The 57,314-nt window shown below is 60.6% G+C and carries 55 protein-coding genes (2 of these 55 only partly in view); 20 read left to right on the top strand and 35 right to left on the bottom strand.

All coding sequences use genetic code 11. From position 1 onward, the window contains the following. Positions 1-19, top strand: the 3' end of a protein-coding gene (locus ACO6TG_RS09950; RefSeq protein ID WP_422378036.1) for a GNAT family N-acetyltransferase. It extends 1,040 nt beyond the left edge of the window; 19 of the gene's 1,059 nt are visible here — the last part of the coding sequence; the start codon falls outside the window, past its left edge; the stop codon is at positions 17-19. 126 nt (positions 20-145) lie between these two features. Here the strand turns inward: ACO6TG_RS09950 and ACO6TG_RS09955 are convergent, their stop codons facing one another. The 9 genes from ACO6TG_RS09955 to ACO6TG_RS09995 form a co-directional block, all read right to left on the bottom strand. Then, on the bottom strand, positions 146-274 hold the full coding sequence (locus ACO6TG_RS09955; RefSeq protein ID WP_422378037.1) for a hypothetical protein: 129 nt from the start codon (positions 272-274) through the stop codon (positions 146-148). After that, on the bottom strand, positions 271-1,671 hold the full coding sequence (locus ACO6TG_RS09960; protein ID WP_422378038.1) for a c-type cytochrome: 1,401 nt from the start codon (positions 1,669-1,671) through the stop codon (positions 271-273). Before ACO6TG_RS09960 ends, ACO6TG_RS09955 begins: the two co-directional genes overlap by 4 nt. 106 nt (positions 1,672-1,777) lie before the next feature. Then, complete coding sequence (locus tag ACO6TG_RS09965; protein ID WP_422378039.1) at positions 1,778-2,995, bottom strand: formate dehydrogenase subunit gamma; 1,218 nt, start codon at positions 2,993-2,995, stop codon at positions 1,778-1,780. A gap of 157 nt (positions 2,996-3,152) precedes the next feature. Continuing rightward, positions 3,153-3,758, bottom strand: coding sequence for a formate dehydrogenase FDH3 subunit beta (fdh3B, locus tag ACO6TG_RS09970; protein WP_094072251.1), 606 nt, complete (start codon positions 3,756-3,758; stop codon positions 3,153-3,155). A 12-nt stretch (positions 3,759-3,770) separates the two neighbouring features. Further along, positions 3,771-6,662 carry a formate dehydrogenase subunit alpha gene (locus ACO6TG_RS09975; protein ID WP_422378040.1) on the bottom strand — a complete coding sequence of 964 codons (2,892 nt, stop codon included), beginning with the start codon at positions 6,660-6,662 and terminating at the stop codon, positions 3,771-3,773. 203 nt (positions 6,663-6,865) lie between these two features. Then, positions 6,866-7,066, bottom strand: a complete 201-nt coding sequence (locus tag ACO6TG_RS09980; RefSeq protein ID WP_094072253.1) for a twin-arginine translocation pathway signal protein — start codon at positions 7,064-7,066, stop codon at positions 6,866-6,868. A gap of 58 nt (positions 7,067-7,124) precedes the next feature. Then, positions 7,125-7,733, bottom strand: a complete 609-nt coding sequence (locus tag ACO6TG_RS09985; RefSeq protein ID WP_422378041.1) for a TorD/DmsD family molecular chaperone — start codon at positions 7,731-7,733, stop codon at positions 7,125-7,127. Between the two features lie 84 nt (positions 7,734-7,817). Then, entirely contained in the window at positions 7,818-8,501 is a 684-nt protein-coding gene (locus ACO6TG_RS09990) for a DUF3306 domain-containing protein (RefSeq protein WP_422378042.1), read from the bottom strand. Next, the gene (locus tag ACO6TG_RS09995; protein WP_247646289.1) at positions 8,498-9,067 is read right to left on the bottom strand and encodes a DUF3305 domain-containing protein; all 570 of its coding nucleotides are present in this window, start codon (positions 9,065-9,067) and stop codon (positions 8,498-8,500) included. The genes ACO6TG_RS09990 and ACO6TG_RS09995 overlap by 4 nt, the downstream gene beginning before the upstream one ends. A gap of 204 nt (positions 9,068-9,271) precedes the next feature. Between ACO6TG_RS09995 and ACO6TG_RS10000 the strand changes: the two genes are divergently transcribed. Further along, positions 9,272-11,236 carry a 4Fe-4S binding protein gene (locus ACO6TG_RS10000; protein ID WP_422378043.1) on the top strand — a complete coding sequence of 655 codons (1,965 nt, stop codon included), beginning with the start codon at positions 9,272-9,274 and terminating at the stop codon, positions 11,234-11,236. A gap of 16 nt (positions 11,237-11,252) precedes the next feature. On the opposite strand, the gene ACO6TG_RS10005 is transcribed toward ACO6TG_RS10000, so the two are convergent. Further along, a complete protein-coding gene (locus tag ACO6TG_RS10005; RefSeq protein ID WP_422378044.1) occupies positions 11,253-11,903 on the bottom strand; it encodes a hypothetical protein in 651 nt (216 codons plus the stop codon). A gap of 207 nt (positions 11,904-12,110) precedes the next feature. Here ACO6TG_RS10005 and ACO6TG_RS10010 point away from each other — a divergent pair, with 207 nt between their 5' ends. The 5 genes from ACO6TG_RS10010 to ppk2 all read left to right on the top strand — a co-directional run bounded on the left by ACO6TG_RS10010 (position 12,111) and on the right by ppk2 (position 15,966). Further along, a complete protein-coding gene (locus tag ACO6TG_RS10010; RefSeq protein WP_094072257.1) occupies positions 12,111-12,299 on the top strand; it encodes a DUF6494 family protein in 189 nt (62 codons plus the stop codon). A gap of 7 nt (positions 12,300-12,306) precedes the next feature. Next, positions 12,307-13,398, top strand: a complete 1,092-nt coding sequence (locus tag ACO6TG_RS10015) for a P-loop NTPase (protein ID WP_422378045.1) — start codon at positions 12,307-12,309, stop codon at positions 13,396-13,398. After that, positions 13,395-14,096 carry a DUF4444 domain-containing protein gene (locus tag ACO6TG_RS10020; RefSeq protein WP_422378046.1) on the top strand — a complete coding sequence of 234 codons (702 nt, stop codon included), beginning with the start codon at positions 13,395-13,397 and terminating at the stop codon, positions 14,094-14,096. Before ACO6TG_RS10015 ends, ACO6TG_RS10020 begins: the two co-directional genes overlap by 4 nt. Before the next feature lie 4 nt (positions 14,097-14,100). Next, a complete protein-coding gene (locus ACO6TG_RS10025; RefSeq protein ID WP_422378047.1) occupies positions 14,101-14,577 on the top strand; it encodes a DUF6505 family protein in 477 nt (158 codons plus the stop codon). 309 nt (positions 14,578-14,886) lie between these two features. Next, positions 14,887-15,966: a polyphosphate kinase 2 gene (ppk2, locus tag ACO6TG_RS10030; protein ID WP_422378048.1), complete on the top strand. Its 1,080-nt coding sequence runs from the start codon at positions 14,887-14,889 to the stop codon at positions 15,964-15,966. An 88-nt stretch (positions 15,967-16,054) separates the two neighbouring features. Here the strand turns inward: ppk2 and ACO6TG_RS10035 are convergent, their stop codons facing one another. The 3 genes from ACO6TG_RS10035 to ACO6TG_RS10045 all read right to left on the bottom strand — a co-directional run bounded on the left by ACO6TG_RS10035 (position 16,055) and on the right by ACO6TG_RS10045 (position 21,274). Next, positions 16,055-16,933, bottom strand: coding sequence for a PhzF family phenazine biosynthesis protein (locus tag ACO6TG_RS10035; RefSeq protein ID WP_422378049.1), 879 nt, complete (start codon positions 16,931-16,933; stop codon positions 16,055-16,057). Between the two features lie 288 nt (positions 16,934-17,221). Beyond that, positions 17,222-18,622, bottom strand: a complete 1,401-nt coding sequence (locus ACO6TG_RS10040) for an RtcB family protein (protein ID WP_422378863.1) — start codon at positions 18,620-18,622, stop codon at positions 17,222-17,224. A 1,077-nt stretch (positions 18,623-19,699) separates the two neighbouring features. Next, on the bottom strand, positions 19,700-21,274 hold the full coding sequence (locus tag ACO6TG_RS10045; protein ID WP_422378050.1) for a vWA domain-containing protein: 1,575 nt from the start codon (positions 21,272-21,274) through the stop codon (positions 19,700-19,702). Between the two features lie 206 nt (positions 21,275-21,480). On the opposite strand from ACO6TG_RS10045, the gene rtcR reads away from it, so the two are divergent. Together rtcR and ACO6TG_RS10055 are read left to right on the top strand one after the other, a co-directional pair. Next, the gene (gene rtcR / locus ACO6TG_RS10050; RefSeq protein ID WP_422378864.1) at positions 21,481-23,067 is read left to right on the top strand and encodes an RNA repair transcriptional activator RtcR; all 1,587 of its coding nucleotides are present in this window, start codon (positions 21,481-21,483) and stop codon (positions 23,065-23,067) included. Positions 23,068-23,180: 113 nt separating this feature from the next. Beyond that, positions 23,181-23,693, top strand: a complete 513-nt coding sequence (locus tag ACO6TG_RS10055) for a hypothetical protein (protein WP_422378051.1) — start codon at positions 23,181-23,183, stop codon at positions 23,691-23,693. Positions 23,694-23,779: 86 nt separating this feature from the next. Here the strand turns inward: ACO6TG_RS10055 and ACO6TG_RS10060 are convergent, their stop codons facing one another. Continuing rightward, positions 23,780-24,358, bottom strand: coding sequence for a TetR/AcrR family transcriptional regulator (locus ACO6TG_RS10060; RefSeq protein WP_422378052.1), 579 nt, complete (start codon positions 24,356-24,358; stop codon positions 23,780-23,782). Positions 24,359-24,445: 87 nt separating this feature from the next. Here ACO6TG_RS10060 and ACO6TG_RS10065 point away from each other — a divergent pair, with 87 nt between their 5' ends. After that, positions 24,446-25,552, top strand: coding sequence for an NmrA family NAD(P)-binding protein (locus ACO6TG_RS10065; RefSeq protein WP_422378053.1), 1,107 nt, complete (start codon positions 24,446-24,448; stop codon positions 25,550-25,552). Positions 25,553-25,575: 23 nt separating this feature from the next. Continuing rightward, positions 25,576-26,127, top strand: coding sequence for a carbonic anhydrase (locus ACO6TG_RS10070; protein ID WP_422378054.1), 552 nt, complete (start codon positions 25,576-25,578; stop codon positions 26,125-26,127). 152 nt (positions 26,128-26,279) lie between these two features. On the opposite strand, the gene ACO6TG_RS10075 is transcribed toward ACO6TG_RS10070, so the two are convergent. The 7 genes from ACO6TG_RS10075 to ACO6TG_RS10105 form a co-directional block, all read right to left on the bottom strand. After that, positions 26,280-27,443 carry an iron-containing alcohol dehydrogenase gene (locus ACO6TG_RS10075; protein WP_422378055.1) on the bottom strand — a complete coding sequence of 388 codons (1,164 nt, stop codon included), beginning with the start codon at positions 27,441-27,443 and terminating at the stop codon, positions 26,280-26,282. A 306-nt stretch (positions 27,444-27,749) separates the two neighbouring features. Beyond that, positions 27,750-29,138, bottom strand: coding sequence for an aldehyde dehydrogenase family protein (locus ACO6TG_RS10080; RefSeq protein ID WP_422378056.1), 1,389 nt, complete (start codon positions 29,136-29,138; stop codon positions 27,750-27,752). 231 nt (positions 29,139-29,369) lie between these two features. Further along, entirely contained in the window at positions 29,370-30,737 is a 1,368-nt protein-coding gene (locus tag ACO6TG_RS10085; protein WP_422378057.1) for a glutamine synthetase family protein, read from the bottom strand. Positions 30,738-30,873: 136 nt separating this feature from the next. Beyond that, positions 30,874-31,923, bottom strand: coding sequence for a TRAP transporter substrate-binding protein (locus ACO6TG_RS10090; protein ID WP_422378058.1), 1,050 nt, complete (start codon positions 31,921-31,923; stop codon positions 30,874-30,876). A 114-nt stretch (positions 31,924-32,037) separates the two neighbouring features. Beyond that, on the bottom strand, positions 32,038-33,378 hold the full coding sequence (locus ACO6TG_RS10095; RefSeq protein ID WP_422378059.1) for a TRAP transporter large permease: 1,341 nt from the start codon (positions 33,376-33,378) through the stop codon (positions 32,038-32,040). Next, positions 33,378-33,974 (bottom strand): TRAP transporter small permease subunit, encoded by a 597-nt coding sequence (locus tag ACO6TG_RS10100; protein WP_422378060.1) that lies wholly within the window; start codon positions 33,972-33,974, stop codon positions 33,378-33,380. The genes ACO6TG_RS10095 and ACO6TG_RS10100 overlap by 1 nt, the downstream gene beginning before the upstream one ends. Next, entirely contained in the window at positions 33,967-34,725 is a 759-nt protein-coding gene (locus ACO6TG_RS10105) for an N-formylglutamate amidohydrolase (RefSeq protein WP_422378061.1), read from the bottom strand. The genes ACO6TG_RS10100 and ACO6TG_RS10105 overlap by 8 nt, the downstream gene beginning before the upstream one ends. A gap of 174 nt (positions 34,726-34,899) precedes the next feature. Here ACO6TG_RS10105 and ACO6TG_RS10110 point away from each other — a divergent pair, with 174 nt between their 5' ends. The 8 genes from ACO6TG_RS10110 (at position 34,900) to ACO6TG_RS10145 (ending at position 42,854) form a co-directional block, all read left to right on the top strand. Then, positions 34,900-35,769, top strand: coding sequence for a MurR/RpiR family transcriptional regulator (locus tag ACO6TG_RS10110; RefSeq protein WP_094072279.1), 870 nt, complete (start codon positions 34,900-34,902; stop codon positions 35,767-35,769). Between the two features lie 561 nt (positions 35,770-36,330). After that, on the top strand, positions 36,331-36,906 hold the full coding sequence (locus ACO6TG_RS10115) for an NUDIX domain-containing protein (protein ID WP_422378062.1): 576 nt from the start codon (positions 36,331-36,333) through the stop codon (positions 36,904-36,906). Next, positions 36,899-38,533 carry a phosphotransferase gene (locus ACO6TG_RS10120; RefSeq protein WP_422378063.1) on the top strand — a complete coding sequence of 545 codons (1,635 nt, stop codon included), beginning with the start codon at positions 36,899-36,901 and terminating at the stop codon, positions 38,531-38,533. The genes ACO6TG_RS10115 and ACO6TG_RS10120 overlap by 8 nt, the downstream gene beginning before the upstream one ends. Continuing rightward, positions 38,526-39,416, top strand: coding sequence for a GAK system ATP-grasp enzyme (locus ACO6TG_RS10125; protein WP_422378064.1), 891 nt, complete (start codon positions 38,526-38,528; stop codon positions 39,414-39,416). The genes ACO6TG_RS10120 and ACO6TG_RS10125 overlap by 8 nt, the downstream gene beginning before the upstream one ends. Next, positions 39,413-40,513, top strand: a complete 1,101-nt coding sequence (locus ACO6TG_RS10130) for an HprK-related kinase B (RefSeq protein ID WP_422378065.1) — start codon at positions 39,413-39,415, stop codon at positions 40,511-40,513. The genes ACO6TG_RS10125 and ACO6TG_RS10130 overlap by 4 nt, the downstream gene beginning before the upstream one ends. Next, positions 40,510-41,211 (top strand): histidine phosphatase family protein, encoded by a 702-nt coding sequence (locus tag ACO6TG_RS10135; protein ID WP_422378066.1) that lies wholly within the window; start codon positions 40,510-40,512, stop codon positions 41,209-41,211. Before ACO6TG_RS10130 ends, ACO6TG_RS10135 begins: the two co-directional genes overlap by 4 nt. 18 nt (positions 41,212-41,229) lie before the next feature. Next, positions 41,230-42,582 (top strand): metallophosphoesterase, encoded by a 1,353-nt coding sequence (locus ACO6TG_RS10140; protein ID WP_422378067.1) that lies wholly within the window; start codon positions 41,230-41,232, stop codon positions 42,580-42,582. Further along, entirely contained in the window at positions 42,579-42,854 is a 276-nt protein-coding gene (locus tag ACO6TG_RS10145; protein ID WP_422378068.1) for an amphi-Trp domain-containing protein, read from the top strand. The genes ACO6TG_RS10140 and ACO6TG_RS10145 overlap by 4 nt, the downstream gene beginning before the upstream one ends. A gap of 13 nt (positions 42,855-42,867) precedes the next feature. Here ACO6TG_RS10145 and ACO6TG_RS10150 read toward each other — a convergent pair whose 3' ends face one another. The 14 genes from ACO6TG_RS10150 to ACO6TG_RS10215 all read right to left on the bottom strand — a co-directional run bounded on the left by ACO6TG_RS10150 (position 42,868) and on the right by ACO6TG_RS10215 (position 56,523). Continuing rightward, positions 42,868-43,326, bottom strand: coding sequence for a hydrogenase maturation protease (locus ACO6TG_RS10150; protein ID WP_422378069.1), 459 nt, complete (start codon positions 43,324-43,326; stop codon positions 42,868-42,870). Positions 43,327-43,345: 19 nt separating this feature from the next. Next, entirely contained in the window at positions 43,346-44,788 is a 1,443-nt protein-coding gene (locus ACO6TG_RS10155) for a Ni/Fe hydrogenase subunit alpha (RefSeq protein WP_422378070.1), read from the bottom strand. 14 nt (positions 44,789-44,802) lie between these two features. Further along, entirely contained in the window at positions 44,803-45,372 is a 570-nt protein-coding gene (locus ACO6TG_RS10160) for an NADP oxidoreductase (protein WP_094072290.1), read from the bottom strand. Continuing rightward, positions 45,369-46,097, bottom strand: a complete 729-nt coding sequence (locus tag ACO6TG_RS10165) for a 2Fe-2S iron-sulfur cluster-binding protein (RefSeq protein ID WP_094072291.1) — start codon at positions 46,095-46,097, stop codon at positions 45,369-45,371. Before ACO6TG_RS10165 ends, ACO6TG_RS10160 begins: the two co-directional genes overlap by 4 nt. Next, positions 46,094-47,989: an NAD(P)H-dependent oxidoreductase subunit E gene (locus ACO6TG_RS10170; RefSeq protein ID WP_422378071.1), complete on the bottom strand. Its 1,896-nt coding sequence runs from the start codon at positions 47,987-47,989 to the stop codon at positions 46,094-46,096. Before ACO6TG_RS10170 ends, ACO6TG_RS10165 begins: the two co-directional genes overlap by 4 nt. A gap of 321 nt (positions 47,990-48,310) precedes the next feature. After that, positions 48,311-49,498 carry a M56 family metallopeptidase gene (locus ACO6TG_RS10175; RefSeq protein WP_422378072.1) on the bottom strand — a complete coding sequence of 396 codons (1,188 nt, stop codon included), beginning with the start codon at positions 49,496-49,498 and terminating at the stop codon, positions 48,311-48,313. Continuing rightward, on the bottom strand, positions 49,485-49,880 hold the full coding sequence (locus tag ACO6TG_RS10180) for a BlaI/MecI/CopY family transcriptional regulator (protein WP_094072293.1): 396 nt from the start codon (positions 49,878-49,880) through the stop codon (positions 49,485-49,487). Before ACO6TG_RS10180 ends, ACO6TG_RS10175 begins: the two co-directional genes overlap by 14 nt. Positions 49,881-50,014: 134 nt before the next feature. Then, on the bottom strand, positions 50,015-50,293 hold the full coding sequence (locus ACO6TG_RS10185) for a DUF2160 domain-containing protein (protein WP_094072294.1): 279 nt from the start codon (positions 50,291-50,293) through the stop codon (positions 50,015-50,017). Further along, positions 50,293-51,090, bottom strand: coding sequence for a carbohydrate ABC transporter permease (locus tag ACO6TG_RS10190; RefSeq protein ID WP_094072295.1), 798 nt, complete (start codon positions 51,088-51,090; stop codon positions 50,293-50,295). Before ACO6TG_RS10190 ends, ACO6TG_RS10185 begins: the two co-directional genes overlap by 1 nt. Before the next feature lie 11 nt (positions 51,091-51,101). Then, entirely contained in the window at positions 51,102-51,971 is an 870-nt protein-coding gene (locus ACO6TG_RS10195; protein ID WP_208988965.1) for a carbohydrate ABC transporter permease, read from the bottom strand. Then, positions 51,968-53,056, bottom strand: a complete 1,089-nt coding sequence (locus tag ACO6TG_RS10200; protein WP_422378073.1) for an ABC transporter ATP-binding protein — start codon at positions 53,054-53,056, stop codon at positions 51,968-51,970. Before ACO6TG_RS10200 ends, ACO6TG_RS10195 begins: the two co-directional genes overlap by 4 nt. Before the next feature lie 11 nt (positions 53,057-53,067). Then, positions 53,068-54,132, bottom strand: a complete 1,065-nt coding sequence (locus ACO6TG_RS10205) for an ABC transporter ATP-binding protein (RefSeq protein ID WP_422378074.1) — start codon at positions 54,130-54,132, stop codon at positions 53,068-53,070. A 126-nt stretch (positions 54,133-54,258) separates the two neighbouring features. Then, complete coding sequence (locus ACO6TG_RS10210; RefSeq protein WP_094074769.1) at positions 54,259-55,998, bottom strand: ABC transporter substrate-binding protein; 1,740 nt, start codon at positions 55,996-55,998, stop codon at positions 54,259-54,261. A gap of 285 nt (positions 55,999-56,283) precedes the next feature. Then, positions 56,284-56,523 (bottom strand): hypothetical protein, encoded by a 240-nt coding sequence (locus ACO6TG_RS10215; RefSeq protein ID WP_422378075.1) that lies wholly within the window; start codon positions 56,521-56,523, stop codon positions 56,284-56,286. Between ACO6TG_RS10215 and ACO6TG_RS10220 the strand changes: the two genes are divergently transcribed. Next, positions 56,522-57,314, top strand: partial view of an NAD-dependent epimerase/dehydratase family protein gene (locus ACO6TG_RS10220; protein ID WP_422378076.1) — the 5' portion only. Its footprint extends 263 nt past the window's final position; 793 of the gene's 1,056 nt are visible here — the first part of the coding sequence; it begins with the start codon at positions 56,522-56,524; the stop codon falls past the right edge of the window. The genes ACO6TG_RS10215 and ACO6TG_RS10220 overlap by 2 nt on opposite strands.

Here is a 57,314-nt window from a genome sequence, read left to right on the forward strand (position 1 = left end):
AAACCCGCCGTCTGCTTGACAAACGGCAGTGACAAACAGAGTTGCCCGGCACCGAAAGGAGCACAATGCCGGGCAAGCAAAAGAAGGTTACGGCAGAAACCGATTTGACCGTAAGAAATGTTTTCAGCAGACCAATCGACGTTCGCTAGTCTCCCAGCCGCACCGAAGAACTGGTTGACTGGTCAGCGCTGGAAAAACCGATATTGTGCAGGACCTGGTTGGCACCTACGGAAATCACCACGATGGCCGCAAAGGCCAGAAGCATCGCTTTCATTGTGTCTCTCCCTCAGTGGCTCCACCGGCACCTGCCGTTCGCATGTAGTCGATCAGGTCGTCGCGATCTTCCGGCTTGACGATCCGCTGCATCGGCATCTTCGAGCCGGGAATATAGTGGTCGGGACCGTCCAGGAACAGCTGGTTGATCGTTTCGGCCGACCAGATGATATCAGATCCGATCAGGGTTTCGGAATAAGGATAGCCAGGAAGCGTGCCGGCCTGGCGACCGAAGACCTTGTAGAGCGTTGGTCCGGCCTTGCGCCCCCCCTCTTCGCTGAGCGCATGGCAGATCGAACACTTGCGGGCGAATTGCCGCTCGCCATTGCTCATCTTTTCCGGTTTCTTCAGGAATTGCGGCGTTTCGGTCGCCATCGGATCAAAGCTGGCCAGATCCGCCAGCGGCCAGGAATAGACGATGTTTTCAATGCCGCCGGCATGCAGAACCGTGCCGTCCTTCGAAAAGGCCAGCGCCCAGATCGGTCCTTTCAGCGCCGCGCGAAAATCGGTCTCGATCGCCCAGCTCTCCGTGTCCATCACCGTGATGTACCCATGACCGTCGCCGGTCGCCAGCTTGGTGCCGTCCGGACTGATGGCAAGGGCCAGGATCGGCCGGCGCTCGAAGGAAATGTCTTTCAGCCGTTCACCGGTCTCGATGTCGACGATGCGTGTGACCCCGTCCTGGGACCCATAGGCAATCCAGCTTTCCGTCTCCCCGAGCCCCCCAAGGGCGATCACGTTGATGCCGAAGCCATTGCGGTCGATGATGCGTTTTTCAGATCGCCCGGCAAGATCCCAGAGCTTGATCGAGCCATCGACCGAGGCCGAATAGAGCCGCTGACCGTCGCCCGAAAAGACGACCGCATTGACCCCGGCCGTGTGGCCCTCAAGAAAGTCCGGCGCGCCCCCGGACACGGGCCAGAGCCCGACACGGGCGTCCCAGCTGGCGCTGGCGATCAGCGACTTGTCGGGCGAAACAGCAAGCCCCATCACCTTGGCTGTGTGCCCCTCAAGGCGAGTGGACATTGCCGCCGCCGGGTCCCACAGGATCAGGTCGTTGTCATCGCCTGCGGAAACGACCCTGTCACCGTCGACGAATCGAACCACCTTCACCGCCGCTGCGTGCCCTTCTAGCCAGGCGGGCACCCGGCCCGACCAGAGACCGACCGAATTGTCGAAGCTCGCAGTCGCCACTTTTCCGGTTTCCGGCGAGACATCAATGCCCATGATCGGGCCACCGTGCCCCTTCAGAGTCTGGAAATCAGCGGCCTGGGCGAGTGTTGTCAGAGCGGCAGAAACCAGCAGCGTGATGAAATAGCCGGCGCATTTTTCAGACCGGCCTAGCACAGCGTGAACCGGGCTCCTGGGCTCCCGGGTGGTCGCTTCAATCGACTGCACAGGATGAAGGGCCCTGTGTCCCCGCTTTCGCGAGGATGACAGACGGCGCAAGCAAGACGTCCAGGGTTCTTCCTTCCGAGGCAAACCGGTCATACCTGGATCGGCCCTATTCCGCCGGGACCGCGTCTTTTGCCGCGGAGGCGGCCTTCCGGTCTGCTTCCTCGACCTCCTCGACCCAGAGGCCGTGGTGTTCGCGCGCCCATTGCAGCTCGACTTCGCCGGACCCCATGGCGTCGTAGGCACCTTCCATGCCCACCGAGCCGATATAGATATGCGCCAGAATCATCGCGATCATCACGAACGCAATGATCGAGTGCCAGAGCTGGGCGTATTGCATCTCCTCATGTGGTGCGAGGACTGTCGGCAGCGTGCCAAAGCCAAGCAGTTGCGGCAGGCCGGTCGCATTCAGGAGTTCGAAGGTTCCCGCAAACATCGGCATTTCGAACGGGAAAAGCAGTGACAGGCCGGAAGCGGAAATCGAGGCGCCGAGGACGATCACGCCCCAGAAGATCATCTTCTGACCGAAATTGAATTTGCGCGCGGGCGGATGAACGCCCTTTTTCAGGAGCCCCCCGCCAACAGCGATCCATTTCAGATCAGTCTTGTTCGGGATGTTGTGCACCACCCACATCACGAACACCATGGCGAGCCCGAGCATAAAGGCCCAGGCAACGTTGTTATGGATCCACTTGGAGGCCAGCGCGATCGGAGCAAAGGCATCCTTGCCGATCAGCGGGATGATCACGAGGCGGCCGAACAGTGTCAGAAGACCGGTCACACCAAGCAGGATAAAGGACCCGGCAAGCAGCCAGTGCCCGAACCGTTCTACGGCCTTGAAGCGGGTGATGGTCCGGCCGGTTTTCTGGCCGTCAATCCGAATGCGGCCACGGAGCAGGTAAAACAGTCCCAGGAACACAATCGTCGCGCCAAGCAGATAGGCGCCATAGGTCGCCAGTGGCCCCTTACGCCACTCCAGCCAGCGCATGCCGCCATCCTGCATCAGGACAGTGGCCTCCTTGCCTCCGGAAGACACCTTGATATCGGCCGACCCGAAACGCAGCGCTCGCCAGAGTTCCGGATCGGAAACCCCACCCAATGTTCCAAGCTGAGAGGAAATGCCGGCGGCCGAATTCGGATCGCCCGTGGCATTGCGGCGGAAATCGTTGTCGACCTTCTCGCCGCGCTGCCGCTTCATGATGTCTTCCAGGGTCTGGGCGCCGCCGGTCGCGGACCGGTTGGGAACGTTTTCCAGAGCCTGATCCTGCGCAAATCCCTGGGACAGGAAGGCGAAGAGAACAACAACTGCCAAGGCAAGGCGTTTCATCACCGGGTCCTCATCATCTTGAAATCTCGGGTTTCGTCATGTCAGACAAACTAGGCGGCACAGCACTGTACCGCCCGCATGTTTGTTTGTTGCGGGCACACGCGCCCGAAAGATCCGGTGGCGAAGCCCCTCCAACGCCACCGGTCGTTCCGTCCGATCAGTTGCCCTGACGGCCGTAGGCAGAGCCCCAGCCCCAGGCGCCGGAGCCGAAGCCACGGGCAACCACACGCTCGCGGTAGATGGCGGAGACGACGTCGCCATCACCTGCCAGGAGCGCCTTGGTGGAGCACATTTCCGCACAGATCGGCAATTTGCCTTCGGCAATACGGTTGCGGCCGTATTTGGCAAATTCCGCGGTCGAGTTGTTCTCTTCCGGACCACCTGCACAGAAGGTGCATTTGTCCATCTTGCCGCGTGATCCGAAATTGCCCGCTTGCGGGAATTGCGGCGCGCCGAACGGACAGGCGTAGAAGCAGTAGCCGCAGCCAATGCAAAGGTCCTTCGAGTGAAGCACCACGCCTTCTTCGTTCTGGTAGAAACAATCGACCGGGCACACCGCCATGCAGGGTGCGTCCGAACAGTGCATGCAGGCCACGGAGATCGACCGTTCGCCCGGCTTGCCATCATTGATGGTCACCACCCGGCGGCGGTTGATGCCCCAGGGCACCTCATGCTCGTTCTTACAAGCCGTCACACAGGCATTGCACTCAATGCAACGCTCAGCGTCACAAAGGAACTTAGCCCTCGCTTGTCCAAGTGCCATTGCATTTCCTCCTTACGCTGCCGAGATCTTGCAGAGAGTGGCTTTGGTCTCCTGCATCTGGGTGACCGAATCGTAGCCGTAGGTCTGCGCCGTGTTGGTGCTTTCACCCAGGACATACGGATCGGCTCCCGACGGATACTTGGACCGCTGGTCTTCGCCCTGGAAATGGCCGCCGAAGTGGAACGGCATGAAGGCAACGCCCTCGCCGACCCGTTCGGTCACCATCGCCATGACCTTGACCTTGCCGCCTTCCGGACCTTCAACCCAGACCTGCGCGCCGTCCCTTACCCCGAGATTGTTGGCATCCCGCGGATTGATTTCGACGAACATGTCCTGCTGAAGCTCGGCAAGCCATGGGTTTGACCGGGTTTCGTCGCCGCCGCCTTCATATTCCACCAGTCGGCCGGACGTCAGGATGATCGGGTAATCCTTGGAGAAGTCCTGCTTCTGGATGGAAGCGTAAAGCGTCGGCAGGCGGTAGAATTTCCGGTCCTCGTAGGTCGGATAATCTGCCACCAGGTCCCGGCGGTTGGTGTAGAGCGGCTCGCGGTGGAGCGGGATCGGATCCGGGAAAGTCCAGACCACGGCCCGCGCCTTGGCGTTGCCGAAGGGGGCACAGCCATGTTTGATGGCAACCCTCTGGATACCGCCAGAGAGGTCGGTCTTCCAGTTGGTCTTCGGTCCTGCGACCGCATCGATGGCAGCCCGTTCCTCGTCGGTCAGGTCGCCATCCCAGCCGAGATCCATCAGCATCTGCATGGTGAACTCGGGATAGCCGTCCTGAATTTCCGCGCCCGGGTTGGAAACGCCGTCCGCCAGGAGGTTCTGGCCATCGCGTTCCACGCCGAAACGGGCCCGGAAGCACAGGCCGCCTTCCGCGACAGGTTTGGACATGTCGTAGAGGTTCGGCGTTCCCGGGTGGTTCATTTCCGGCGTGCCCCAGCAGGGCCACGGCATGCCATAATAATCGCCGTCATTCGGGCCACCCACGGCCTGCAGAGTCGTTCTGTCGAACGTGTGCTGGTTGGCCATGTGCGACTTGATCCGCTCCGGTGACTGACCGGTATAACCGATCGTCCACAGGCCGCGGTTCAGTTCGCGGGTGATGTCCTCGATATTCGGTGTTTCCGCATCTTCCATCTCGATGTTGCGGAAGAGACGGTCGCCCCAGCCGAACTTGTTCGCGAACTTGGCCATAATCACATGATCCGGCAGGCTCTCGAACAGCGGTTCCACCACCTTGTCGCGCCACTGCAGCGAGCGGTTCGACGCGGTCACGGAGCCACGGGTTTCGAACTGGGTACAGGCCGGCAGCAGATAGACACCGTCCGTGCGGTCATGAAGCACGGCAGAGACCGTCGGATACGGGTCGATCACGACCAGTGTATCCAGCTCTTCCATGGCCTTCTTCATTTCCACCATGCGGGTCTGGGAGTTCGGGGCATGCCCCCAAAGCACCATGGCCCGGACCGCATTGGGCTGGTCGGTATTGGCCGGATCTTCCAGAACACCGTCGATCCAGCGGCTGACCGGGATGCCGGTCAGGTTCATGAGGTTCTTCTCTTTGCCATCTGCACCAGTGGTGGTGGCGAACTGGCCTTTCAGCCAGTCGAGATCCTCGTCCCAGACGCGTGACCAGTGGCCCCAGGCACCTGCCGACAGGCCATAGTAGCCCGGCAGCGTGTGGCTCAGGACACCAAGGTCCGTTGCGCCCTGCACGTTGTCATGGCCGCGGAAGATGTTGGTACCACCGCCGGAGGTGCCCATGTTTCCGAGAGCCAGCTGCAGGATGCAGTAGGCACGGGTATTGTTGTTGCCGTTGGTGTGCTGGGTGCCGCCCATGCACCAGATCACGGTGCCCGGACGGTTGTTGGCAAGCGTCCGCGCCACGCGCTTCAGCTGGCTTTCCGGGGTCCCGGTCACACGCTCGACTTCATCCGGCGTCCACTTGGCGACCTCCTCGCGGATCTGATCCATGCCCCAGACACGGGTGCGGATGAACTCCTTGTCCTCCCAGCCGTTGTCGAAGATGTGCCAGAGAATGCCCCAGACCAGGGCGACGTCGGTGCCCGGACGGAAACGCACATATTCGTCGGCATGGGCCGCCGTGCGGGTGAAGCGCGGATCACAGACGATCACCGGCGCGTTGTTCTGTTCCTTGGCGCGCAGCACATGCAGCAGGGAAACCGGATGGGCTTCCGCTGGGTTGCCGCCGATGATGAAGATCGCCTTGGAATTATGGATGTCGTTGTAGCTGTTGGTCATGGCGCCGTAGCCCCATGTGTTGGCTACGCCGGCAACCGTTGTAGAGTGGCAGATACGGGCCTGGTGATCCACATTGTTCGTGCCCCAATAGGCCGCGAACTTGCGGAACAGATAGGCCTGCTCGTTGTTGTGCTTGGCCGAGCCGAGCCAGTAGACGCTGTCCGGGCCGCTTTCTTCCCGGATCTGCATCATCTGGTCGCCGATCTCGTTGATCGCCTCGTCCCAGCTGATGCGCTTCCACTCGCCGCCTTCCTTTTTCATCGGATATTTCAACCGGCGCTCGCCATGGGCGTGCTCGCGGACGGCCGCGCCTTTCGCGCAATGGGCGCCGAGGTTGAACGGGCTGTCCCATCCGGGCTCCTGGCCGACCCACACGCCGTTGGAGACTTCCGCGATTACGGTGCAGCCTACGGAACAGTGGGTACAGACGGATTTGACAAGATTGACCGCGTTGCTGCCGGCCTGAGCCTGCGCCTTGGTCACGGAACCGCCTGTGGCGGTGATGGCGGCGAGGCCGCCTGCGGCAAGACCGGATCCCTTCAGGAATGTCCGGCGGTCTACCGATTTATGTGCAGCGTCTCTAAGGATACTTGCACCCTGGGGGCGTCGCGCAACCCCATTGGTCTTTTTCCTAAGCATGTTGCCCTACCTTGCTTGTATCGAAATCGATACGGCTGGGTTGGATGTCAGTGTCCGGCCGTCGGGCGTCACGCAACCATTGGCCGGGGCAAATGAGATCAGGAGCAGGTCGTCTTGTCCGACGGCCGTGTCACTGATCCTGTCCAACGTCTTCGAGCATCGGATCTGCGAACTTCAGCAAAAGGGATGCTCAGGGCGTCCGGTCAGAACCGGGCGCTGTCGAAATAGGCGCGGGTATGCGCCGTGTCCTGCATCTTGTCCGAAGACAGATCAGGGGTCGCAGCTTCGGCGGTCCCGCCTGCGGCTGTCGCAGCCACGGCAACGGGCGCCGAAAGAGCGGCCAGTTTCAGGAAATCCCGGCGGCCAGTGCCCTCTTTGGGCTCCGCCTGTTCGGGTCGTTTCATCGCAGCAATCCTCCTCTCCTTGCGGCGGCTCCAGCCGCCTAAATTGCCTACGCAAGCTCTAGTTGGGCAGCATTTCGAAAGCCTCGGCTTCGACCTCCATGAACTGCCGCCCCAACGAGCCGACCGCCCCGTAAAAAACGGAACTCTTGGTCGCCTCGAGATCGGTGAAGAAGTGAACGGCCCAGGGCTCGATATGGGCCTTGAAGAATTCTCGCTGACCCGCAACCGGCGTGACGGAGCCGAAGCGGCCCGTAATCAGGCCGGCCATCATTTCCATCAGCGATGCGATATTGTCTTCCGGCTCGTGTTTACCGTCGGCGCGCTGGATCCCGCGCGACATCATGTCGGCACGCAGGTTGGCCAGCGGTTTTTCATTGAGGAAACCGGTCAGATAGTGACTGGCATAAGGAAGCAGTTCACCACGCCCGAGCCCGATGAAGAGGGTATTGAACTCCCGCTCCGCCGTTTCCGGTGCGGTCACCGGTGCAATCCGGGCCAGAACATCCAGCGATCGGCCGATCGGCGTATCGCTGCCCTTGAGGGCCGCGATCTGACCGAGCAGAACCCCGTCGGCGGGTGCGGCCAACAGAGTTCCAAGAAAGTCATAAAGGTCTGCCCGGGCCTGATCTTCCGGGTCAATCACAAATTCCCTGACCACTGCGGACATACGCCGCCTTCCTCCCTCACTGCGCGGTACGGGTACCACCCCTGTTGTTGTAAAACCGATTTCGACCCGACATAGACTTTAGTATTACGAATAGTCGAAGCGAAGCCGTCGTTTTCTTGGCGGGGGGATATCTACCTGTTCATCTAGGGCAGATTCTTCCAAATCAAGTGTAACCGCGTCCTCTTCAGAAGATTGGACGAGGTCGTCACCTTGCGTCAATTGAAAAAGTGCTTTTCTTTTTTCAACCAGATCGTTTTGCGTTGCAGTATTATCTTTGCACTGCACACTTTCTGCGTCGGACGCCACCGCGGCACTGTCTACCTCCGGCGGGGCGTCCGGGTCGCTCTTCGGCTCCGCTTCGGTGAGTTCTGCGAACTTGTCGAACATGCCCTTGCCGACCTGGTAAACGGTCTGCATGTCGGAGATCACCGTCGCCGCGTCTGTGTAATCCTCAGCGTAATCGACAAGGCCATCAAGATTGGCCAGCACCGGGTTCAGGGTCCAGAGCCGCCTGAGCGCGCGCCGGCGCAGGCGCTCCGGAACAGCAGCACCCAGAAACCTCTTGAAGTCATCGCTTTCGCTCAAGCTGTCGGGATCCGGAAGACCAAGCTCTTCCAGGATCTCCTCATCCGGCATCTCTTCCAGCCTCGACCGCTCTCCGGCAACGGCTTCGGCCGCCTTTTCAGCCTGTTCGGCTTCCTGCGCGGCCCGGACGGCTGCCTTGCGCCGGGACCAGAAGTCGCCAGGTGTGTCGTCGCCGCCCGTCACTGCAACGTGTCCTTCGGCTTTCGTCCGGGAGACCGGTAAACGTCGCTCAACTGCTTGATACGTGGATCGCCGATACCATCCTCGACAAGGTCGATGCGTTTCTTGTCACGCTTGCGCTTGATGAAAATCTCTTCTTCATGATGGGTCTCGACAAAGTCCCGGATCCAGGCAATCAGGCCAGGCGGCATCGGGATCTTCTCAACCTGGACCTCGCTGGAATCGGCATAGTCCTGCCCCTCATAGGCGGAAGCCGTCACAAGGGCGACTTCCAGAGGCACTTCGGCTTCGATTTCCTCCACCGGGCGCAGCACCACGTAGACAGACGGGACCTTGTCGGAGAGTGCCGTCAGATAGGCTTCGGTGTCCGCCCTGTGCAGTTCGAGCGGCACCGTCGCGGCATGATACTCAACCGCCTCGCCTTCCTCGCGCAGCACCGCCCAGTCGGCCGGCCCCGCTCCCGGCAGGACCGAGACCGGGCGCCACGAAAATTTCTGCCATTTGGTCACGCCGGGCAGGCGCCGGACCACGACGCCAAGCGGCATGGTCCGCGTCCGTTCCGTATTCACAGCCAAGCATCCTCCCAGATCCGGCAACCGGACTTAGTTCCTTATCCTGCCTATGCTGTCGCATGTCCGACAAATTTCAAGCCCCGCAGAAGTCGAACTTGACGCAGGTGAAGCTGCGCCCTTGTTATGGTGAGTGGGATTCGTCGAAAGGCCTGGCTGAGAAGGGCATCGACAAATCCAAGCGGGGGAGAGGACGCGCACAAGATGACGGAGACAAAGCTGCTGCTTTGTGACTGCCTGAAGTCTCAGGCGATCGATGCCGAAGCCATTGAAAATACGAGCGGTTTGACCTGCTCGGAAGTGCATACCGAACTTTGCCGGAAGGAAGCGGGGTTTGCCGAAGACGCACTCAGGGCGGGCAATGTCGTCATTGCCTGCCAGCAGGAACGGCAGGCATTTGAGGACCTTGCGGCGGAGTTGGATGTCGCTGATCCGGTTTTTGTCGACATTCGCGACCGGGCCGGCTGGACCGAAGATGCGAGTTCGGCCACGCCCAAGATGGCGGCACTCATTGCCGACGCCCTGTTGCCGCATCCCGGCGAGAAGGTCTTGGACATCTCGTCCGGTGGCACCTGCCTGATCCTGGGGGATACCGAGCCTGCTCTTGCCGCAGCAGCGGACCTCTGCAACACGCTCAGCGTGACCGTGCTGCTCGCCCCCGAGGCCGAACTTCCCGTCAACGACGACAGACGCTTCGACATCGTGCGTGGCCGCCTGAAGTCGGCAACGGGTGCCCTGGGCCAGTTCAAACTCTCCTTCGATGCCCTGCAGGAGCGCATTCCGGGAGGCCGCGGCGCCCCCGCCTGGACAGAGCCCAAAAACGGCGGCCGGACCGAATGCGATATTGTTCTTGATATCCGCCACACCCAGCCGCTCTTTCCGGCCGCCGAGAAGCGCGAAGGCTATCTGCGCGCCGATCCCGGCAGCGCAGACGCCTTTCGACGCGCGGTCCTGGAGGCCTCCCAGCTGATCGGCACCTTCGAGAAACCGATCCACATTCGCCTGGACGAAACACTTTGCGCCCATTCCCGCGCGCAGAAAACCGGCTGCAGCCGCTGCCTCGACCTCTGCCCGACCGGGGCAATCACACCGGCAGGGGACCACGTCGACGTGGATCCCATGATCTGTGCCGGCTGCGGCAGCTGTTCGGCGGCCTGCCCGTCCGGGGCAATTTCCTATGATGCACCGCCCGTCGCCCATACCTTTCAGCGCCTTAGGACACTTGCCTCCAGTTGGCGCGAACTGAGCGACACGGCCCCGCGTCTTCTGGTTCATGACAGTGGCCATGGCGCCGACCTGATCCGTTTGAGCGCCCGCTATGGCAAGGGCCTGCCGGCCGATGTCATTCCGATGGAAATGCCCGGTCTTGCCGGGTTCGGCCACGCCGAAGCCCTGGGCGCCCTGGCATCCGGTTTCAGCTCAGTCACGCTGCTTGCCTCTCCGACGACGGAAACCGACGGCATTCCCTTCCAGGTCGAGCTTGGCAACACGCTTGCCGGCCAGGACCGCATTTCCGTGATCGAGCCGACCGATCCGGATCAGCTGGAGGCTGCCCTTTACCTTGAACCTGCCTCAGCGCTGACCGAGCAACCGATCCTGCCGCTCGGGACGCGGCGCCAGATCACACGGCTTGCGGCAAAGGCGATCCATCCGGAAGGCAGCTTACTGTCCCTGCCCACCGGTGCCCCTTATGGTTCTGTCACACTCAACCAGGACGCCTGCACGCTTTGCCTGTCCTGTGTTTCCCTGTGCCCATCCGGTGCGCTCAAGGAAAATCCGGATCAACCGCAACTGCGTTTCCAGGAAGATGCCTGTCTGCAATGCGGCATCTGCACCAACATTTGCCCCGAAAGCGCTCTGAGCCTCGAACCGCGTCTCAATCTTGCCGACGAAGCCCTGCGTCCGCGGGTACTCAAGGAAGAAGAACCGTTCCACTGCGTTGAATGCGGCAAGCCGTTCGGAGTGCGCTCAATGGTCGAACGCATGACGGAAAAACTCGCCGGCAATCACTCCATGTTCAAGGACAACAAGGCCGCCAGACTGATCCAGATGTGCGACGACTGCCGGGTCAATTCGGTCTACCACTCGGAGAATAATCCATTCGCCATGGGCGAGCGGCCGCGCGTGCGCACCACCGATGACTATATCAGCAAGCGGCGCGATCATTGACGGATGTAGCAGGCAATCACTGGTACTGGATTGGCGCGCCAAGATCCGCCGGAGGGATCTGGGAGACGAATGCCAGAATGGCTTCAAGGTCTTCCAGGGTCATCTCCACCGGTGCGATCGGAGACGGCCGGCTGATATCGAAGGGCGGCGTGACGCCGTCAATGATGGTGAAGGCCGGATGGGGCTTGAGCACAAAAAACGCCTCGAAGCGCGCCTGCCAATCCGAGAAGGACCGCATCACGGCAAAGGAAGGCGACGAGCCGATCGTTGACATGCGCGTGGCTTCGTTGACCATGTGGCAACGCCCGCAATGCAATACGGACAGCTTCTCCCCCTCCTGCGCGTTTCCCGGCAAGACCACCGCTTCAACTGCCACCTGCTGGCCGAGTGCGGCAACGAACAGGGGTTTGCCCTCCGGCTGGAAGGACCCGATGGTTTTCTGGCCGACCTCACTGGCAAGCCAGTCCGTAAAGCGCGCGAGATGGACATTGTCCGCGTCAAGAACCGCCAGGGACCACATCCGGTCTAGTCCCTCGAACACGGGCTGGCCCGCGCCGCCTGCCGACAATGCGGCTTCCGCCGGCGCGCCCTCGTCCACAAGTTCGATCCGGATCTGCGTTTTCAGAGAAAACCGCGGCAGCAGGTGCTTGAGAAACCCGCTGTTCACCAGATCTTCCGGCGCACTTAACCGGAAGCTTTTGGATTGTGCCGCGCCCGTCCCGGGCACTACGCTGCAAAGCATCAAGCTCAACAGCCACAAGAAGACAAGACGACAGCCCACGCGCTCCTCCCTCACGTTGCCGGTCGATGACGTTAGGGTAGGAGCGGAAACGCCAGGCCGTCAATGCATTGACAATTGCAACGGGAGGATAAGATGAGCGACGATTTCAACATGTCCATGCGCAAGTTCCTGAAACAGGTGGGCGTCACCTCGCAGCAGGCGATCGAAAAAGCGGTCCGCGAAGCGGACAATGCGGACGGCAAGACCTTCAAGGTCAAGGCGGTTGTCACGATCGAGGAACTCGGCATGGAACATGTCGTCACCGGCGAAATCGAGGGGTAGGACGACAGTGCCGCTAAGCCGCGAAAGCGTTCTTGACGTCCTGAAAACCGTCAGCGACCCGGCAACGGGCGAGAACATCGTTGCCTCCGGCATGATGCGCGCGCTGCGCGTTTCGGACAGCGAAGTCCGGTTTGTCATGGAGATCGACGGCAGCCGTGTTGCCGAGATGGAGGCCCTGGCCGCCGAAGCGGAGAAAAAGCTGGGCAACTTGGACGGCTGTGACAGCGTGCAGATTGCCCTGACCGCCCATGCAGACCAGGCGCCCGCTCCGAAAAAACCCTCCGAACCACAGCCGATCAAACAGCGCCCGGCGCCGCCCGGCACCTCCGGACCTCAGAAAGTCCCCGGCATCGACCGGGTGATTGCAGTGGCTTCCGGCAAGGGCGGCGTCGGAAAATCGACCGTCGCGGCAAACCTGGCATGCGCTCTTGCCGCAGAAGGCCGCAAGGTCGGCCTGCTCGATGCTGATGTCTATGGGCCCTCGCAACCGAAAATGCTGGGAGTTTCCGGTCGGCCGACATCCCCCGACGGCCAGATGATCCTGCCGCTGCGCAATCACGGTGTCACCGTTATCTCCATCGGACTGATGACCAGGGAGGACGAAGCCGTGGTCTGGCGAGGCCCCATGCTGATGGGCGCGCTCCAACAAATGATGGCCCAGGTCCAGTGGGGCAAGCTGGATGTGCTGATCGTTGACCTGCCACCCGGCACCGGTGACGTCCAGATGACGCTTTGCCAGAAATTCGTCGTCGACGGCGCCGTCATCGTGTCGACACCGCAGGATGTTGCCCTGCTTGATGCCCGCAAGGGCATCAGCATGTTCACCGAAATGCAGGTGCCGATCATCGGCATGATCGAAAACATGTCGACCCATATCTGCTCCAAATGCGGTCACGAGGAACACGTTTTCGGTCATGGCGGCGTCGCCGCGGAAGCGGAAAAGCTCGGCGTTCCGCTGCTGGCCGAAGTGCCGCTGCATCTGAATATCAGGATGGCCGGCGACGGCGGTGTGCCCATCGCGATCAAGACGCCGGACGCGCCGGAAGCCGGCGTCTTCCGCCAGCTGGCCAAAACCCTTGTCGAGGAGGGGCATGCATGAGCGAACCGCAGTTCCCGCCGCTCTTTCAGGGCGAACCGCTCACTGGCCGGGCCGATCCGTTCGACAGGGCCATTGCGCTTGCCATTGCTGGCACCGATGCGGGCACGGTGGTCTATAACCTTCACGGATCACAGCTGCGGGCCAGTCTGATCTTTGCCCCGGAACAACCTCTGGAACGGGCGATGACCGCCCTGCCCGTCTGCGGTCTCGGACTGCAGGCTGCCCTCGGCGCCCTTGCACCGCCGGAAGTCGCCGTGCATCTTGAATGGGATGGCCGGGTCAGGGTCAACGGCGCCACCTGCGGACGGCTGCGCGCCAAGGCCTCATCCGTCCTGCCGGATGCCGAGCCCGACTGGCTCGTCATCGGCCTTGAACTCGACATGACAAGTCCGGAAGACAACCCCGGCAGCGACCCGACGCACACCTATCTTTCAGAAGAAGGCTGCGCGGATGTCACGGCCGAAGCGCTTCTGGAAGCCTGGGTCCGCCACAGCCTTTACTGGATCAACCGCTGGCTGGAAGACGGCCCCCGTCCCGTTCATGACGACTGGCGTGCGCTTGTGCCGAATATCGGCGAGCCCGTCGAGATTGACGGCCGGACGGGCACCTTTGTGGGTGTCGACGAGTCCTTTGGCCTGCTGCTTCGCCAGGGCAACGACACCAATCTGATCCCGCTATCCACCAGGCTGGAGGTTTGACCCCATGAAACTCGCCCGCGCCATTCACCTGGATGACAGCGACCGCAATGTCTTCTTTTCCCCTGCCCGCACCGGCGAATGGTGCCTGTCCGGTGGTTTTGAATTCTCCGACTGGTCGAACGCCGACCTGGAAGGCAAGGCCCGCCAGGCTTTTGCCAATGGCTGGCTGGGCCTCGAAACCTTCGGACGGGTGACCTTTGTTGCCGTCACCCCGATCGAGGAAGCGGAATTCGGGCAACTGGTCGACCGGCTGGCACAGCATTTTGTCGACATGTACGGCGCCCCCTCCGTCGACGCGGCAAGAGGCGTCGCGGAAGAAGAACTGCGTTACATGGCCGATCTGTGCGAAGAGCATCCGGAAAACACGCTGATGGCCGTGCAGCGGGAATTGACCGAGGAAGGCGTCCGGGAAGGTTTCCGGACAATCGCGGCACCGGAAGCAGAGCTCGACATGGTGGCCGTGCACGGTGACCAGCACTGATCCCGTCGGAACTGCATTCAGGGCCGACATGTTGTTACCGCGCTTAAGCAAACCCCGGCGCGGAACACGTCCCCGTGAGTGCCGGCTCGCCGAAGCCACGACTGCCGTTATTTGAATTTCGAAAGAGCCACTTCTTTCAAGTTCGATCACAAACAAGCCAAAGTAGTAAAAACACGTACAAAAGTAAATTCATAGAAAATTCACCAATCACGATTTGAGCACTGCGACAAATTGGCAAGTTGATACGTATCAATGCTTTCAAAACGATTGTCTGTTACCTTAGGTAATTCAGACGAGGAGGCATTCTTTATGGCATCACAGGCAACCGCATCTGCACGCAAACCCGCAAACGGCAAGGCGCAGGCTCCCAAGACAACAAAACCCAAAGCGGCAACACGGCAGAAGAAAGCGCCTGTGGCAATCGTGGATGAGGCGGGCACCAAACCCGATGCGGCAGAGCACCACCCAACGGGTGCCGAGCTCCGGCATGTGCTCGCCGAGATGCGCCACTCCACCGAGGCCATCCAGAATGTTTTTGAAACCGGTGAATATCCCTATGCCACAAAGATGCGTCGCGCGGCCTATGAAAAACGCAAGGCGAAACTGCAGGCGGAACTCCTGAAAGCCCAGAAATGGATCCAGGACTCGGGCAAACGTGTGGTCCTGCTGTTTGAAGGCCGTGATGCTGCCGGCAAGGGTGGCACGATCAAGCGCTTCATGGAACATCTGAACCCGCGCGGTGCCAGCGTGGTCGCCCTGCAGAAACCGTCGGAAAGCGAGATGAGCCAGTGGTATTTCCAGCGCTACATCGAACATCTTCCGACCGCAGGCCAGATGATCCTTTTCGACCGGTCCTGGTACAACCGCGCGGGCGTTGAGCGGGTGATGGGCTTCTGTTCTCCGTCGCAATATCTGGAATTCATGCGTCAGGCGCCCGAGATCGAACGCATGCTGACCCGCGACGGCATCCTGCTTTTCAAATACTGGTTCTCCGTGACCCAGTCGGAACAGCGCCGCCGCTTCAACCAGCGCAAGACCGATCCGCTCAAGCAATGGAAATTGTCGCCGATCGATATGGCTTCCCTCGACAAGTGGGACGACTATACCGAAGCCAAGGAAGCCATGTTCTTCTACACTGACACTGCGGATGCCCCCTGGACCATCGTCAAGTCGGACGACAAGAAACGCGCACGCCTGAACTGCATGGAGCATTTCCTGAACGCCCTGCCTTATCCGGACAAGGACCGGCGCATTGTCGGTCAGCCGGACCCGCTGATCGTCGGTTCCAGCCAGCATGTCATCGGCAAGGACAGCCATATCCTCGGCAAGACCCTGCACCCGGACACAAAGGGCCGGCGCAACGGGGACGGATCCCACCCGAACGCCTGAGCAGCCATGACCTGATCGAGACAAACCCGTCCGCCGGCCCGGCAGGCGGGTTTTCTTTGCGCGGCGCGCCGCGTTTGCCGCCCACCTGCTACACCAAGAACTCACCCTTCATCCGCAGCGCCGCATATCCGCCGACCGAGACGCTTGTGATCTCTCTACCGGCAGTGCCAAGCACGGTACGCACGATGCTCGGCCGACCCATCTCAAAGCCCTGTTCGGCCACCAGGACCGCTGTTCCGCCGGCGCCCGGCAACAGGTTCTCGGACCGGAACATGTCGCAGGCAAGCGCCCCGTTGGTGGTGCCGCTCGCCGCCTCTTCCGGATCGCCGACACCGTGGCAGAGATCGCGCAGGCGCACCTTGGCCTTGCCGAGCCCGGAGGCCTGTCGGCACCAGACACCGATCGTGTCGATCGACCGGTCGCGGCAAAAAACGCGCAAGGCGGTGTCATCGGGCCGGATCGACGCAAGCGTCTCCAGATCGGCCAACTGGACAAAGACGTGACGCAGGGCCGTCGAGGACGCGGTGACGCGCCAGACGAGGTCCTGCTCCAGCCCGAGCAGCGGGGCAATCTCCTCCCGCATTACCTCGTTCCGGTCGAAGGAGGGCAACGGCTGGTGCAGGGTCACGGCGCCATCCGACGTCACCTCCACGCCGATCTCACCGGCAGCAGTTTGCTGGATATAACTGCCCGGGCCGATCCGGCCGTCTTCTTTCAGGGCTACAAAGATCGCCAGGGTGACATGGCCGCACATATCCATTTCAGAGCGCGTGGAATGGAACCGTGTTTCATAGCGCCCGTCGGAAAGCTCCCTGACAAAGCCTGTCGTCGGCGCACAAAGATCCGCCGCAATGCGCTGGCGGGCCGCCGGCCAGAGCGGCATGTCTTCAAAGACGACCGCTCCCATATTGCCGCCGGTTTCATCGGCGGCAAAGGCGGCATAAAGACGGACGGGCAGGCTTTCCATTATGGGCTCGACGACAGGTGACAACACCGCCATCCGATCATGGCAAGCCTGCAGAGGCAATTGCGGAGGCGCGTTTTCCAGAGAATGCAGTTTGCCCGTTGGCAACTTCGTTCCTCTGCCACTTCAGTCGCGAAACAGCTCCATTCCGCTGCCGGGATGGCAATGGAAGACAGAACTTGCTAAACTGCTCAGCTACGCTGCGTGGTGGGACACAGCGGCAGGAGCCGAACCTGCGGACTTGTAGTTCTGCCGGCATCCGTCCCGGGCTTTTTTTCAACGCAAGGCGGCTTACCGCCTTGCGTCCTTTCTTTTCTTCCAGAACGGCTCCATGTCGCCGGCCATGATGCAGCCATAGGGATCGATGTAGTCCTCGATGTCGGCGAGGCCGTATTTCTCGATCTGGGCGACCACCGCGTCCGCCTTCTTGTAGCCGGACGGCAGTTCGGAGATGTCGATGCCGTCCTCGAAGAAGCGGATGTCGAGCCCGTCCGTTTCCGCCTTCAGCATTTCTTCCGGCGTCCTCGCCGAAGAGCGGCGCTTGTGCTCGGAGCGCGAATAGTTGCGCCCCGCCCCATGCGGCGAGAAGCCGAGTGCGTGGCCCGCATCCTTGCCGCGCACCACCAGAACCGGCTCGGCCATGTTGAGCGGGATCAGCGTCAGCCCCGTGGCATCGGCCGCATATCCGTCCCAGGCCGGGGTCGCCCCCTTGCCGTGATAGAAGAGCCCGTCCCGTTCGAAGACGAAATTGTGCTCGTTCCAGAACCGATCACCGGCTGCCGCCCCGCTCACCTCCACCGTTGCCTGGTGAATGGCGTTGTGATTGGCCTTGGTCCATTTGCGGATCAGCTGCAGGGCCTCCCAATAGGCGACGCCTTCCTCGCTGTCGGCCGGGATCCAGCCATTCTGCTTCAGCGTTTTCGGCGACAGCTTGCGGCGGAACTTGTCCGCGACATTGATGCCGATCTTGTAGAGCCCAGCACCCGGCCCCCGAGACCCGTGGTGGGTGACCATCGCGGTCCTGCCGGTCTTGCGCGATACGCCGACAAACAGGAAGTGGTTGCCATCCCCATGCGTGCCCAGATGCTCCTGCGCCATGCGCAGGATCTTCGGGTTGCTCAGGAATCGGTTCTCCCGGAACTTGTCGAACAGGCTCGTCGACATGGTGAAACGCTGACCGTTCGGCCGGCCGCCGGCACCAAAATGGGTCACGGACTGGGCCGCGTCCAGAACCGCCTTCGGGTCGGCGTCCTGAAACTCGGTCATCATCACTGAACAGCAGATGTCGGCGCTGTGCATGCCCGGATGGATCGCGTTGCGGGCCGCGACCACACCGCCGACCGGGATCGTCCCGAGCGGGCCTGCCGGACAGGCATCCGGCATGATGGCACCCGCCTCGATGGTCGGCGTGCGCATCAGCTCGGTCATGTGATGCAGGACCGCTTCCAGGTTGGCCTTTTCGTCCGCGCTTTCCGCATCCAGGTTGACGTGGAACGGCTTTTCGCCAGAGGCAGCCAGCGGCAGGGTCGGTGCCGGTTTGTAGGCTTCCAGCATCTGACGCACGGCCTCAAGCGATTCCCCGCGATCCAGCGCGTCCTGCCCATCACGCAGGGCAGCCCCGAAGGCCTTGCCCGGCAGGTGTCCCCAGGTCGCCAGCATGTCGCTGGTGAGTTTTTCGGTTTCCGTTTCCATAATCATCTTCGTCTCTTCTTTCCAATGGGCCCGGCGGCAAGCGGGATAGCAAGACCTTTCCGCATATGTGCGGGCCGGGCTCGAACCGGCAATGGCCAATGTAGTCCTGCCGGCATCCGCCAGGCGTCGCGGGGCAAGGTTTGGCAGGATGATCTTTCCGCCACCGGATTGCTCCGGGCCGGATTTGAACCGGCACGGGGACGGCTCACCGTGCCCCTCCCGGCCTTGCCGGGTGCGTCTACCTGTAATCCTGCCGGCATCCCCGAGACCGCAGCACAGCCGCGGTCAAGTTGCCGTAACTTCAAAAGTGCCGGTCAGGGCGGCAAGGAGGTGCAGAACACTTGGCGCCTGCTCTTCCTATTGAGCTACGCTTCTCCTTTCGAAAAAGCGGCGGGACTTGAACCCGCAACCTGGCGATTAACAGTGATGTAGTTCTGCAGGCATCCGCCCTGACCGGCGGTCTGAAAAGGTGGCGGCAAGTTTGTGACAAGACGGCGAGTTCCAAAGCTGTAGTCCTGCCGGCATCCGCCGTGAATACTATCTGTCCTGTCTCCTTTGTGCGGCCTGCGCCGCGGGTCCAGTCGTCATGTCGGTCCGGTCAGGGCGACAAGGTGGGTGCAAAACGTTCCTGCTCTATCCGATTGAGCTACGCCGCATGAAGTGGTTGCGGCGGCGGGATTCGAACCCGCAACCTGGCGATTCATAGTCGATGTAGTTCTGCAGGCATTCGCCCTGACCGGTTTAAATTGGATGGCGGCAAGGTGGTGATGAAACAAGCGCCGGTGTCCTTCCTCGCTGGACGACATCGCAGGTTCGCGATGGCGTGGCCCGACCCACGCGTCTCCGGTGTGGATGTAGTTCCATCGGCATCCGCCACGGTTTGAAATCTCCCGGGAAATCCAGGCGACAAGTTTGAAGAAACATCGGGGGTCCCGCTCGAGCCTAAGAGCGCCTGCAAGGAGGGGAGTCGAACCCACTCGGACTGATCCCATGGTGGAGCAATGTAGTTCCTTCGGCATTCGCCTGTATCTTCCGGTGTACGCGGCGGGCGGATTGCCCGCCGCGTCATTGCTTGTGTCAGGTCAGCTCGATCGCTTCGATCTCGCCGACCCACTGGTCCACATTCATTCGGTCTTCGGCAAAAGCCGCGATCTGGTCGAACACCGCGTCGGAGAAGCCTCCGACATTGAGGATGTCCGGCCTGGAAACCGCCTGCGCCGTGCCGTAAGGCGCGATATCGATGCACACCAGCTTGGCGTCCGGGTTCCGCCTTTTCAGCTTCTCCCATTCCCGCATCACGCCCGTGGACGCACCCCGGTGAACACCGGCCCAGGACTGGTTGTCCGAGACCAGGATGACAAGGTCCGGCGCACGGCCCTTCCTGTTCAGCCAGGTCAGCGGCGCTGCACAGTTCGTTCCGCCGCCCCATTGCTCGGTGAGCTTTTGGGCATTGGTCAGGATCGTGTCACGCGCAGTCAGCTTGACCTCGCGGACATCCACCTCGAACGGCAGCACGGTCGCGCCGCGGTTACGCCTCAGGACGGCGGCCGAGATCAGCGCGGCAACATCGACGCAGCGCGTCACCGTGGTCGCTCCCTTCCTGTAGCCGGTCACCGGCGACACCATGGACCCGGAGACATCGGGGCAGACGACAACCTGTCCCTTGAAGGCCGGCACGTTGGCAACGGAGATTTCCATCGCATCGTGCAGGGCCTCGCGGATTTCGGCCGGCATCTCGCCCGACAGGGCCTGGTAGGCCGTCAGCAGCTGATACGGGAACACCCGCGCCTTCCTGATCCGCTTCGGATCCCTCAGGATATTGGCCACCATCCCAACTGCCTTGGCCTTGAAGAACCGCCCACCTTCGAAGACGCCGTGACGCAGGAAGGTGTTCAGGTTCATGCGCACCATGGTCCAGCTTCCGCGCTCTGCCAGCGCGGTCCAGTCTTCCCGGGTGAGCGGCAGGTGCGTCAGCATCTGGAACGGCACGTCCGGGACCCTGCGGCCCTTTGGGTTTTCCTTGAAGGCTACATAGTCACGCACTTCAACCGGCAGCTTCTCCACATCGCACGGCTTTCCGATCAGCCAGGCAAACAGGGCTTCCCGCTCCTGATCGCGCGGCTTGGGGTGCACCATCTTGATGACATCCGCCAGGGACGGGTCATTGCCGATGCTGGCCTGAAGCAGCTGATAGGTGCTGGCCGTGTTCAACCAGGCACGCACCAGGGCCTTCGGCCGGGTTCCCAGAGACTTACGCCCGGTCTGACCGGACCGCATGATCTGCACGAAGTTGCGCAGCATCTTGCCGTCGGTCACGACCATCGGAAATGCCTGGGCAAACAGCCCGGTATCCCTGGAGGCAAGAACGGCCAGCAGCAGGGCCGGCAGGTCTTTCATGTGACCCTTCTGGCGGGCATAGACCGCCGTCCTGGCCAGGAAAACATCCGGCACGGCCCCCGCCGCCGCCAGCACCTGGTCCAGTTCCATCTCGGCGCTCTGGTAGAACAGGTCTCCGATGGAGCCGGTCGCCGCCAGTTGCGCAAGCTTCTGGCGATCCTCATAGAGATAGGCGCGGCCACCAGCCAGGTTCCTGGCATCGGCCTTTTTGGCAAGGCGCCCCCTCTGGGAGGCAAAAAGCATTTTGTTCGCCATTTTCTGCTCCTCGGACCCAGCTGCCGGGCAGCTGTGTCTCTCGTGTTCGTTTCGAGAAGGAGAATGCCTGTCGGCGTGACGGACAAAAACAAAAAATGCAAAATCAGATAAAGAGCTGATTTATATAGATTATTTTGTTTATTGACATTTATGACAGTGGATATTTCTATACCACCAGATAGGGAATTATAAAATTGAATAGCGATCTGAAAAAGAACGTGGTCATCGGCTTTCTCGGCACCCAACTGGATGCCGGCAAGAAGCGCCGCTGGCGACCGTCCATTGCCGTCACCCAGCACGGTGCCTTTCCGGTGCACCGGCTGGAACTGCTGCACGACAGGGCGTTCCACCGCCTCGCCCATCACGTGAAGCGCGAAATCGAGGAGGCCAGCCCGGCCACCGAGGTCCTGCTGCAACAGGTTGATCTGCGCGATCCTTGGGATTTTCAGGAAGTCTATGGAGCGCTGTTCGACTTTGCCCGCGATTACGGCTTCGACGAGGATCGGGAGGACTATTTTGTCCACCTGACCACCGGCACCCATGTGGCCCAGATCTGCTGGTTTCTGCTGACCGAATCCCGCCATGTTCCGGCCAAACTGGTGCAGACCTCGCCACCGCCCCGCGACGCGGATGACGTCACCGGCAATTACAATATTGTCGACCTGGATCTCTCCCGCTACGACGCCTTGCAGCAGCGCTTCGACCTTGTGGCCGAGGAATATAATGCGCTTCTGAAGGCAGGTATCGAGACGCGCAACTCCGGCTTCAACAGCCTGATCGAACGCATCGAGCTGGTCGCGACCAACTCCGATGCCCCTCTGCTGCTGCTCGGCGATACGGGGACCGGCAAAAGTGAGCTCGCCGAACGCATCTACGAACTCAAGCTGCAGCGGCGGCGCGTGAAGGGGCGCCTTGTTCACGTCAACTGCGCCACGCTGAAAGGCGAACGCGCGATGTCCAGCCTGTTCGGCCATCGAAGGGGCGCTGTCGGCAGCGGCAGCTCCGACCGGCGTGGCCTTCTGCGTGAGGCAGACGGCGGCGTACTTTTTCTGGACGAGATCAACGAACTCGGGCTCGATGAACAGGCCATGATCCTGCATGCGGTTGAAACCGGCCGGTTCCTGCCGCTCGGTTCTGATCATGAAATCACCAGCCGGTTCCAGCTGATCGCCGGCACCAACAAGAATCTCGGTCACCTGGTGTCCGAAGGAAAGTTCCGGCCGGATCTCTATGCCAGGCTCAATCTCTGGACCTTCCGCCTGCCGTCCTTGAGTGAGCGGCGCGAGGATATCGAACCCAACATCGAATTCGAGCTGAACCGTTCCGAACGGCTGCTCGGCAACCGGGTCGGCTTCAACGCCGATGCAAGGGCGCGATATCTGGACTTTGCCACATCGCCCGGCACGGCCTGGCCCGGCAACTTCCGCGACCTCGGCGCGTCCGTGCAGCGTCTGTGCACCCTGGCCCCCCGGGGACGCATCACACTCGCCCTTGTCGACCAGGAAATCGACGCCCTGGAACGGCAATGGTCGAGCGCGGAGATCAATCCGGACGATGCACTGCTGCAGACACTGATCGGGGACCGCCTTTCGGAGGTCGATCCGTTCGACCGGGTCCAGCTGGCCTATGTGGTTCGCATGTGCAGGAAGAGCCCCACCCTGAGCGCAGCCGGCCGCGTGCTCTTCGCCGCCTCCCGCGCCACCAAGACCAGCCGCAATGACGCCGACCGGTTGAAGAAGTATCTCGACCGGTTTGGCCTGAGCTGGCCGGATGTCGTCGAAAACGACCGATAAACTGTCACTCACAAACTCGTCACAAAATGCCGGCGCCATTTTATTTCCATGTGATCGCCTCCGTTCCCACTTCAGGGCTGCAACGACATTCTCATCTGGGAAGAGAGACGACCATGACCATGACCACTTCGGAGACACGCCCGGCCGTTTCACTGCCGGCACTCAATTTCAACACGCTCGGCCTGATGTTCATCTCAGGTTTTTTTGCCACCATCGCCTTTGACTTCTGGGGCCAGATCCTCAGCCCGGGCCTTGGCTTTGCCAACCTCTCGCCCCATGGCCTTGCCCAGAGCCTGCTTGGCAGTCTCGGCCTGCCCAACAACGCCTTTGCCGGTTACTTCGTGCACTTCTACGTGGTCGGTCTGATCGGCTATCCGCTCGGATGGATGTTCATCTTCGCTCCGCTCTGGCAGCGTGTTGTCGGTGACACCCACTGGTTTGTCCCCTCCGCGATCTACGGTTTCGGTCTCTGGATCTTTGCCATTGGCGGCATCACCTCCCTCGCCGGTCTGCCGTTCTTCCTGAACTTCACCGGCATCGTCTGGGTCGCCCTCGTCGGCCATGTGCTCTACGGCATCGTGCTGGTCGCCATGCTGAAGCTGATCGAGCGTCAGAACGCCGCCTGATTTCCAGCAGCAACTTCACTCAAACAAACAGCGCGCCCTCGTGGCGCGCTTTTGTGTTTTACCTGGTGCGATTGAGCGACCCGCTGTCAATCAGCCGCCGGCCACTGCTTTTCAAGCAGATCCGCTCCCGTTCGTCCCGCCTCCAGGATGGCTTCGGTGGCCTCGCCGTTTTCCGCCAGGCGCGCCAGCGTGACCGTGCCGACCATGAGCGCCAGCAATGCCGTCCCCTGAGCCGCTGCATCGCCGGTTTTCAAAAGCGCCGACACACGGTCAACCGCCGCCAAGCCGTCACGCCGCGCGGCCTCCTCGCCCCGGCTGAGATCGATTGCCAGAGCCGCCAGGGGGCAGCCGTCTCCCCGATTGTCGACATGACATTTTGACAGATAGGTGTCGATATAGTCGCGTCGGGCCCTCGTCTTTTGCGCGTCGTCCGGTGCCTGCTCCATCTCCGTCAGCACATCATCCACCGCCTTGCGGAACGCTGCGGAGACCAGTTCGTCCTTCGATCTGAAGTGCCGATAGAAGCCGCCATGCGTGAGCCCGGCCGCCTGCATCACATCCGATACGCTGGTTGCGTCGGTGCCTTCCTCGCGCAGCATACGCGCGGCAGCTTCCAGTATCTTGTTGTGAGACTTCTGCTTTTCAGCTTCTGACATGCGCGGCATCGGGGCGCCTTTCTCCAGGGCTTGACAATATAGATTTCACCTATCATCTATATTTATAGATTACAACCATCATCTAAAAGGTGTCCCGTGCCCTCAAAACCGAAAATTCTCGTCACCAGCGCCGGTGGAAAGACCGGTCTGCCCGTCACCTTGCAACTGCTTGAAAAGGGATTCCCGGTGCGTGCATTCCTGCGACGGCAAGATCACCGCGCAGACCTTCTGGAGCGCGCCGGGGCTGAAGTCTTCGTCGGCAATCAATATGCACTTGCCGACATGCGCAAGGCGATGGCAGGGGTTCGGCGCGCCTATCAGTGCGCCCCGACCGCACCGAACGGGCTGCATTTCAACGCGGTCTTCACGGTCGCCGCCAATGAAGCCGCTCTGGAACATGTGGTCACACTCGGCCAATGGCTGAGCAGCACCGAACACCCGTCCCTTTTCACACGGGAAGTCTATCTCTCCGACGCGCTGATCCGGCTGGCGCCACACATGACGGTCACCTCTGTCAATCCGGGCTGGTTTGCCGACAACTATCTGATGGTGATCGACATGGCGGCCCATCTCGGCCTCTTCACCATGCCGCTTGGCCCGGGCCATGAGAAGAAGAACGCACCGCCCTCCAACGAGGATATCGCGCGTGTCGCCGTTGCCGCGCTTGCCGATCCGGACCGTCACGCAGGCAGGACTTATCGCCCGACCGGGCCGGACTTGATGTCGCCGGACGAAATTGCTGCAGCCATGGGACGCGCGCTCGGTCGCAAGGTCAGGTACCAGAACATCTCGAAGAAGATGATGACCAAGGCGCTGCGCGCAATGCCGCCCTCGAATTATTCCGAGGCTGCCGTCTCCCAGCTCGCCATCTACGCAGAAGAATACCGGCGCGGCGCCTTTGCGGTGAGTGCGCCGACGCGGCATGTCGAAGACGTTGGTGGCCGTGCACCGGAATCCTTTGAAAGCATCACCCGCCGGCTGGTCGCCAGACGTCCGGAACTCCGCCGGAGCATCTCCCGGACGGCCCGCGCCCTGTTCGGTTTTACCAGGATCGCTCTGACCCCGGCGCTCGACCTCGACCGCATTCAGTCAAGCCGCGACTACGTTCGCCTCGAAACCCCGCGTTTTGCGCAGGAAACGCCGGACTGGGTCCAAAGCCACGACCTCACCCAAGCCCCCACTCTTGCAACCCGGGTCGCCTGACCCACTCAAACAAGGAGAATTTTATGACCAGCACATCCGTTCTTTTTGAGCGTAATGCCCAATTTGCCGAAGGCTTCGACAAGGCAGACTTGCCGATCTTGCCCACGCTCAACATGATGATCGTTACCTGTATCGATGCGCGGGTCGACCCGGCTCACGTGCTAGGTCTGGACCTCGGCGAAGCAGTCATCATCCGCAACAATGGCGGGCGCGCCACGCGTGCCGTCATTGAGGAAATCACTGTTCTTTCCGCCATGCTCGGCAAGTTGAACGGCAGTGCTCCGGCCTTCGATGTCGTCCTCATGCAGCACACCCAATGCGGAGCAGAGAATTTCGCCAACCCTGAACTGCAGGCAATGCTGATGGAGAAGTTCGGCATCGATGTTTCAGACTCCGCCATTACCGATCATGAGCTGGACCTGAAAGGGGATGTCGAAAGGTTGAGGGATGCAAAGGGCATTCCCGGCTCCGTCACAGTCTCGGCTGTGCTTTATGACGTCAAAACGGGCCGCCTGTCGGAGATCGCCGCCCCGGCAAAACTTGCTGATCTGCGCCAGGAAGCGAAGGCGGCCTGACAGCTCCGGGGAGGCCCACACCCACTCAGTGGGTTATTCCGGATCTGGCCATGCAGCTGCGCTGCAGACCGTCCGGAATGACGACGTTGCCAGAACGCCTGGTGAGGCGCACCAGATGATGCGCCTCTTCTGCCAACAGGAAACCCTGGGCGTCAGACTGTTCCGGCCTGCGCCTTGTCGAAGATCTCCAGAGCGCCATCCTTGGTGAGTTCTACCGGATTGCCGCCTGCGGTCGGGTCGACGATAGCCATCTCCGCGATCAGCTCGCGTTTGCCATCATCGACATTCAGTCCGCCAAGCGTATGCGGCACATCGAGATCCGCGCGCAGCTTCAGGATCGCATCAAGCACGCCCTGGTAACCACCGGCAATGCCGAGAAATCCAGCCAGGCGCTCGAATTTCTGCTCGATCGCCGACCGGTTGAACTGCAGCACATAAGGCATGAAGACCGCGTTGGTCATGCCATGATGGGTGTCATAGAGCGCTCCGACCGGATGCGACAGCGAGTGGATCGCGCCAAGGCCCTTCTGGAAGGCAACGGCGCCCATGGCCGCTGCGCTCATCAGATGGCCGCGTGCTTCAAGATCAGATCCATCGGCGGCAACCTTCGGCAGGTTTTCAAACACCAGCCGAATGCCTTCCAACGCGATGCCTTCCGACATCGGATGATACATCGGAGCGGAATAAGCCTCCAGGCAATGGGCGAGCGCGTCCATGCCGGTGCCGACCGTGATGAAGCGCGGCATGCCGACTGTCAGCTCCGGATCGCAGATGACGGTTTCAGGCAGCATCTTCGGATGGAAGATCACTTTCTTCGTGTGGGTCGCCTCATTGGTGACAACGCCGGCGCGGCCGACTTCCGAACCGGTGCCCGCCGTTGTCGGGACGGCAACGATCGGCGCAATACCGGCCGGGTCGGCGCGGGTCCACCAGTCGCCGATGTCTTCAAAATCCCAGATCGGCCGGGATTGACCGGACATGAAGGCAATCAGCTTGCCCGCATCAAGACCTGACCCGCCGCCGAAGGCGATAACGCCATCATGACCGCCTGCCTTGAAAGCGGCGACACCCGCATTGATGTTGCTGTCGACCGGGTTCGGCTTGACGTCGGAAAAGACGGCGGCCTGGAGCCCGGCGGCCTTCAGGCTCTCGATCGCTTCGGCCACCATCGGCAGGCCGGCAAGGCCCGGGTCGGTCACCAGCAGCGGATTGGTCATGCCGGACGCTTTCACCGCATCAGGCAGTTCCTTGATGCGGCCGACGCCGAAACGGACGGAGGTCGGATAGGACCAGTTGACGGAAGGAAGTGAGCTCATGGTCGTCTCGTTGGTTTGATCGTCTGTTTTGTAGAACACCCACTTTGCAGGTGCTGGTATTCCGAACAACACCTCCGCTTGCTCCCCTCTCCCCCCTGGAGGGGGAGATGTCCGCGTTAGCGGAAAGAGGGGGGGGCTGGACGTGCTGCAATCTCAAAATCAGCGTAGGAGGAGAGGCTGTCCCCCCCTCTGTCTCCTGACGGAGACATCTCCCCCTCCAGGGGGGAGAGTGGAGCAAGTCCAGTTGCTGAGGTCTATTCGCCTTACAGAATGCTGAACTTGCCCCGGTTACAGTTCTGCGCCGCTTCAGTGTTCCACGCGGAAGTGGAACGACTTCGGCCTTGTCAGGTTATGAAACCCGATCTCGGAAAGGGCCGCGCCCTTGCCGGTGTCCTTCACGCCCGTCCAGACAAGCGCCGGATCGAGATAGTCGCAGCGGTTCATGAAGACGGTGCCGGTTTCGATCCGATCGCCGATCTCCGCTGCTGCGGCGACATCTTCGGTCCAGATCGAGGCCGTCAGACCATAGGGGCTGTCATTCATGAACTGCAGCGCTTCTTCGTCGTCCTTCACCTTCATGATGCCGACCACCGGACCGAAGCTTTCTTCACGCATCACCGACATCTGGTGATTGACGTCGGTCAGGACCTGAGGCGCCAGATAAGGCGTGCCTGCGGCATCCGCCTCGAAACTGGACGTGTCGATATGGGCTTTCGCGCCCTTGCGCAGGGCCTCTTCGGTTTGCTCGCGCACCCAGGCGGCAAAACGGGCCTGGGCCATCGGGCCGAGGGTGGTTGCCTCGTCCAGCGGATTGCCGAGCTTGTACTGGCTGGTCAGGTCAACAAAGCCCTCGACGAACCGGTCATAAAGGCTTTCATGCACATAGACGCGCTCTATGCCGCAGCAGCACTGACCGGCATTGTAGAAGGCACCGTCAACAAGGTTCTCGACCGCATAGTTCAGGTCGGCATCGGCCCGGACATAGGCCGGGTCCTTGCCGCCCAGCTCAAGCCCCACCGTGGCGAAGGTGCCGGCCAGGGCCTTTTCAATGGCGCGGCCGCCGCCGACGGATCCGGTGAAATTGACATGATCGATCAGGCCGGCTCCAAGCAGCTTTTCCGTGCCTGCATGGGTCAGAACGATATTCTGGAAGACACCTTTCGGCAGGCCTGCAATCTCGAAAGCCTTGGCGAGGCGCTCACCGACCAGCAGCGTCTGCGCGGCATGCTTCAGCACAATCACGTTGCCGGCCATCAGCGCCGGCATGATGGTGTTGATCGCCGTCATGAACGGATAGTTCCAGGGCGCGATGACCATGACGATGCCGAGCGGCACGCGCTTCAGGTACCGCTTGAAGCCGGCTTTGTCGGTGCGCTCGATGTCGGCCAGAGCTTCGGCCGCGGTGCGCGCGCAATATTCGGTCCGCTCAATGGTGCCACCGAGTTCGCCGCCGAAACGGACCGGACGGCCCATCTGCCAGGCAAGTTCCTGAACGACGTCGTCATTCATTGCCTTCAGGGCTTCCAGAGCCTTTTCGCAATAGGCCACCCGCTCGGCAACCGGCAGGGCCGCCCAGCCTGGCTGGGCCGCACGCGCCGCGGTGACCACGCGGTCGACGGCGGTCTCGTCCAGCGCCGGACGCTCGGCATAGACCGAGCCGTCGATCGGCGAAATCAGTTTGATCACATCTGACATTTGAACCTCTCAAACCCGCCTCTTCCGGGCGGCGTCTTCAAAAGTGGTTGGCTCTTTGATTTCCAGTCCGGCCGCTTACCCACCACCCTCATCCTGAGGAGCCGCGCAGCGGCGTCTCGAAGGATGGGCCGCTTGTTCTGCGTGTGCCGCCCATCCTTCGAGACGGGCCATTCGGCCCTCCTCAGGATGAGGCTGTGGCGTGTCGTGCGCCTTCTGTTCCGTCTTCGCCCTTTACGCCCGCTCGAAGCCGCGGGCAATCTCATAATCGGTGACCACCCGATCGAATTCCTCCAGCTCCCATTCCGCGGCCCGCGCATAGTGATCGATCACCGCGTCGGAGAAGGCTTCGCGCAGGAACTTGGACTTGCGCAAGGTTTCACGGGCTTCGCGCAGCGTCTGCGGAATTTCCCTGGCGCGCTTGGCCTCGTAGACATCCCCGGTGGTCGGCGGATCGAGGGTTAGTTTTTCCTCGATCCCCTTCAGACCGGCTGCGATCTGGACCGCAAGCGCGAGGTAGGGATTGAGATCGGAGCCGCCGATGCGGCATTCGATGCGCAGCCCCTTGGTGCCCTCGCCGCAGAGGCGGAAACCGGCGGTGCGGTTGTCGACCGACCAGACGGTCTTGGTCGGTGCGAAGGTGCCCTTCTGGAAACGCTTGTAGCTGTTGATGTAGGGCGCCAGGAAATAAGTGTAATCCGGTGCGTATTTGATCAGGCCGGCAAGGTAGTGGCGCATCGTCTCCGACATGCCGTACTGGCCATCGGCATCGCAGAAGACATTGTTGCCGTTCTTGTCGAACAGGGACTGGTGCACATGAGAGGATGACCCGACCTTGTCATGATGCCACTTGGCCAGGAAGGACGCCGAACGGCCCTTGGCCCAGGCGATTTCCTTCACTGCCTGCTTGGCGATGGTGTGATACTCGGCCGTGTCGAGCGCCGGCGCATAGCGGATGTTGAGCTCTTCCTGACCGGTTTCGGCCTCACCCTTGGTGTTTTCCACCGGGACCCCGGCCGCATAGAGGCCGTTGCGCACCGGGCGCATGACGTCCTCTTCCTTGGTCGTCTGCAGGATGTGGTAATCCTCGTTGTAGCCGGAGATCGGCTCCATGTCACGGAAGCCGCCCTTGCGCATGTCGTCATAGCTTTTCTCGAACAGGAAGAATTCCAGCTCGGTCGCCATGATCGGCGTCAGGCCCAATTCGGCCAGTTTGGCCACCTGGGCCTTCAGCATCGCCCGCGGCGAATGCGGCACGTCCGCGTGTGTATGGTGATCCTGCACATCGCACAGCACCATGGCGGTGCCGTCCAGCCAGGGCACCAGGCGCAGCGTCGACAGGTCCGGCTTCATCACATAGTCGCCATAGCCGCCCGACCAGCTCGTCGCCGCATACCCCTCGACCGTGTACATCTCCAGGTCGGTTGCCAGCAGGTAGTTGCAGCAATGGGTCTCTTCATAGGCGCTGTCGACAAAGTGCTGGGCGTGGAAACGCTTGCCCATCAGCCGTCCCTGCATATCGACGATACAGGCGAGCACCGTATCGATCTCTCCTGAGGAAACGAGCGACTTCAATCCGTCGAAGGTCAGGTTGCCAGGCATTTTCAGCGTGTCCGTTTCTTGGCCCGCGTCGGGCGGGTCGTGTTCTCAAATCTCAAAAGTCCCGGCCCGGAGGGTTCTGCTCCGGACCGGTAGGTGTGGCCGCACCTGCGGGAAGCCGACGCGGCCAGGGCCTGCATCAGGTGTAACGGTAAGGACGGCCTGCTTTCTGCATGTCCTGGTTATATTTCTTGAAGATCTCCACCACCTTGGCCTTGGTCGGGCTTTCGGCTGCGATCTCGTCCCAGAACGCCATGGCAGCTTCTTCAACCGTTGCCCATTCTGCATCCGGAATGGAGGTCAGCTCCATCTTGGTGCCGTTGACACGCAAGTTGGCTTCGCCGCCCCAGTACCACCACTGGCGATAATAGTGGGAGGCGTCCATGGCCAGCTGCAGCATCGATTTCAGGTGGTCCGGCAGCTCGTTCCAGCGTTCCTGGTTGGCGAAGAAGGAACCCGCCCAGGCGCCGGAGATGTTGTTGGTCAGGAAGTAGTTGGTCACATCCGCCCAGCCGACAGTGTAGTCCTCGGTGATGCCCGACCAGGCGATACCGTCGAGTTCGCCGGTCTGGACGGCGACTTCAATGTCTTCCCACGGCAGGGTTACGGGCACGACGCCGAACTGGCTCATGAAGCGGCCGGCGGTCGGGAAGGTGAAGACGCGCTTGCCTTCAAGATCTTTCAGCGAACGGATCGGGTCCTTGGTGGCGAAGTGGCACGGATCCCAGGCACCTGCGGAAATGTGCTTCACGCCGACCTTGGCATATTCCTCTTCCCAGATTTCCTTCAGGCCGTACTGGTTGAACAGCACCGGCACGTCGAGGGAATAGCGGGACGCAAACGGGAAGTAGCCGCCGAACACGGTGACTTCGGTCGGAGACGCCATGGAATCGTCATCGGACTGCACGGCATCGATCGTGCCCTGCTGCATGGCACGGAACAGCTCGCCCGTCGGCACCAGCTGGTCGGCCGTGTAGAGCTCGATCACCATCTCGCCGTTGGCGGCCTTGTTGAAGGCATCGATATGCGGCTTGATGACATGTTCGGCCAGCGCCGGACCGGCATAGGTCTGCAGGCGCCACTTGATCTGCGTCTGGCCATGAACGGCCGGGGCCGCAAGCGTCGTTGCACCGGCGGCGGCTGCCGTGCCGAGACCGGCTTTTTTCAGAAACTCACGTCTATTCTTCATCTCTAGTTCCCCTAAGTTCCAGTTTCAGTTCGCGCGGGTCGGCCGTTTTCCGGCTCTGATATTCCGCAGTCCAACTCCGTTCCTCCGGACGTTGTTTGTTGCCCGTTCCTCGCGCTATCTGCCGTAGACAAGCTCCGGCAGCCAGAGAGCGATTTGCGGGAAGGCCATCACGAGCGCGAGCGCCAGCATCATCACCAGGACGAACGGCGTGATCGAGCCGTAGATGTCGCGCATGGTGATGTCCTTGGGCGCCATCGCCCGCATCAGGAAGAGGTTGTAGCCAAAGGGTGGCGTCATATAGGCAATCTGGGTCGTGATCGTGTAGAGCACGCCGTACCAGATCAGGATTTCGCCGCGCGGCATGCCGAGATCGAGCGAGGCCACCAGCGGCACGTAAAGTGGCGCAACGATCACCAGCATCGCCGTGTCGTCCAGGAAGGTGCCCATCACCAGGAACGACAGCTGCATCAGGATCAGGATCATCCAGGGCGACAGGCCGAGCTGGTCGGTAAAGAGATTCTCGATCGCCTTGACCGCGCCGAGCCCGTCAAAGACGGCACCGAAGCCGAGCGCGGCCAGGATGATCCACATGAACATGCAGGAGATGCCGAGCGTGTTCTTCAGGCACAGGATCAGGATGTCCCAGGTCATGCGGCGACGGAATATCGCGGCCAGCAAGGCCGTCAGCGCACCGATGGCGGAAGCTTCGACCAGGCTGGTCTTGCCCATCACGAACGGCACCATCATGGCAGCGAAGATCACGATCGGCAGGATGCCGGCCAGCAGCAGCTTGTATTTGTCCTCCTTGGAGGCTTCGCGCTCCTCGCGCGTCAGCACCGGGCCAAGTTCCGGCTGGATCTTGCAGCGCACGGCGATATAGATGACAAACATCGTTGCCATCATCAGGCCCGGTACGATGCCGGCAAGCCAGAGCTGACCGACCGGCGCACGCGCAATCATGGCGTAAAGCACCAGGACGACCGAGGGTGGCACTAGAATGCCCAGGGAGGACCCCGCCTGGATCACCCCCGTGACCATGCGCTTGTCATACTTGCGTTTGAGAAGCTCCGGCAGCGCAATGGTCGCACCGATGGCCATGCCCGCAACCGACAGACCGTTCATCGCCGAGATCAGGACCATCAGCAGGATCGTGCCGATGGCAAGACCGCCATGGATCGGCCCCATCCAGACGTGGAACATCTTGTAGAGGTCGTCGGCAATCTTGGTTTCCGACAACACATAGCCCATGAAGATGAACATCGGCAGCGTCAAGAGCGGATACCACTTCATCAGCTTCATGGCAGCCGAGAAGGGAATGTCACCTCCACCGGTGCCCCAGAGCGCCAGGGCTGCAATGGCTGCGATGCCGCCAATCGCGCCGAAGACGCGCTGCCCTGTCAGAAGCATCAGCATCATCGACGAGAACATCAAAAGAGCGATCAACTCATAGGACATCAGAGCGTCACTCCCTTGATCCGGGCAATGTCTTTCAGGAGTTCAGAGACGGTCTGAAGCAGCATCAGGAAGAAACCGATGATCATGATCACCTTGACGGGCCAGAGATAGGGCCGCCAGGCGGTAGGACTGCGCTCGATGAAGCCAAGCTTCTCGCTGGCCGCCGACGGACCGCCGGTGACGAAGGCGACAAAGAGATCCCACCAGAAGCTGAGCGAATCCTTGCCGAAATAGCCGAGCGAATAGGCCGTGGAATTGAGCGCACCATAAAGCAGCACACAGAGATAGAAGATCAGCAGGAGCACGGTGAAGGCATCGAACCAGGCCTTCTTCTTCACGCTCCATTCCGCATAGAAGAGATCCATGCGCACATTCGATCCCATCTGGATCGAATAAGGCCCGCCCAGAACATAATAGGCGACCATCGCGAACTGCGCGATTTCGAGCGTCCACAGCGACGGATTGAAGAAGGTCTTGGAGATCGACGACCAGAGCAGGATCGCGGCCATCACGAAGACGCCCCACATGATGATCTTGCCGAGCCCGCGGTTGAAGCCGTCGACGATACGGATGTATAGGCTGGCGACCTTAAACACGGGCGCCTCCTGCTATCGTTTCCGCAGCGCGCTTCAAGACAGGTGCCAGCAGCTCGGTCCAGCGCGCTTCTTCATCCGGGGTGCGGACTTCGTCGTTGCGGATCTCGATCATCAGACACGGCAATTGCCGGTCCTCGCCGTGACGGCGGATCGTATAATAGACCCCGTCCGCCGGTGAATAGGGTTCATTGTCGCCCACCGTCAGATCGCCGCGCGCAGCCAGATCGGACAACACCGGATCGGCAAGACGGCGATCGTTTTCGGAGATCAGGCCGATTTCCCAGGGGCGTGACTTGCCCTTGTAGACCGGTGTGAAGGAGTGGATCGAGACAACGGCGCTTGGCAGTCCCCTGTCCTTGCGCTCGTTCAGAACCTTGTCGATCGCCTTGTGAAACGGCCGGTGCGCCAGGTTGAGCCGGAACGCCTTTTCATCGGCAGACAGATCCCGATTGCCGGCGATCTGGGTGGTCTCGCTCAGGCACGGGATCAGGTCGGCCCGGCTTTCTTCGCGGTTACAGTCGATGATCAGCCGGGAAACGGTTGTCGCGATCAGCGGGGCATCCAGCGCCTGCGAAAGACCGCGCGCAACACCGAGCGCGCCCGGGTCCCATGCAATATGGGCGATCTTGTCGGCATCCGAGATCTGCAGGCTGGTGTCGTAGGGCGGTGGCAGGAAATTGGAAGCGTGATCGCAAACCAGAACGAACGGTCCGGCGCCCTCCGCGTTTTCAACCGCGACAGCCCGGTTCATTCCTCCTGAGGGAAGACCTGCACCCATTCCCAACTCCCTGAAAGACCGGCACCCAAGTTTGTAATGTTTGTTACAGGATTGCCGACTTAACTAAGATCTGTAATATTTGATACGCAGATTGGAACCGCTGTCAAATGAAATTCAGCGGCCCCGATAAGAAAAAGGCCGGAGCCCATGGAACGCCCACTCTTGGATGATATTCGCGACCGTCTCGACGAGTTCACGGCGACGGAAAAGAAGGCGGCCCATGCCCTGATGGCCAATTATCCGATGCAGGGTCTGGGCACGGTTGCCCAGTTTGCAGCGGCTGCAAATGTCAGTTCGCCCACCATCCTTCGCTTCATCGGAAGGCTCGGGTTTCCAGGCTTTGCAGAGTTTCAGAAGAAACTGCGCAGCGAGTTGGAAAGTCAGCTGAATTCACCGCTAGCCCGCAGCGCCAACATGGGAGACGACCCCGACCGCGACCCCCATGTCAGCCAGCTCCTGGACAATGTCCGCGAGACCTTTGCCCATCTGCCCAAGGGCGAACTCAGCGGCCTCACCAAGCTTCTGGCAGACGAACGCAAGACCGTGCACCTGATCGGTGGCCGCTTCACCGATGGTCTCGCCCGCTACATGGCAGCCCATCTCAGGATCGTCAGGCCCAACGTCAATCACGTCGCCGGCCAGCAGGGCAACTGGCTGGACCAGCTCATCGGCATCGGCCCGAAGGATGTGGTGCTTGTCTTCGATATCCGGCGGTATCAGGCCGAGATCATCCAGTTCGCCGAAGCCGCCGCCAAGCAGGGCGCGACGGTTGCCCTCGTCACCGACAGCTGGATGTCCCCGGTCGGGCGGATCGCCAGCTATGTCCTGCCCGCCCGCGTCGCGGTGCCTTCACCTTGGGATTCCTCGCTGGCGCTGATGGCCGTCGCCGAGGTGCTGATTGCGGGCGTCACCCGCGAGAACCAGGCCCGCGCCCAGGAGCGCATGCGCGCTCTTGAAAAACTGCGCAACGACATCGACCCCACCACCGAGGGCCGGGCCATGGGGCCGGATATTTGAGGGTTACCGTGCCCACGGGCGATCATGACTGACCTGCCAAAATGCTGCCCAACGCAATAATCGTCCCGGCCTTGCCGGAGTGCCCTGCCTCACCTTGTTCATTGCGGTCATCCCGGCCTTGAGCCGGGGCCTACTCAGTTCCAGAGCCTTCGAAATAAGGCAAAGGGAGTTCCGCAAGCACAGCCACACCTCTTTCCAACGCGCCGACACGCCGAGATTTGGATTGGATCCCGCCTCAAGGCCGGGAAGACACGGAGTTTGTGGCAACCAACCTGATGTTCAACAGCTCCACAGTCCGCTGTCTCGTTCTGAGGAGGACCATCCGGCCCGCCTCAAAGGAGCCGCTACACATTTAGAATGCACGATCATTCCTCCAGATGCGCAAAAACGCGCTTGTCGGAATGAGTTTGGCGCGTGCTGGAAACTGATTCTTCCGGTCAGGTTTCACGAGCCGCGATGGGCAGAGAAGGCGCCTTTTGACCTGAAGCCTATATAATTCACAGGCTTTTATCACTTAGCCGGGAGTCTGCGACTCATCTATAATCCAGACGGCTCCCAGCCATGGCATTGGGCAGAACCACAGCCTGCGCATTCAAGGAAGCCGGCAAGCAGGGCAACCCCGGGCAAGCCCGGAATACAGAAGGACGCAACACAATCTCCAGCGACCTTTCCTCTCCCCCTTTTCGCCCGATCATCCGTTCAACGCCAAGAGCCTTCATCCTGCATGAAGACAAGCTGCTGGTGCAGGAAAAACATCATGCAGTTAAAGGGGTTTACTACACGCTGCCCGGCGGCAAGCAGGAGCCGGGCGAGAGCCTGGAAGAAGCGCTGAAACGCGAGTGCCTGGAGGAAATCGGAGCAGAGATTACCGTTGGAGCACTGCTCCACGTGGCCGATCTTTTCCGTCTGAAATCGGAAGGCAAGGAGCGTCAGCACCAGCTCGATTTCATCTTCTCCTGCACGGTCGCAGAAGACTATGAGCCCAAGCTGGGCTGTCATCCGGACCCGCACCAGACCGCCACCCGATGGATCACGGCCGAAGACGCGGCACATCTACGACCGCTTTATGTCACAAAACTGTTTCCACTTGGCTGTACGCGGGTCCCCAAAGTCTATCTCGGACCCCAGAATGACTAACGCACCCAAGATAATCCGGGAAAATCTCCATTTTCTGTGCGCGGAGATCGACGGACAGCTGATCCAGCTCGAGGCCTTCTTCAAGGAGCCGACAGCCGCGACCGCGCGCCGGATCATGGATCGGGCTGGGTATGCCCACAATTTGAAGACCCGCATCCTGGCGGCCTGTGTGCGTCACATGGCAGGGGCAAAAAACAACAACCGCAAGCACCTGACCTTACGCAGCCTTGAATTCATTGCCTCCGATCTGCAGCGCCTGTCGAACCTTGCCCGACAATCCCTGCACCACGTGGAGCGTATCGAGACCTTCTCAACCCTTGTGCCCGGGCGCTACCCTGCAATCGTCAGCCGCGTCCGTGAGGGGGTGGGCCGGATTGAAGAGGCCTTTGCGAGCAGCGACAGCGCGTTGGCCATTCAGATCGGCCAGCTGCAGGGCAAGATCGAAACGGACTATCGCAAGCTCTTCAAAACCTACACCAAGGACATGCGCAACCCGGACATCCGTCCGGCGGATATTGCCAACAGCCTGCTGGTGGCCAGCGAAATGCAACGCATGGGCGACTCGCTGAACTCCATCAGTGAAGCGCTGATTTCTGCCAATATCGGTCAGGCCGTCAATTTCGAGCGGTATTTTGCGCTCCAGAGCCTCATGTCCGATCTGGACGGTGTGAACGGCGATCTGACCGTTGAATCCATTGCCGAGACCCGCTCGGGCAGCTCGATCTCCGCCATCAAGAACCGCAAGACCGAAGAAGTCGCGGCCGTCTTCAAGGATGGCGAAAAGAGCAAGGTCAAGGAAGAACGCCAGGGCGTGAAGAGCTGGCATTCGATCTATCCGGGCCTCGCCCCGAAGATCCTGTCTTATGAAAAACGCAGTCAGTCTGCGGCCCTCTTGATCGAGCACCTGCCCGGACTGACCTTTGAGCATATCGTCCTCAACGAAAAGGACGCCGTCTGCGCAACGGCGCTCAATCGTCTGACACGGACACTCAAGGATGTCTGGAAGCAGACCAGGACCAGGGAACCGGCGGAACTGGACAGCATGCAGCAGCTTGCCAAAAGGCTAGGCGAAGTGCGCCGCGTCCACCCGGAGTTCAAGGACCGCAAGATCAGTTTCTCAGGTACGGAATTGCCATCCCTCGACAGGCTGATCGAGCAGGCCGCTGACCGCGAAGCCAAGGTCCCGGCCCCGTTCTCGGTCTATATCCATGGCGACTTCAACGTCGACAACATCATCTACGATCCGGGCGAGGACCGGATCCATTTCATTGACCTGCACCGCTCACGCTATATGGACTATGTCCAGGACGTCTCCGTCTTCATGGTCTCCAACTACCGCCTCCAGGTACTCGATCGCGACACCCGCCTGCGCATCATGGCTGTCTCTCAGGACTTCTATAAATCCGCGCGCGCCTTTGCCCGCAAACAGGGCGACAACACGTTCGAGTATCGGCTGGCGCTGGGACTTGCCCGATCCTTTGCAAGTTCCACCCGGTTCATTTTCGACAAATCCCATGCCCGGCGCATGTGGCTGCGGTCGCGCTACCTGATCGAGCAGGCGCTTGCCTGCCCTCCCGGCGACGAAGCCCGTTTCCGGTTGCAGATGAAGGAACTCTTCGTTGACTGATCTGAAAATCGGCGTCATCGGCATCCCCGGCAAATGGTCGACGGAAGTACTTGCCGACGCCCTGGAACAGAAAACCAGGTTTCGCTGCGTCGTCGACATGGCGGACGTCGCTCTTGACCTGGAGACCCGAGCCCTGATGGCGGGTGAGACCGACCTCTGCCAACTGGATGGGCTGGTGATCAAGAAGATCAGCCAGGACTACAGTCCTGCCACACTCGACCGGCTGGAAATGCTGCGGGTTGCCGAGGCATCCGGAGTGAAGGTCTTCTCCCCGACAAATTCCATCCTCGGCCTGGTAAACCGCCTGAGCTGCACGGTCACGCTCTCCAATGCCGGTATTCCGATGCCCGCCACCTGCGTCACCGAGAGCACAGAACAGGCACTCAGCGCAGTCCTGCGCTTCGGCGGTGCCGTCTTCAAGCCACTCTTTTCCACCAAGGCACGTGGCATGACGCTGATGGCGGCCAATGAAGGCGAAGCCACTCTGCGCCAGAAGATCGAGGCCTTCAGAGCCGGCAATCCGGTCATGTATCTGCAGCAGAAGGTCAACCTCTCCGGCCGGGATCTCGGCATGGTGTTTCTCGGCGGCAATTATCTTGGCACCTATGCCCGTGTTGCTCAAACAGACAGCTGGAACACCACCATCTTGCACGGTGGCAAATACGAGCCGTTTGAGCCCGATGCTGAGTTGATCGAACTGGCCCGGCGCGCCCAGGCGCCCTTTAATTTGGATTTCACCACCGTCGATGTCGGCCTTACGGATAACGGACCGATCATCTTCGAGGTTTCAGCCTTCGGCGGCTTCAAGGGGGCCTTGGAAGGTGCGTCGATCGACGCCGCGACACTCTACGCCGATCATGTCATTGAAAAGGTGCGCGCATGACCGGGATCAGCGTTCAGGACATTGTCGACGCGCTTCGCCCGGAGCGGGAAACCCGGAATTCCGATCCGGTGTTCCTGACCGTTGGCGGCTATGTAGTCGAGGTCCGGTGCATGTCCGGCGTGCTGCTGGCCGAGCTTCTGCGCTATTTCCAGCACGTGATTTCCGCACCTACAGAGCCCGACATAAAAGTCCACGTACTCGGCGAGGCGGAAATGCCCTTCACAGTTGACTATGTCGACTGGGCCCGGGAACCCGGCAAGACGGGGCGCAAGGACGCGATCTGTAATCTTGAAAACGGCCGCCTCGTCCTGAAAGTCCGGACTGGCGTCCAGTTTTTGCAAACCCCGGACTGGGCTATCGCCTTCGGCCCGACGGAAACCTACCCCAACCAGGTGATCAATTTCGTCAACACGCAGATCCTCAATCACTTCCAGAGAGCGGACTGGGTCGCCTGTCATGCAGCAGCTGTTCGCACTGCAAACAAAGGCCTCGCTATTTCAGGCCTCAGCGGCGGCGGCAAGTCGACGACCATGCTGCGCCTGATGGAAATTGCCGGCACACAATATGTCACCAATGACCGCCTGCTGGTCCGCCGAAAAGGCACTGAAACGGGGGCAATCGGAATTCCCAAACTGCCACGCATCAACCCGGGCACCATCGTGAACAATGCCCGCCTTGCCGGCATTATCGACGAGGAACGCGAGGAAGAACTGCGCAACATGGAGCCGGATGAACTCTGGCACCTGGAAGAGAAATACGACCTTTTCATCGACGATATCTACGGTCCCGGCCGGATCTCCCACGACGCCCACCTGACCGACTTCTGGGTGCTGAACTGGTCGCGCGACAGCGCAGCCCCGACCAAGGTCACAAAGGTCGAACTCAAGGCCAGACCGGATCTCCTGTCCGCCATCATGAAAAGCCCGGGCCCGTTCTACCAGGCGCCTGACGGGATCTTCTGGACGGACCGGTCGGAGATGGACACGGCTTCCTATCTGAACGTTCTCAACGGCGTGCAGGTCTGGGAGGTCACCGGCCAGATCGATTTTGACGCCCTGTTCGACGCGGGCGCGGACCTCCTGGGACAGATGACATGACCGACCGATTTGCCATTCTTGTCAGACACGGGGCCTACCATCAAAAGCCCGGCACGCCGAGCGCCCTGCAGCCGTTTCCGCTGACGGATGGCGGCAAGGCGCAGGCGCTGGCTGTTGGCAAGGAACTGGCCGGACTGGCGGCCGAACATGGCTGGCAGCTGTCGAGGACCGTCTATTGCTCTCTTCAGCAACGCGCCTGGCAAACCGCCCAGCTCCTGTGCCAGAGCCTGTCGGAAGCGATCAACGAGGATTTTTCCGTTCTCGAGCAGGCCGCCCTGGCCGAACGCAGTGTCGGGGCGTTTGCAAACCTGACCATTCCGGAAATCGAACAGATCCTGATGGAGGATCCCCGTCACCAGCTGCCACCGGAGGACTGGAAATCGAACAGTCATTACCGGTTGCCGGCACAGGGGGCAGAAAGCCTTCTGGAAGCAGGTGATCGTGTCGCCGCCTTCCTGAAAACCTCCATGGAACGCCGCGAAGTAAAAATGTCCGGCACTGCACAGATCTTTGTCGGCCACGGTGCGGCATTCCGCCATGCGGCGCATCTCCTGGGCGTGCTGGCCTTTGACGACATTCGCAGGTTCAGCATGCACCACGCCAAACCCGTGATCCTGAAATTCAATGCCGCCACTGGCTGGACCCATCACCTTGGCGCCTGGAAACAGCGCCATGTCCTGGAAACCGCGACGGACTGACTGGAGCGACAGATCGCCATGATGAACACCAAGTCCCTGAGCCCGTTGTTGCCGCCGATGACCTGCGCCACTGGTCACGAGCTTGATCTGCCGGAAAGCCTGGTGCCATGGCCACTGGACCGGGAGACGCAGAGACCCTGCGCCAGCACGCTGGGACCGGAGCTTGTCGACAGCCTGTCAAAAGTCAACGATCTCGGGCCCTGGGACTGGCCAGCGAGGCCCGTCGTATTCGTGTCCGATCTGCACGCGGATGCCGAAAGCCTGCTGCGGTCTCTGGTGGCGGCCCGTGCGATCAGGCGCAACGGACCGGGACTGACCGACTTTGATCTCACGGCCTTTGGCCGCAGCTGCCAGTTCATCATCGGCGGCGATTGCCTCGACAAGGGACCGAGCAATCTGGACCTGCTCGACAGTCTGGCCTTTTTGATCAAGTCCGGTGCCGATGTTGTTCTTCTGGCCGGCAATCACGATCTTCGGCTTTATCTCGGCCTGGAAGCATTGACCGTGAAACGGGGTTCACTCAACGCCCATATGTTCGTGCGCATGGGCAAGAAGGTCATGCCGCTGTTGAAGGAAGTGTTCGATCGCCATGTCGACCGTGAAAAGGACCTTGCCGGTCTGCCGAACGAAAAAGCCTGCCGCGACCTGATGATCCCCGGAAAGAAATGGACGAAGCAGTTTCCCAAAGCCGCTTCGGTCTACATGAAGGACGCCGCCATCAAGAAGGAGATGGCACGGCTGAAGAAAAAGACCAACAGGTTCGCCGATCATGCCGCGGAAGTCGGCCTCACCCTCAGAGAGCTTTATGCCGCCGCGCTGAAATGCCGGGAGCTCTTCGTCGACCCAGCCGGCCGATATGCCTGGTTCTTCAAGCAGCTGAAAGCCGCCCATCAAAGCGGTTCACTGCTCTTCGTCCATGCGGGCGTTGACGACCAGATGGCCGCGCAAATCTCCCGAAAGGGCGTTGCCCATATCAACCGGCGTTTCAGGAAGGAAAGCCGAAAGGACCCCTTCGTTTTCTATTCCGGCACGGTCGCGAACCTGATGCGCACCAAGTACCGGGATGTCGATCATCCGTTGACGGAGACCGGTGTTGAGGACCTGCATCTTGCGGGGATCAAGCTGCTGGTCCACGGTCATGTCAACCAGCACAGCGGCCAGCAACTGAAGTCGAAGCATGGTCTGTTGCACCTGGAAGCGGACATCACGCTTGACCGGCATTCCAGAAGTTCCGAAGGTCTGGAAGGTATCGGCACGGGAGCCACGATCATCTATCCGAACGGCAACATTATCGGCATCAGCCGGGACTACCCGCATGCCAAGCTGTTCAACCCGGTTGAGATCCTACAGCAACACGGATTGTCGCAATGATGGAACGCAAGGGCCGCTTCCGGCACCAGTCTCTGCAGGACAAGAAATCGATCCAGAAAATGCTCGACGCCGTCAAACGCGGCATCACCAAGGGCGAACTGGAATTTGGCGACGACACCGGCGAAATCGTGCTGGAACCAAAGGGCCTGATGACCTTGCGGGTCACAGCCACCGTCGAGGACGACCAGTCCCGCCTTGACCTGCGCATAACCTGGACCAACGAAAACGACGATGCCAGGGACAGCGGCAAGCTGAAGGTGAAAGGCGGCTAACGGGACCGTCGTGTCAGGTTGGAAGAACGAGTTTCGAAGCTGCCTGTTGCTTCAGCCAGCCCAGAAAAAAGACCTCCGCATCGGCCAGGTTCGCGGACGCCTTTTTTGAAAGCCCCTCTTTAACGTCGCCATATTCGTAACCGGAAATGCCCAGCACATAGGCCTTCGGCCGCGCCCCGTAGAGGGTCTCGCACAGCGCCAGCACCGTTTCCGGAACAAGGCTGTGACTGCCGAGCACTTCCGGCGCCCCGGGACTGATCTCCCGGAAGGAATAGGCCTTGGCGCCACCAATCTCCGCGTCTGCAAAGATCACCAGATCGTGGCCGGAGATCGCAAGCGCATGTTCGGCGACAAGCTGGTAATCGGTATCGACGTCCAGACCCGTCAGAGATCTGGACGCCATGCTTTCGGAAAAGGCCGGGCCAAGTCCGTCGTCTCCGCGTCCCGGATTGCCATAGCCGATCAGTAACATCGCAAGCCCCTCAGCAAACTCAGATACACTGCGCGCGACTGTCGACCAGACCGCCGTCCGCGTCGAACAGCTCCACCTGCAGCGGCATCTGCCCCAGGGCGTGGGTGGCGCAGGAAAGGCACGGGTCATAGGCGCGGATCGCTACTTCAACATGGTTGAGCATGCCTTCCGTGATCTGCTCCTGACCCGAGAGATGCTTGACCGCAACGTCCTTCACCGCCCGGTTCATGCCCTCATTGTTGTGTGTCGTGGAGACGATCAGGTTGCAATAGGTCACCTGGTCATTTTTATCGACCTTGTAGTGATGGATCAGATTGCCGCGCGGCGCTTCGATCACGCCGATGCCTTCCTCGCGCCGGTCGCCTGTGGCGATCAGATCAGCGCCCTGCAGGTCCGGATCATTCAGAAGTTCCCGGATTTTTTCGACACAGTGCAGCACCTCGATCATGCGCGCCCAGTGGTTCGCCAGCGTTGAGTTGTTCGGCGAGCCGCTTGTCACGGCTTTCAGGTCCTTGTGTGCGGCGTCCGCCAGGGGCGTGTCGATGAAGCTGGCCGTATTCATCCGGGCAAGCGGCCCGACCCTATACCAGCCGGCCTCCGGCCCAAGCTCGGTGATGTACGGGAATTTCATGTAGGACCAGGACCGCACATCTTCGACGATCAGCTCGTGATAGCGCGTATAGGGAACCTGGTCGAAGATCGTGTCCCCAATGGAACTGAGCGCCCTCAGATTGCCGTGATAGAGATCAAGTGCGCCATCGCTTTCACGCACCAGGGACATGTAGTTGGACGGGAAAGAGCCGAAATCTGCAACAACATCCTCGTGCTCCAACGTGTAGTCGCGCGCCAGTTTCACGGCGTCCAGGGACCATTCGATCATCTCGTCAATCGTCGACAGGAAATGGTCCCGCCGCTCGATCGGCAGGTTGCGGTTGATGCCGCCCGGAATGGCGCCGGTGCCATGGATCTTTTTACCGGCCGTCGCCTCGATGATCTCCTGGCCGTATTTGCGCATGAGAACCGCGCGCTTGCCCAGTTCCGGCTGTTCCTTGATCACCTCGAAGATGTTGCGCTTTTCGGCCGGCGCGCCAAAGCCGAACAGAAGATCCGGCGCAGCCAGATGAAAGAAATGAAGGACATGCGACTGCATCACCTGACCGTAATGCATCAGTCGGCGCATCTTCTCGCCTGTCGGCGTCAGCTGATCGACGCCCGCGATCATGTCCATGGCCTTGGCGGCCGCCAGATGGTGGCTGACCGGACAGATGCCGCAAAGCCGCTGCACGATCACCGGCACTTCCCACATCAGCCGGCCACGAATGAACCGCTCGAAACCCCGGAATTCGACAATGTGCAGCCGGGCCTCGTCGACCTCGTTTTCGGCATTCAGGTGAATGGTGACCTTGCCATGGCCCTCAACGCGGGTGACCGGCGAAATTTCTATCAGTCTGGGTTCGCTCATCTCGGTATCCCGCCTCAGTCAAACTTGATCATGTCGCGCTCGAAGCCCCGGAACTTTCCGGTCAGCAGCTTGGCAAGCGTGTCGAAAATGATGTCGCCGCTCGGCGCGCATCCCGGGATCTGGTAGTCGATCTCCACCACCTGCGAACATGGATAGACCTCGTCCAGCAAGAGCGGCAGCGCCGGGTCGTTGGGCACGTTGTGGGTCGTGTTGCGGATGTATTTGCCGGTGATATAGGCCTCGTCCAGACATTCCCTGAGCGGTGCGTCCGAATGCATGATCGCGTTGCGCATGGCCGGCAAGCCGCCCATGATCGCACACTGACCAAGGGCAATCAGGACATCGCAATTGCGGCGGAAGTCATGCAAAACATGCACGTTTTCCTCGTTGCAGCAGCCGCCCTCGATGATGCCGATGTCGCAGCGCTGGGTGAAACGCTTCTTGTCGGTCAGCGGCGAGCGGTCGACATCGACCAGTTTCATCAGTTCGATCAGCCGCTCATCGATGTCGAGGATTGCCATGTGGCAGCCAAAACAGCCGGCCAGAGAGGCCGTCGCGATTCTTGCCTTGGGAAGCTCGCTCATTTGCGCTTCTCCTCAATCTCGTGACCGATCAGGCCCTTGTCGAACTCGCGTTCGCCGATCGGAACACTGAAGCCGACCCGCTTCCGGATGATGCAGCCAACGGGGCAGACTTCCGCGCTCATGGCGTGGTCGGCAGCCGCTGCATCCGTATCGGCCAGGTTCTCGCCATTGACCGCGACCCGGCGATGAATGCCGCGGCCGACATAGCCAAAGATGCCCTTGCCATCGACATCCTGGGAGGCCCGGATACAGCGGCCGCAACTGATGCAACGGTTGGTATCGAGCGCGATATCCGGATGGGAGGCATCCAGCGCCCGGCAGGGTTCCAGATACGGAAACTTCGTTGCCTCCGTCATGTCGAGCCGATAGGCCATGGCCTGCAATTCGCAATTGCCGCTGGCCTCGCAGATCGGGCAGAGGTGATTGCCCTCATGGAACAGCATTTCCACCAGATCCCGGCGCATCTTCGTGAGATGCGGCGTCTCGTTTTCAACGGCTTGACCGGGGGCTGCCGGCTGGGTGCAGGCGGCCACGCTGCGACCGCCGGCCTTCACCGTGCAGACCCGGCAGCTGCCCTGATGACGCAGGCCTTCATGATCGCACAGACGCGGGATATAAACCCCGGCCTCGTCGGCTGCTTCCATGATGGTCTGGCCGGCATATGCGGTGACCTCGACCCCGTCGATGGTGAAGGTGAAGCCCGTCTCTTTCTTCGTCCCGCTCATTGCGTGAAATCCTTGTCGAAGATGTAGGAACGGCGCTTGGCGATCTTGCGTGCGCCATCGATGGCCGACTGAATGTCGAACGTGTCGCGAATGCCATCCTTGCTCGGCTTGGAGACAACCGAATAGACCAGCGGAAAATTCTGCAAGGTGGTGAGGATCGGGTTGGGCGAGGTCATGCCGAGACCGCAGCGGCTGGTCTCGATGATCGTGCCGGAGAGATCCTTCAGATAGTCAATGTCTTCCGGATTGGCGAGCCCCTTGCGGAACTTCTGGATGGCTTTTTGCAGGAAGACATTGCCGACCCGGCAGGGCGTGCAGTAGCCGCAGCTCTCATGCACGAAGAAGGACATGTAGTACTCGACGATCTCGAGGATGTTGCGTTCGCCGTTGAAGACGATGATCGCGCCACCGGTGGCCAGATCGTCGAAGGTGAGTTTGCGGTGGAAGCTGTCACGCGCGATCATGGTGCCGCTCGGGCCGCCGACTTGTACGGCTGCGGCATCCTCGGCGCCGACCATCTCCAGCATCTCCCAGACCGTATAGCCATAAGGCAGCTCATAGATGCCCGGGTTGAGGCAATCGCCACAAATGGAAAACAGCTTGGTGCCGTGAGAGCCCTCCGTGCCCATGTCGTGGAACCATTTGGCGCCGCGATCCAGGATGCGCGCGGCGTGGCAGAAGGTCTCCACATTGTTGACCACGGTCGGATAGCCGAGATAGCCCCGGTTGACCGGGAAAGGAGGCCGGGTCTTGGGCTCGCCCGGCAGCCCTTCGCAGGAACTGATAAGGGCACCCTCCTCACCGCAGATGTAAGCGCCGGCGCCGAGCTGCAGGCGAATGTCAAAGTCAAAGCCTTTGACACCCAGGATGCCCTCGCCCAGCAAACCGCGGCGACGCCGGTCTTCCAGCACCTGCTCCAGAAGCTCGCGCAGATAGACATACTCACCGCGCAGATAGAGTATGCCGTGGCGGGCGCCCACGGCCCGCGCGGCAATGGTCATGCCTTCGATCAGCAGATGCGGCCGCTCGGTGAGCAGCACCCTGTCCTTGAAGGTGCCTGGCTCGCCTTCGTCCGCGTTGCAGATCACGTAGTGTTTCTCGGCCCGCTCGCTGGCCGCAAACCGCCATTTGCGCCCGGTCGTGAAACCGGCACCACCGCAGCCCCTGAGGCCACTTTCTTCCACCGCCGTAATGATCTGCGTCGGTGTCATGGACACAGCGTTGTTGAGGCCTGCCTCTTCGGGAACCGGACCAAGCAAAACTTCGCCGGCGTGGCGGATGTTGTTGTCCACCATGTGCAGGGCCCGCTCATGCGGTGTCAGGGCGGCAAAACGCTCGCTGACAAGATGCTCTGCCGGACGCCCGGCCTTGAGCGCTTCGGCGGCAGACCGGGCCGTCTCAGGTGTCAGCCTGGTCAGGATGATATCATTGATCATCGCCGCAGGGGCCTGATCGCACATGCCGATACAGGGGGTGACTTCCAGCGAAAAGGCGCCGTCGGAAGAGGTTTCACCGACCTTGATGCCAAGGACGTCTTCGAAGACGGCAGTGACCGCTTCAAGGCCGGTGTAACGGTCGACGATATCGTCACATAGCCGGATCGTGACCCTGCCTTTCGGGGTCAGGGACAGGAACGAGTAGAAACTGGCGACGCCTTCGACCTCGATCCGCGTCAGGTCGGTTGCCGCGGCCACCCGGTCCATGGTCGAGGGAGCAATGCACCGGTACCGGTCCTGGATCTCGCGCAGGACATCCAGCATGCGATGCTTGTCGTTGCCGAAGGCCGCACAGATAGCTTCGATTTCTCCTTCCGGCACCGGCGCAACGTTACAGCCCGGCGCGGCAACACCATTTCCGGTCTCGTGACCGTTCTGCATGGTGATCTCCCTCATGATTTGTCCGGGATTAACCGGAGCTAAATCGATTTGAACGGAGCAGCGGTTCGTCGGCAAAAATCGAAAACGCGCCACACCACTCGTGAAAAATCTCAGTGGGGCCACGCTCCCAAAGATGCGGCAAAAGGTCTTTGAGACAGATCAAGCTGCGCAAAATAGGGGCAGCAAAAGGATGTACGGAAACGCTGGCAGGACGGGTGCCGGAGGTCTGCACCTGGCTCCGAACCACCTAAAAAGAAACGCTAAAAGCGCAACGACGGAAAAGGGATATCAACATGAAACCGGGCGCCGCGGCGCCCGGAAAAACTTGGCGTGCTGTCAGCGCAACGGGCGCTGTCCAAACGTGTTGACGGATTCAAGCTGAGCCATCGTGTCGTTGCGGACTTCCAGGCGTTCCAGATTGATGATCGTCGACAGCATCAGACGATCATGGCTCCAGTCAGCCGGCTTTTGCAGAGACAGCGAGGTCAGGAAAATCAGTGCAATCATCGGCAGAACCGCCACGCCGACCAGGCCCCAGTGAGGCCGGATGCGGTTGGTCTCCAGAAGAGCCTCCACACGGCGACGCAGCTTCTGCGCCGGTGAGCGGCGCAGCAGACGGTCCTGGACTTCCAGAAGCGCCACGGCGGCCACGCCGACAGCCCGCCCCTGCGCAATGAGGGTCTGGCGCTTTTTCAGACCGGCCTGAGCGGCGCGGAGCAGGCACATGCAATAGGACTTGAGATCCACCTGGGCATGTTCGGCGACTTTCTGGTCACAGGCAAGCTCGCGAAGACGCTCCACTTCCGATTTCCAGACATAGAAGAACGGGTTCCAGAAGAACAGCGGCCGCAGCATCTCAAGGCCGATCTCCCAGGTCACGTCGCCCTGGCGCAGATGCTGAAACTCGTGCTTCAGCACGAGTTTCAGGTCCTCAGGTTCCGCCAACAGTTCTGTCGGCACCACCACATAGTGATTGAACAGGCCTCGTGCCGAGAACGGCACCAGAGCGTGGTCTGACAGAAGCAGGTGAACCCGGCCCTGACGCCGCCAGGTGTGGCAGGCGTCAAGAAGACGGTTGAGGCGCATGAAGCCAAGCACCAGCTTGCCGGCGAACCAGGCAAAGCCTGCGAAAAGCATCACGGCAACACCGATGCCGATGCCGGGCGCAAGGGTCAAGATGTTCTCACTGACCCGGGCCCGCAGGCCGAGCAGGGACTGGAAGTCTTCCGCCGGAATGGCGATGCCGCCGCGCAGATATTGCGAGACGGCGTAGTCGGACAGATTGACCGACGGAACCGCAGGAACCATGGCGGCAGCCTGCAGGTGCTGGTAACCGATCACGGCAAGCGGAGACAGCAGGATAAGGGCAAACAGCCCGTTCAGGAGGCCAAGCTGGATATTGAAATCGAGCTTGTTTCCGAAACGGGCCATCAGAAGCTTGACGCTCAGCCAGACCAGCGCGGTCATGGCCAGCGTGATGTTCAGATCGATGTAAACATCGAAGACCTGGTTAAGTAGCGTCATCTGTCCTCCTCCTGTCCAGCAACGCTCTGATTTCCTCCAGATCGTCTCCCGATAGTTCGTATTCGTCGACCAGACGGGCCACCAGCGAGGCTGGCGTGCCGTCAAACAGCTTGTCCGACAGGTTTCTGAGAGAACGGGACTGGTAGGTGTCGCGCGTCAGCCGGGGGGAATAGATGAATGTCTTGCCTTCTTTCCGGCTGTCCACAAAGCCCTTTTCATCCAGGATCCGCATGATGGTGGCACAGGATGTGTAGGCGAGTTTGCGCTCGGGTGGCAGGTTTGCCAGGATATCCCGCACGGAGCCTTCGCCGAGCTTCCAGAGTTCGGTCATGAACTCCAGTTCGACTTCGGTCAAAAACTCGTTGCTCTTACGCTTTCTCATTACAATCTTGTGCTCGTCTCGGAATGGATTTGGCTAGCGACATCTATTCATGCACCAGATCAGCGAAAATTACTATTCCTTTAGTTGGCAAACGGTGATGCCGCGCTCCGAAAATCCCGGAGCGCGGCATGAGGTCAGACTTTCCAGAAACAGAATGCTCCCCAGCCGATGCTGATCGCCAGCGGCCACCAGAGCGGTTCACCCATCAGACCGAGCCAGGCCAGAAAGATATAGGCCGTGCCCAGAAGGGTCATGAACAGGCGGTCGCCGCGGGTCGTTTCCAGTCCCAGGACACCCTTGCGGGCATGCCCACCGGGATATTTGAGTTCCACCACGGTCAGGAAACCGATCGCGGAAAAGATGCCGACGAACAGAAGTGCTGTCGGCCAGGTCCAGGCCATCCATCCCAGCATCAGACCCTCCCCAGGGCAAAGCCCTTGGCAATGTAGTTACGGACAAAGTAGATGACGATGGCGCCGGGAATGATGGTCAGGGTCCCGGCGGCCGCCAGTAGCCCGAGTTCATAGCCCGCGGAGGAAGCGGTCCGGGTCATCACGGCGGCAATGGGTTTGGCTTCAACAGCTGTCAGGGTCTTGGAGAGCAGCATTTCCACCCAGGAGAACATGAAGCAGAAGAACGCGGCGACCCCGACGCCGGACTTGATGGCCGGCAGGAAGATGGTCATGAAGAACCGCGGGAAGGAATAGCCATCCACATAGGCGGTCTCGTCCAGTTCCTTCGGCACCCCGCTCATGAACCCTTCCAGGATCCAGACCGCCAGCGGCACGTTGAAGAGACAATGCGCCAGGGCAACGGCCAGATGGGTGTCGAACAGGCCGACGGCCGAATAGAGCTGGAAGAACGGCAGCGCGAAGACGGCGGCCGGCGCCATGCGGTTGGTCAGCAGCCAGAAGAACAGATGCTTGTCACCCACAAAGGAGAAGCGGGAGAAGGCATAGGCCGCCGGCAGGGCCACGGTGATCGAAATCACCGTGTTGATGGTCACGTAAATGATCGAGTTGATGTAGCCCCAGTACCAGGTCGGGTCCGTGAAGATCTCGATGTAGTTGTCGAAGGTCCAGGTCTGCGGGAACAGGGTGAACCCGGACAGGATCTCGTTGGTGGTCTTGAAACTCATCGCGACGAGCCAGTAGATCGGCAGCATCAGGAAGAGAATATAGAGGATGGGGACCAGGCTTTTCAGTCGCATGATAGGTCTCCTCAGGACTTGTTATCGTTCATCGTCATCAGCGTGTAGAACAGCCAGGAGGCGAACAGCGTGATGGCGAAGTAGATGAGGGACATGGCGGCTGCAGGACCAAGGTCGAACTGACCAAGGGCGATCTTCACAAGGTCGATCGAGAGCAGCGTCGTGGAGTTGCCGGGCCCGCCGCCGGTCAGGACGAACGGTTCGGTGTAGATGTTGAAGCTGTCCATGAACCGCAGCAGCACGGCAATGGTCAGCACCGTTTTCATCTTCGGCAGCTGGATGAAGCGGAACACGGCCCAGTTGGACGCGCCGTCGATTTCCGCCGCCTGATAATAGGCGTTGGGGATCGAGACGAGACCGGCATAGGCAAGCAAAACCACCAGCGACGTCCAGTGCCAGACATCCATGACGATGATGGTCACCCAGGCGGCCACCGGGTCCTGGGTCATGTCATAGGAAATGCCCAGAGTGTGGTTCATGAAGTAACCCAGAAGCCCGATATCCGGCAGGGTGAAGATGTTCCACATGGCGCCGACCACGTTCCACGGGATCAGCATCGGCAGAGCCATGGTGATCAGGCAGAACGGCACCCAGAAGCCCTTCTTGGGCATGGCGAGCGCGATGGCGACGCCGAGCGGCACCTCGATGATCAGGATCATCACGGTGAAGAAGAGCTGGCGTCCGAGTGCCGCATGGAAGCGTTCAGAGCGCAGGATCTGCTCGAACCAGCCAAGGCCTTCCCAGAAGAACAGGTTGTCGCCGAAGGTTTCCTGGACCGAGTAGTTCACCACGGTCATCATCGGGATGAGCGCGTTGAAGGCGACCAGAAGAAGCACCGGCAGGACGAACAGCCATGCGCGTTGGTTTTGCGTTTTCATCAGGCACCCCCTCCCGGCGTGCTTGCCAGCCAGCCGTCCTTGTAAAGACGGGTCTGGGATTGTTTGAAGTCGAGCTTGACGGCGTCGCCCTGACTGGGCGCTTCGCCTTCCAGGATCGCGTGGATGCGCTGGTCATGTGCAACGGCCTCGACCACCTTGTGGCGGCCGATGTCGGAGACCTTGCGCACCGTTGCCGAAACGCCGGAGCCATTGGACGCGATCGAGACAAACTCCGGACGGATGCCGATCTCGGCCGAGCCATCGCCGGAGCCTTGAACAGCGCCTTCCAGATCGACCTTCTCACCGCCGAAGAAGGCGGCGCCACCTTTCACGTCGCACGGCAGGACATTCATGCCCGGTGAGCCGATGAAGTGACCGACAAACGTGTGTGCAGGGCGTTCGAACAGTTCGACCGGCGTGCCGATCTGCACGATCTCGCCGTCCTGCATCACCACCACCTGATCGGCGAAGGTGAGCGCTTCGGTCTGGTCGTGCGTCACGTAAATCATGGTCGCCTTGACCCGCTGATGCAGCTCTTTCAGCTTGGAGCGGAGCTTCCACTTCAGGTGCGGGTCGATCACGGTGAGCGGCTCGTCGAACATGACGACATTGACGTCCTGCCGGACGAGGCCGCGCCCCATGGAGATCTTCTGCTTGTTGTCAGGCGACAGATTGGCCGCCCGCGTTCCCAGCATGCTCTCGACTTCCAGCATTTCCGCGATCGCCATGACACGCTGCTTGACGATGTCCTCATCCCGGCCGCGGTTGCGCAGCGGGAAGGCCAGATTGTCGTAAACCGTCATCGTGTCGTAGATGACCGGGAACTGGAACACCTGCGCAATGTTGCGCTTGGCAGGTGGCAACGCGGTCACATCCTGATCGTCGAACAGGATCTTGCCTTCCGACGGCACCAGCAGGCCCGAGATGATGTTGAGGAGCGTGGACTTGCCGCAGCCGGACGGTCCGAGCAGCGCGTAGGCCCCGCCATCGTCCCAGGTCAGGTCGATCTTTTTCAGCGCATAGTCGGCATCGCTCGATGGATCCGGGCGATAGCTGTGGCGCAGATTGGAGAGTTTGATTTGTGCCATGACTTATCTCCTCAGGCCGCCAGGTCGCCGTTGGGCGCAAAGAAGAAACAATGGCTCGGGTCCAGATAGAAGGTATGGACCTCGCCGACAAAATAGGGATGCACACCCGGCGACAGCGACACCCAGGACTGGCCGTGCATGTCGAAATGGGCGCTGCTTTCCGAGCCGCTGAGTTCGGTCACTTGCACGTGGCCCTCAAGGCGCACGCTGTGATGTTCACTTTCCACCGGCATCACATGGTGCGGCCGGATCGCCAGCGTGTAGGGGCCGTCGCGCAGGTTGGCGACCGCATCCGACGCCTTCCAGCGAATGTCGTCCGTCAGGATAACAGTGTCGCCCTGCTTGTTGACCGGCGCCGTATTGATCGGCGGATTGGAGAACACCTTGGCCGCATCCAGATCCTTCGGCTGGCGGTAGATGTCGGCGGTCGGGCCGAACTGAACCACGTTGCCGTCGGTCATCAGTGCGGTGTGACCGCCCAGCAGCAGTGCTTCTTCCGGTTCGGAGGTGGCGTAGACCACCACGGCGCCGCGGCCGGCAAAGAGTTCCGGCAGCTGATCGCGCAATTCTTCGCGCAGCTTGTAATCCAGGTTGGCCAGCGGCTCGTCGAGGAACACCGCGTCGCTTTCCTTGACGATCGCGCGGGCGAGCGCCGTGCGCTGTTGCTGACCACCAGAGAGCTCGTTCGGTTTGCGGCTCAGATAAGGCTTCAGCTTCAAGATCGCCGCAGCTTCTTCCACCCGGCCATCGATCTCCGACTTGGCAACACCCGCGACTTTCAGCGGCGAGGCGATGTTGTCATAGACCGACATATGCGGGTAGTTGACGAAAAACTGGTGCACCAGGCTGATGTTGCGCTTTTGCGCCGACAGGCGGGACACATCCTTGCCATTCAGGATGATCTGCCCGGAGGCCAGGCTGTCGAGACCGGCCATCAGCTTGATCAGCGAGGTTTTGCCCGAGCCCGTTTCTCCGAGGAGAACATTGAAGTGGCCGGGTTGGAGCGTCAGGCTCGTTTCCTTGACATGCGTGATGCCTGCAACGCGCTTGCTGACGTTTTTAAGTTCTAGAGACATTGTGTTCTTGCCCGCGTCCGGACTGGGCGTATCAGGCAACCTGTGTGCGGTCGCGGCCCGTCACTTTCGGATCGGTGAAGGACCGGGGACTTTGCCCCGGTCCAGTTGGTTTGGTCAGCTCAAGGCTTAGTTTTGCGACCAGCGCGCAACCAGATCGTCGTAGTTGACGGTCTCGCCCTGCGGCTTCTCGTTGTCGAGCTTGGCCTTCGGAGCACCCGGCTTGTTCAGCCACTCCTGAGGATCGGACTCTTCGTTCAGACGCGGACCGCAACCGCCATAGACGTTGGCGCGTTCGTCAGCCTGCTGCATGCGGGCCATGACGATGTCCATTTCTTCAGCCAGACGGTCCATCGCTTCCTGCGGCGTGAAGGCGCCGGAGTTCACGTCACCGATCTGCTGCCACCAGATCTGGGCCAGCTTCGGATAGTCCGGAACGTTGACGCCGGTCGGGGACCAGGCCACGCGGTCAGGCGAGCGGTAGAACTCGACCAGGCCACCGAGTTTGCCTGCACGCTCGGTGAAGGACTCGTGGTTGACGGTACTGTCGCGAATGAAGGTCAGACCAACGTGGCTCTTCTTGGTGTCGACGGTCTTGGAGACCACGAACTGAGCATAGAGCCAGGCCGCTTTCGCACGATCTTCCGGGGTGGACTTCAGGATGGTCCAGGAACCCACGTCCTGGTAACCGACCTTCTGGCCTTCTTCCCAGTAAGGACCATGCGGGGACGGAGCCATGCGCCACAGCGGCGTGCCTTCGTCATCCACGGTGTTGTTGCCTTCCGACTTCGGCTTCACCATGTCCGCGGTGAACGCGGTGTACCAGAAGATCTGCTGGGCAACGTTGCCCTGGCTGAGCGCCGGCAGGGACTGGTAGAAGTCGAAGCTGGCAGCACCCGGAGGCGCGTAGTTGCGCAGCCACTCGTCCCATTTGCGGATCGCGTAGACAGCAGCCGGGCCGTTGGCAGCACCACCGCGGGAGACAGAAGCGCCTACCGGGTTACAGGTGCCTTCTTCCATGCGGATGCCCCATTCGTCGACCGGGATGCCGTTCGGCTCACCCTTGTCGCCGGCACCTGCCATGGAGAGCCAGGCATCGGTCATGCGCCAGCCGAGATCCGGTGCGCGCTTGCCGTAATCCATGTGACCATAGATTGCGACACCGTCGATTTCCTTGACGTCCTTGGAGAAGAACTCGGCAATGTCCTCATAAGCGGACCAGTTGACCGGAACGCCGAGGTCGTAGCCGTATTTCTCCTTGAAGGCCGTCTTCAGGTCTTCGCGATCGAACCAGTCCTTGCGGAACCAGTAGAGGTTCGCGAACTGCTGATCGGGCAGCTGGTAAAGGTCACCATCCGGGCCGGTGGTGAACTGCGTGCCCATGAAGTCGCCGAGGTCGAGACCCGGGTTGGTGACATCCTTGGCTGCGCCTTCCATCCAGTCGGTCAGGTTGTAGGCCAGCTGCAGACGGGAATGGGTGCCGATCAGGTCGGAATCGTTGACATAGGCGTCATAGAGGTTCCGGCCGGTCTGCATCTGGGTCTGCACGGCCTGCACCACTTCACCCTCGCCGAGGATCTGGTGGTTGACCTTGATACCGGTGATTTCTTCGAAGGCCTTGGTCAGGACTTCCGACTCGTAGGAGTGTGTCGGAATGCCTTCGGAAAGAACATTGATCTCCATTCCAGAGAACGGCTGTGCTGCGTTGATGAACCATTGCATTTCTGCAAGCTGCTCATCTTTGGTCAGCACGGACGGCTGGAATTCCTGGTCGATCCATTTTTTGGCCGCTGCTTCGTCAGCAAAAGCGGACCCTGCTCCCGCAAGCACAGCACCAGCTGCGACTGCGGAGAGTAGATACTTACGCATCTGCATCTCCTCCCGTGAGATAATTTCGCCGTGACTATCCGGCTACGGATAAAAAGTCACAGCCTCGCCATGATGTCAAACTAATTTTTTAGTAGATTTCAGACTCCGCCAAAACGAGTCTTATATTATTGATTTTTATTTCTTTTTTCAGATGTGACCTAGCATGATCAGCTGTCATTTCAGTGTCATCTGAGCGCCTGAGCATCTTCAGTGTGGCACAAATTTGACAGGATAGGGAGTCAGAAATCAGGTTTCGACTCTTTCATTTGAAATGCGAATTGACTTCTATTTGGCTTCGTTTTGCAGCGCAAAACGAAAATCAGCCACAAATGTCGCATCGCAATAAAATGAGATCAACTCGCTTTTGGCGCGATCTGCAAGTGCAATGGCGCCATCCGCTTTGATGCGCACCACAAGCCTGACTAGGTATCGGTCAGGAACAATGAGAACGTTGACCGGTCTGTCCAAGCCTGTATCTGAAAGAGGCGACCCGGGGCGGCGTTGCGACAGGAGCAAGATGATCATGAAGATTTCAACCGATGCACCGGTTCTCGTCACGGGCGCCACGGGCTATGTCGCCGGGTGGCTGGTGAAAGACCTTCTGGAAGCCGGCGTGACTGTCCATGCCGCTGTGCGCAATCCGGACGCCACCGACAAACTGGCCCACCTGATCAGGATCGCGGATGAAACGCCCGGCTCCCTCCGGTTCTTCAAGGCAGATCTGCTTCAGCCGGGGTCTTATGAAGAGGCCATGCGAGGCTGCGCGGTGGTTTTTCACACCGCCTCCCCCTTCACGATTGATGTCAAGGACCCGCAGAAGGAACTGATCGACCCGGCCGTCATGGGCACACGAAACGTGCTGGAAACGGCAGCTGCGACGCCAAGCGTGCAACGCGTCGTGGTGACCAGTTCCTGTGCCGCGATCTACACCGACGCCATCGATTGCGAGAAGGCCCCCGGCGGTGTTCTGACCGAAGACATCTGGAACACGACGGCCTCCCTCGCCTATCAGCCCTACAGTTATTCCAAGACGCTGGCGGAGAAAGAAGCCTGGAAGATCGCCGAAGGCCAGGATCAGTTCAAGCTGGTGACAGTCAACCCGTCTCTGGTCATCGGCCCTGCTCTTGCAGACAAGCCGACGTCCGAGAGCTTCAACATCGTCCGCCAGATGGGTGACGGCACCATGAAGCCCGGTGCACCCAAACTCGGCCTGGGTGTCGTTGACGTGCGCGACCTTGCAAAGGCCCATGTCGCTGCAGGCTTTCTGGAAAGTGCGGAAGGACGCCACATCGTCTCCGGCCACAACACCAACCTCC

Origin of the sequence: Roseibium sp. (assembly GCF_965233565.1) — a bacterium.
Lineage (GTDB): Bacteria > Pseudomonadota > Alphaproteobacteria > Rhizobiales > Stappiaceae > Roseibium.

Coding starts and splice junctions, on each gene's coding strand:
- ACO6TG_RS10080 (WP_422378056.1), bottom strand. CDS start 29,138: ATGTCAGATGTGATCAAACTGATTTCGCCGATCGACGGCTCGGTCTAT.
- ACO6TG_RS10045 (WP_422378050.1), bottom strand. CDS start 21,274: ATGGCGAACAAAATGCTTTTTGCCTCCCAGAGGGGGCGCCTTGCCAAA.
- ACO6TG_RS10095 (WP_422378059.1), bottom strand. CDS start 33,378: ATGTCCTATGAGTTGATCGCTCTTTTGATGTTCTCGTCGATGATGCTG.
- ACO6TG_RS09985 (WP_422378041.1), bottom strand. CDS start 7,733: ATGTCCGCAGTGGTCAGGGAATTTGTGATTGACCCGGAAGATCAGGCC.
- ACO6TG_RS10110 (WP_094072279.1), top strand. CDS start 34,900: ATGGAACGCCCACTCTTGGATGATATTCGCGACCGTCTCGACGAGTTC.
- ACO6TG_RS10205 (WP_422378074.1), bottom strand. CDS start 54,132: ATGTCTCTAGAACTTAAAAACGTCAGCAAGCGCGTTGCAGGCATCACG.
- ACO6TG_RS10200 (WP_422378073.1), bottom strand. CDS start 53,056: ATGGCACAAATCAAACTCTCCAATCTGCGCCACAGCTATCGCCCGGAT.
- ACO6TG_RS10020 (WP_422378046.1), top strand. CDS start 13,395: ATGAGCGAACCGCAGTTCCCGCCGCTCTTTCAGGGCGAACCGCTCACT.
- ppk2 (WP_422378048.1), top strand. CDS start 14,887: ATGGCATCACAGGCAACCGCATCTGCACGCAAACCCGCAAACGGCAAG.
- ACO6TG_RS10190 (WP_094072295.1), bottom strand. CDS start 51,090: ATGCGACTGAAAAGCCTGGTCCCCATCCTCTATATTCTCTTCCTGATG.
- ACO6TG_RS10040 (WP_422378863.1), bottom strand. CDS start 18,622: ATGGAAACGGAAACCGAAAAACTCACCAGCGACATGCTGGCGACCTGG.
- ACO6TG_RS10070 (WP_422378054.1), top strand. CDS start 25,576: ATGACCAGCACATCCGTTCTTTTTGAGCGTAATGCCCAATTTGCCGAA.
- ACO6TG_RS10135 (WP_422378066.1), top strand. CDS start 40,510: ATGACCGACCGATTTGCCATTCTTGTCAGACACGGGGCCTACCATCAA.
- ACO6TG_RS10085 (WP_422378057.1), bottom strand. CDS start 30,737: ATGCCTGGCAACCTGACCTTCGACGGATTGAAGTCGCTCGTTTCCTCA.
- ACO6TG_RS10035 (WP_422378049.1), bottom strand. CDS start 16,933: ATGGAAAGCCTGCCCGTCCGTCTTTATGCCGCCTTTGCCGCCGATGAA.
- ACO6TG_RS10180 (WP_094072293.1), bottom strand. CDS start 49,880: ATGAGAAAGCGTAAGAGCAACGAGTTTTTGACCGAAGTCGAACTGGAG.
- ACO6TG_RS10150 (WP_422378069.1), bottom strand. CDS start 43,326: ATGTTACTGATCGGCTATGGCAATCCGGGACGCGGAGACGACGGACTT.
- ACO6TG_RS10185 (WP_094072294.1), bottom strand. CDS start 50,293: ATGCTGGGATGGATGGCCTGGACCTGGCCGACAGCACTTCTGTTCGTC.
- ACO6TG_RS10000 (WP_422378043.1), top strand. CDS start 9,272: ATGACGGAGACAAAGCTGCTGCTTTGTGACTGCCTGAAGTCTCAGGCG.
- ACO6TG_RS10010 (WP_094072257.1), top strand. CDS start 12,111: ATGAGCGACGATTTCAACATGTCCATGCGCAAGTTCCTGAAACAGGTG.
- ACO6TG_RS10090 (WP_422378058.1), bottom strand. CDS start 31,923: ATGAAGAATAGACGTGAGTTTCTGAAAAAAGCCGGTCTCGGCACGGCA.
- ACO6TG_RS10210 (WP_094074769.1), bottom strand. CDS start 55,998: ATGCGTAAGTATCTACTCTCCGCAGTCGCAGCTGGTGCTGTGCTTGCG.
- ACO6TG_RS10145 (WP_422378068.1), top strand. CDS start 42,579: ATGATGGAACGCAAGGGCCGCTTCCGGCACCAGTCTCTGCAGGACAAG.
- ACO6TG_RS10105 (WP_422378061.1), bottom strand. CDS start 34,725: ATGAACCGGGCTGTCGCGGTTGAAAACGCGGAGGGCGCCGGACCGTTC.
- ACO6TG_RS10120 (WP_422378063.1), top strand. CDS start 36,899: ATGACTAACGCACCCAAGATAATCCGGGAAAATCTCCATTTTCTGTGC.
- ACO6TG_RS10140 (WP_422378067.1), top strand. CDS start 41,230: ATGATGAACACCAAGTCCCTGAGCCCGTTGTTGCCGCCGATGACCTGC.
- ACO6TG_RS10075 (WP_422378055.1), bottom strand. CDS start 27,443: ATGAGCTCACTTCCTTCCGTCAACTGGTCCTATCCGACCTCCGTCCGT.
- ACO6TG_RS09975 (WP_422378040.1), bottom strand. CDS start 6,662: ATGCTTAGGAAAAAGACCAATGGGGTTGCGCGACGCCCCCAGGGTGCA.
- ACO6TG_RS10170 (WP_422378071.1), bottom strand. CDS start 47,989: ATGAGGGAGATCACCATGCAGAACGGTCACGAGACCGGAAATGGTGTT.
- ACO6TG_RS10160 (WP_094072290.1), bottom strand. CDS start 45,372: ATGAGCGAGCTTCCCAAGGCAAGAATCGCGACGGCCTCTCTGGCCGGC.
- ACO6TG_RS10060 (WP_422378052.1), bottom strand. CDS start 24,358: ATGCCGCGCATGTCAGAAGCTGAAAAGCAGAAGTCTCACAACAAGATA.
- ACO6TG_RS09965 (WP_422378039.1), bottom strand. CDS start 2,995: ATGAAACGCCTTGCCTTGGCAGTTGTTGTTCTCTTCGCCTTCCTGTCC.
- ACO6TG_RS10155 (WP_422378070.1), bottom strand. CDS start 44,788: ATGAGCGAACCCAGACTGATAGAAATTTCGCCGGTCACCCGCGTTGAG.
- ACO6TG_RS09955 (WP_422378037.1), bottom strand. CDS start 274: ATGAAAGCGATGCTTCTGGCCTTTGCGGCCATCGTGGTGATTTCCGTA.
- ACO6TG_RS09980 (WP_094072253.1), bottom strand. CDS start 7,066: ATGAAACGACCCGAACAGGCGGAGCCCAAAGAGGGCACTGGCCGCCGG.
- ACO6TG_RS10115 (WP_422378062.1), top strand. CDS start 36,331: ATGGCATTGGGCAGAACCACAGCCTGCGCATTCAAGGAAGCCGGCAAG.
- ACO6TG_RS10175 (WP_422378072.1), bottom strand. CDS start 49,498: ATGACGCTACTTAACCAGGTCTTCGATGTTTACATCGATCTGAACATC.
- ACO6TG_RS10055 (WP_422378051.1), top strand. CDS start 23,181: ATGACCATGACCACTTCGGAGACACGCCCGGCCGTTTCACTGCCGGCA.
- fdh3B (WP_094072251.1), bottom strand. CDS start 3,758: ATGGCACTTGGACAAGCGAGGGCTAAGTTCCTTTGTGACGCTGAGCGT.
- ACO6TG_RS10165 (WP_094072291.1), bottom strand. CDS start 46,097: ATGAGCGGGACGAAGAAAGAGACGGGCTTCACCTTCACCATCGACGGG.
- ACO6TG_RS10130 (WP_422378065.1), top strand. CDS start 39,413: ATGACCGGGATCAGCGTTCAGGACATTGTCGACGCGCTTCGCCCGGAG.
- ACO6TG_RS10025 (WP_422378047.1), top strand. CDS start 14,101: ATGAAACTCGCCCGCGCCATTCACCTGGATGACAGCGACCGCAATGTC.
- ACO6TG_RS10215 (WP_422378075.1), bottom strand. CDS start 56,523: ATGATCATCTTGCTCCTGTCGCAACGCCGCCCCGGGTCGCCTCTTTCA.